The sequence below is a fragment of the Streptomyces sp. RLA012 genome (assembly GCF_056270325.1).
The window spans coordinates 3,150,077-3,207,747 of the sequence record NZ_JBWDPA010000002.1 but is presented as its reverse complement, the minus strand read 5'-3'; the positions used below and the strand labels follow the sequence as shown (position 1 = coordinate 3,207,747).

Sequence of the window (57,671 nt, the reverse complement as noted above, 5' to 3'; positions counted from 1 at the left end):
CGGACCGAGCTGTTTCCGTCCGCCGCCCCGTGTCAGGCGGACGTCGATCGCGAACGCGATCCTACTGAGAGCCACTGACAACGGCGGGCGGTAGGGTGCCCGTGAGACGTGTGAGCAGTTGCGAATCGAGCCGGGAAAAACGGGCAATCCGCGACGCTTCGAAACAAGCGCCTCCCGCAAACTCCGGGCGCGACGGCCCAGTTGACCGGCGGCGCGGGCAGTGCGGCACAACCTACACAGGATCTTTACGGGTGGATGCGTGCGCGGCGGCTCCGTGCCCATCACCGACGAGGGGGAACAGCGGGTGAGCATGATGGCCTCCGCGCCGGCCGGCGCGACCGGCGGACCGGGCACCGGATCCCCTTCGGGGGCGAACATGGGGTTCGGCTTCTGCCGGGTCACCATCGTGGCACCCGACGGCCGCATCGATGTGGCACTGCCCGACGACGTGCCGGTCGCCGACCTGTATCCCGAGATCCTGCGCCTCTCCCAGCAGAGCCCCGACGAGGGCGCCCCCGTCGGCTACCACCTCGTACGCCGTGACGGGACCGTCCTCGACAGCGCCCGGTCCTTCGCGGCGCAGCGCATCCTCGACGGGGAACTGCTCACCCTGCGCCCGTTCTCCGAGTCGCTGCCGCCCGCCGTCTTCGACGACGTGTCCGAGGCGGTGGCCTCCGCCGTCACCAGTGACCGCTCGCTGTGGAACGGCGAGTTCACCCGTGCCGCCGGTCTCGTCGCGGGCGGCATCCTGCCCACGCTGCTCGCGTTCGTGGCCTGGAGCTCGCAGATCCGGCACGACATGCACAGCCTCCAGGGCATCCTCGCCGCCGTCACCGGAATCCTGCTGGCCACCATCGCGTGCGTGCGGACCCGCGTGTACGGCGACCGTGGCTCGGCCGGCGCCCTCGGCCTCGGCGCGCTGCCGAATGTCGCCGTGGCGGGCTCGGGACTGCTGCCGTTCTCCGAAGGGCAGGGCATCGGGAAACTCCAGTTCCTGCTCGCCTGCGCGGCGGTCCTGGTCGTCTCCGTCGTCCTCACCCTGGTGTCACCCAGCGGCGACGGCCCCTTCGTGGCCTTCGTGTTCGCCTCCGCGGTCGGGCTGCTCACCACGTTCGTCGCGATCCTCGCGCACTGGAAGCCCATCGAGACGGCCGCCGTCTGTGCCCCGCTCTCCGTCTGCGCGCTCGCCTTCCTGCCGGGCCTGTCCATGCGCTTCGCGCGGCTGCCCATCGGCTTCGAACCGCCCAACCCGGCCCGCGGCGGTTACGCCACCGCGGGCGAGCCGGCCGCTCAGGAGCCCGTCGACGCCGAGCGCGTCGCGGCCCAGGCCCGGCGCGGTCACGAACTGCTCGTCGGCCTCGTCGGCGGCTGCGCCCTCGTCGCGGTCGGCGCCTCGATCGTCCTCGGCTTCTCCAGCAACGTATGGGCACAACTCCTGGCCCTCGCGACCGGCATCGCCATGCTGATGCGTGCCCACCTGTTCCGCTACACCGCGCAGGTCGGCGCCACCCTGGCCGCGGGCCTCGCCGCTCTTGTCTTCCTCGGCCTCGGGCTCGCCCTGAACCCGCCCCAGGGGTACTGGCGCGACGCCCTCCTGGGTGACACCACCGCCCTCGACATCCGCAGCGTCTGGCTCGCGGCGGCGGTCGGCGCGGCCACCGCCCTGGTCACCGCCATCGGCCTGATCACCCCGCGGCGCGGCCTCACCCCGTTCTGGGGGCGCTTCCTGGAGATCGCGGAGAGTTTCGTCCTGCTCACTCTGATTCCGCTGGCCCTGGCGGTCTTCGACGTGTACGGGCAGGCGCGGTCGATGACCAGCTGACGACCCGGTGGTGAAGGTGAAGGGGGGTGGCACGCACGGCGTGCCACCCCCCTTCACTGCTCTCCGGTCATCCGGCGGCGAGCCCGCCATTGTGCGGCGCCGGTTCCAGATCGAACTCCCCGTCCCGCGCCCCCAGCACGAAGGCCCGCCACTCCGCCTCCGTGTAGCGCAGGACCGTGTCCGGGTCGAGCGACGAACGCATGGCCACCGCGCCCTCGGGCAGGTACGCGATCTCGACCCGCTCCTCGTGCTCCTCGGTGCCCGGCGCGCTGTGCCACTCGACGTCAGAGATGTCGAGGGCGTAGAGCTCGTCCTTCTCCCGCTCCTTGCGCGCCTTGACGTCGACGTCCGTTTCCGATTTCGTCTCCGTCGCGACGCCGTTGTCCGCCTTGTCCGCCGCGTCCGCTGCCTCGGCCATGTTCAAGCGGCCCCTTCCCCACGTACGAATGACCTGTTCCGCTGATCTGTTCCGTCACCCTAGTGGCCGGGTCCGCCCCGTTCGGAAGGATCGGGGACCTGGAGAGATGCATCCGGCCAGGCTGGTACGCTGTGTTACGGCCGTTTGTGTACGCACCCCCGGAGCCCATCGCTCTGGAGGCCGCGCCCAGCGGATCCCCGCCTCCCGAGTAACGGAAGCTCCCCTGAGATGTGGACCAGGGGCACTCGGTGGCTACTCAGAGACTACGAGGAGTACGCGTGTCGCTCGACGCCGCTACGAAGAAGCAGATCATCGGCGAGTTCGGTCAGAAGGAGGGCGACACCGGCTCCCCCGAGGTCCAGGTCGCCATGCTCTCGCGCCGCATCTCGGACCTGACCGAGCACCTCAAGACCCACAAGCACGACCACCACTCCCGTCGTGGTCTGCTGATCCTGGTCGGTCAGCGCCGCCGGCTGCTGCAGTACCTGGCCAAGAAGGACATCCAGCGCTTCCGTGCACTGGTCGACCGCCTGGGCATCCGCCGCGGTGCGGCGGGCGCCAAGTAAGACGCCGTGAAGGGAGCGGTTCCCACCTCTTGGGAGCCGCTCCTTTTGCTGTACATGCTGCTGTGCCGCACGTACGTACGTATTGCTTACGTCTGTGTACGTCTCTGTACGTGCGGAGTGTCACTGACGCTTTGTAGTGTGGTAGCACAACGCAATACGCAGGACACGAGACGTACGACATAGCGTGACGGCGCCGTACCCGCCGGGTAGGGACCGTCACGACAACGAACGAGGAGAAGCGCACCTCGCCGCCGCCGGTCCTCGGTAGTGGCCCCCGGGAGAATGAGACCCCGGGTGCTTCGATCGAAGACCGGCCCGCACCAGACGGCGCGCTTCTCCGCCACCGTCCCCCTGCCACACGGGCAGGACGGGACGAAGACGAGGAGAAAACGCTAGTGGAGAACGAGACCCACTACGCCGAGGCCGTTATCGACAACGGTTCCTTCGGCACCCGCACCATCCGCTTCGAGACGGGCCGCCTCGCCAAGCAGGCCGCCGGTTCCGCCGTGGCGTACCTGGACGACGACACCATGGTGCTGTCGGCCACCAGTGCTTCCAAGAAGCCCAAGGACAACCTCGATTTCTTCCCCCTCACGGTGGACGTCGAGGAGCGGATGTACGCCGCCGGCAAGATCCCCGGCAGCTTCTTCCGCCGTGAGGGCCGTCCCTCCGAGGACGCGGTCCTCACCTGCCGTCTGATCGACCGCCCGCTGCGCCCGTCCTTCAAGAAGGGCCTGCGCAACGAGATCCAGGTCGTCGCCACGATCATGGCTCTCAACCCCGACCACCTGTACGACGTCGTGGCGATCAACGCCGCCTCCGCGTCCACGCAGCTGGCCGGTCTGCCCTTCTCCGGTCCGGTCGGCGGCGTCCGCGTCGCGCTGATCAACGGCCAGTGGGTCGCGTTCCCGACGCACACCGAGCTCGAGGACGCCGTCTTCGACATGGTCGTCGCCGGTCGCGTCCTGGAGGACGGCGACGTCGCGATCATGATGGTCGAGGCCGAGGCCACCGACAAGACCATCCAGCTGGTCAAGGGTGGTGCCGAGGCGCCGACCGAGGAGGTCGTGGCCTCCGGCCTCGACGCCGCGAAGCCCTTCATCAAGGTCCTGTGCAAGGCGCAGTCGGACCTCGCCGCGAAGGCCGCCAAGCCGACCGCCGAGTTCCCGATCTTCCTCGACTACGAGGACGACGTCCTCGAGGCCCTGACCGCCGCGGTCAAGAGCGAGCTCGCCCAGGCGCTCACCATCGCCGGCAAGCAGGACCGCGAGGCCGAGCTGGACCGCGTCAAGGAGATCGCCGCCGAGAAGCTGCTCCCGCAGTTCGAGGGCCGCGAGAAGGAGATCTCCGCCGCGTACCGCGCGCTGACCAAGAAGCTGGTCCGCGAGCGCGTCATCAAGGACAAGGTCCGCATCGACGGCCGTGGCGTCACGGACATCCGTACGCTCGCCGCCGAGGTCGAGGCCATCCCGCGCGTGCACGGCTCGGCGCTGTTCGAGCGTGGCGAGACCCAGATCCTGGGCGTCACCACCCTCAACATGCTCCGCATGGAGCAGCAGCTGGACACCCTCTCCCCGGTGACCCGCAAGCGCTACATGCACAACTACAACTTCCCGCCGTACTCCGTCGGTGAGACGGGCCGCGTCGGCTCCCCGAAGCGCCGCGAGATCGGCCACGGCGCGCTCGCCGAGCGCGCGATCGTGCCGGTCCTGCCGACCCGCGAGGAGTTCCCCTACGCGATCCGTCAGGTGTCCGAGGCCCTCGGCTCCAACGGCTCGACGTCCATGGGCTCGGTCTGCGCCTCCACCATGTCGCTGCTGAACGCCGGTGTGCCGCTCAAGGCCCCCGTCGCCGGTATCGCCATGGGTCTGATCTCCCAGGAGATCGACGGTCAGACGCACTACGTCGCCCTCACCGACATCCTCGGTGCGGAGGACGCCTTCGGCGACATGGACTTCAAGGTCGCCGGCACCAAGGAGTTCGTGACCGCCCTCCAGCTCGACACCAAGCTGGACGGCATCCCCGCCTCCGTCCTGGCCGCGGCCCTCAAGCAGGCCCGCGACGCCCGCCTCCACATCCTCGACGTGATGATGGAAGCGATCGACACGCCGGACGAGATGTCCCCGAACGCCCCGCGGATCATCACCGTCAAGATCCCCGTGGACAAGATCGGTGAGGTCATCGGCCCCAAGGGCAAGATGATCAACCAGATCCAGGAGGACACCGGCGCCGACATCACGATCGAGGACGACGGCACCATCTACATCGGTGCCGCCCAGGGCTCGCAGGCCGAGGCCGCGCGCGCCACGATCAACTCGATCGCCAACCCGACCATGCCGGAGGTCGGCGAGCGCTACCTGGGCACCGTCGTGAAGACGACGACCTTCGGTGCGTTCGTGTCGCTGCTCCCGGGCAAGGACGGTCTGCTGCACATCTCGCAGATCCGCAAGCTCGCCGGCGGCAAGCGCGTGGAGAACGTCGAGGACGTGCTCGGCGTGGGCTCCAAGGTCCAGGTCGAGATCGCCGAGATCGACTCCCGTGGCAAGCTCTCCCTGATCCCCGTGATCGAGGGCGAAGGCGACGACGACAAGAAGGACGACACCGACCAGTGACGTCTCGTAGCTCCACGGCGACGGCCCGCACCTCTTCGGAGGCGCGGGCCGTCGCCCGTACCCAAACCCTCATCAAGGGCGAGAACGGCATCGGTACGGTCCGCAAGACCACCCTCCCCGGCGGCCTGCGCATCGTCACCGAAACGCTGCCCTCCGTCCGCTCCGCCACCTTCGGGATCTGGGCGCACGTCGGCTCCCGCGACGAGACTCCGACGCTGAACGGCGCCACGCACTACCTGGAGCACCTGCTCTTCAAGGGCACGAGCCGCAGGTCGGCCCTGGACATCTCCTCCGCCATAGACGCGGTCGGCGGCGAGATGAACGCCTTCACGGCCAAGGAGTACACGTGCTACTACGCACGCGTGCTCGACACCGACCTCCCGCTCGCCATCGACGTCGTCTGCGACATGCTCACCGGCTCGCTGATCGAGCAGGCCGACGTGGACGCCGAGCGCGGCGTGATCCTCGAAGAGATCGCGATGACCGAGGACGACCCGGGCGACTGTGTGCACGACCTGTTCGCGCACACCATGCTCGGCGACACCCCCCTCGGCCGCCCGGTCCTCGGCACGGTCGACACGGTCAACGCCCTCAGCGCCGACCGCATCCGCCGCTTCTACAAGAAGCACTACGACCCGACGCACCTCGTGGTCGCCTGCGCGGGCAACGTCGACCACAACAAGGTCGTACGCCAGGTCCGCGCCGCCTTCGAGAAGGCCGGGGCCCTCAGGGAGACCGCCGTCGAGCCGATCGCCCCGCGCGACGGCCGCCGCGCCATCCGCACCGCGGGCCGCGTCGAACTCCTCGGCCGCAAGACCGAGCAGGCCCATGTCGTCCTCGGCATGCCGGGCCTGGCCCGCACCGACGAGCGCCGCTGGGCCCTGGGCGTCCTGAACACCGCCCTCGGCGGCGGCATGTCCTCCCGCCTCTTCCAGGAGGTCCGCGAGAAGCGCGGCCTGGCCTACAGCGTGTACTCGTACACCTCGGGCTTCGCCGACTGCGGCCTCTTCGGCGTGTACGCGGGCTGCAGGCCGAGCCAGGTTCACGACGTGCTCAAGATCTGCCGCGACGAGCTCGACCAGGTCGCCGAGCACGGCCTCTCGGACGACGAGATCGGCCGCGCCATCGGCCAGCTCCAGGGCTCCACCGTCCTCGGCCTGGAGGACACCGGCGCACTGATGAACCGTATCGGCAAGAGCGAGCTGTGCTGGGGCGAGCAGATGTCCGTCGACGACATGCTGGTCCGGATAGCGTCGGTCACCCCGGACGAGGTCCGCTCGATCGCCCACGACATCCTGGGACAGCGGCCCTCGCTGTCGGTCATCGGCCCGCTCAAGGACAAGCAGGCATCCCGTCTGCACGACGCGGTCGCCTAATTCCCGTCTCGGTAAGGAACGAAGCAATGAGCAAGCTGCGCGTGGCGGTCCTCGGTGCCAAGGGCCGGATCGGAGCCGAGGCGGTACGAGCCGTCGAGGCCGCCGAGGACATGGAGCTGGTAGCCGCGCTGGGCCGTGGCGACAAGCTGGAGACACTGGTCGAAGCGGGTGCCCAGGTCGTGGTCGAGCTGACCACACCGGCCTCGGTGATGGGCAACCTCGACTTCTGCGTCCGGCACGGTATCCACGCGGTGGTCGGCACGACGGGCTGGACCGACGAGCGTCTCGCGCAGCTCAACACCTCGCTCGCCGCGTCCCCGGAGACGGGCGTGCTCATCGCGCCCAACTTCTCCATCGGGGCCGTACTGACCATGAAGTTCGCCGAGATCGCCGCACCGTACTTCGAGTCCGTCGAGGTCGTCGAACTGCACCACCCGAACAAGGTGGACGCCCCCAGCGGCACCGCCACGCGCACCGCCCAGCTCATCGCCGCGGCCCGGGAGCGCGCCGGCAGCGCTCCGCAGCCCGACGCCACGGTGACGGGCCTGGACGGTGCCCGCGGGGCGGACGTCGGCGGCGTCCCGGTGCACTCGGTCCGCCTGCGCGGCCTGCTCGCCCACCAGGAGGTCCTGCTCGGCGGCGAGGGTGAGACCCTCACCATCCGCCACGACTCCCTCCACCACAGCAGCTTCATGCCGGGCATCCTGCTCGGCGTCCGCCGCGTGGTGACCACCCCGGGTCTCACCTTCGGCCTGGAGCACTTCCTGGACCTCGGCTGATCCGAGGGACGGACCGCAGACGGACGGTCGACGGACCACAGACGAACCCCCGACGTGCGCAGACCGGCACAGACGGACGCAGACAGACACGGATAACTGGCAGACATGCGCGCGAAGATCACCTATGCCGTCACGGCGGCCGTCCTGGTCGTCTATTTCGTCCTGGTCGGCAGCCGTGGTGTGCTGCTCATCCAGAACGGCACCCTGATCACCGTCACCTTCGGCGTCGCGGTGCTGATCCTGCCGGTCATCGGCATCTGGTTCCTGTGGAAGAACACCCAGTTCGTCCGTAAGGCCAACCGGCTCGCCGCCGAGCTCGACGCCGAGGGGGGTCTGCCCGTGGACGAGCTGAAGCGCACCCCGGGCGGCCGCATCGACCGCGACTCGGCCGACGAGGTCTTCGCCAAGCGCAAGGCCGAGACCGAGGACGCGCCGGACGACTGGCGCAGCTGGTTCCGCCTCGCCGTCGCCTACCACGACGCCCGTGACACCCCGCGTGCCCGCAGGGCGATGCAGCGGGCGATCGCCCTGCACGAGGGCAGGCCTCCGGCAGAGGCCTGACGGACACGGTTCGATACGGGCCCTCGACATTCGATACGGGCCCTCGGCAGGGGCCGGAGCAGTACGGCTGGATACACCGAAGGGGCCGCCCGCGGAGTGCGGACCGGCCCCTTCGGTGTGCGTGCGGAAACCGTGTGCGTCAGCCCCGCCGATACTCGTCGGCCCACACCTCGACGGCGTCCGCCGCCCGGTCGAAGGCCTCCGTGCGCGCCAGGAAGTCGGAGTTGTGCGAGGTGAGCAGCGGCGGCAAGGTGCCCGCCGCCCGATCCTTGCGGACCAGTACCAGCGCCTGTCCCTGCACGGTGCGCGGCAGACCGAGCCAGCGCACCGGCTGCTGAACGGTGCGCACGGCGACGACCCGCTGCCAGGGCACCGTATTGGTGTACAGGAAGCCCACCCGGCGCAGGCCTCGCGCGCTCACCCAGACGCCCATCCGCAGCAACCGCAGCGCGCACAGGATGATGAGCAGGGAGGCGCCCAGACAGGCCACGGCGGCGGAGCGGCTCCCGGTGACCGCGATGATCACGGCGGCGACGAGCACGTACGAGGCGAGCAGCAGGACGAGCGCGGCGAGGGCCACCCGCCACGGCCCGGGCCGGTAGGGGCGCCGCCAGCGATCGCGGTCGTCGAAGGGCAGGGCGAGATCGTCCGCCACCTCGTCAAAAGCACGGTCCGCCGTCAGGAAGGGCAGGGGCACGACTGATCCTCACTCAATCCACGCATGGGCTATGCCCGGTGAGGCTATCGAGCCGGGTCCCCGCTCACCACCCTTGGGGGTCCGGAAGGGTCAGCGGCCGTTGGACGCCTCGGAATGCTGCGTCGACGCGGACGACTGGTCCAGCGACAGGGACGGCATCCCGACGACCAGGGCGCCCACGAGCCCGGCGACGATGGTAAGCCCTATGAGCCACCGGCCGAATATCTCACTGGCCGACGCGCGCTCGCGGGGTGGGACAGTGATGTTGCTGCGGAACTTGTCGGCTTCGGCGATGAAGGCGAACGGTACGGGCTCGCGCCGACGGAACATGGGGGCTGCTTCTCCTCTGGAGACTCGAATCCGGAGACTCGAACGGATCACTGTCATCCATACAGACGAGCGAATGCCCCAGGAGGTGCCCGGAATCACCGAATTCGCTGAAGTTCGTCGACGAATGTCGGGGCACGGCACCGAAAGACCCGTTGTCAGTGGCGGGCCGTAGAGTGGGCGCCGCCCGAGAGACGTGATGGGAAGGACCCTCCATACCGTGACCGACACCCCCGCCGACGACCTCAAGCCCAGCTTCCGCAGCGATGTCACCGTCGAGCTCGTCAAGCACACCGCGTCCGACTCGGACGTGCTGTTCGCCGCCCGCGTCTCGACCGTCGGCGAGCAGTCCCTCGACGAGCTGCGCAAGGACCCGGAGCGTTCCAAGGGCCTGCTGAACTATTTGATGCGGGACCGGCACGGCAGCCCCTTCGAGCACAACTCGATGACGTTCTTCATCAGCGCCCCGATCTTCGTCTTCCGCGAGTTCATGCGGCACCGTGTGGGCTGGTCGTACAACGAGGAGTCGGGCCGGTACAGGGAGCTCCAGCCGGTCTTCTACGTCCCGGACGAGTCCCGCAAGCTGGTTCAGGAGGGCCGCCCCGGCAAGTACGTCTTCGTTGAGGGCACCCAGGCGCAGCAAGAGCTCACCGGCCGCGTGATGGAGGACTCGTACCGACAGGCGTACGAGGCGTACCAGGAGATGCTCGCCGCCGGTGTCGCCCGCGAGGTGGCCCGTGCCGTCCTCCCGGTCGGCCTCTTCTCCTCGATGTACGCCACGTGCAACGCACGCTCCCTGATGCACTTCCTCGGCCTGCGCACCCAGCACGAGCTTGCCAAGGTCCCGTCCTTCCCACAGCGCGAGATCGAGATGGTCGGCGAGAGGATGGAGACCGAGTGGGCCAGGCTCATGCCACTCACGCATGCGGCCTTCAACGCCAACGGGCGCGTGGCGCCGTAGCGCGCTCCCGCGCGCCTTCCGGCACTGATGTACGGATCAACCGGGCGAGGTGTCCGTATTGCGGCATTTCGAGAAGTTCATCTAGCCTGATCAAACGGACCCGGCACTGCTTGAACCCCCGAGCAGGCAGTGCCGGGCTCCGCATTTGTCGCACTTTGTCGTGTCCCCCGAGGGCAGACCAGGCCTTGAGCAGCGAGTAGCGTGTTACCCATGGCTCCGACCTCCACTCCGCAGACCCCCTTCGGGCGGGTCCTCACCGCCATGGTCACGCCCTTCACGGCGGACGGCGCACTCGACCTCGACGGCGCGCAGCGGCTCGCCACCCACCTGGTGGACGCAGGCAACGACGGCCTGATCGTCAACGGCACCACCGGCGAGTCCCCGACCACCAGCGACGCGGAGAAATCGGATCTCGTACGAGCCGTACTGGAGGCGGTCGGCGACCGCGCCCACATCGTTGCGGGCGTCGGCACGAACGACACCCATCACAGCATCGAGCTCGCACGCGCCGCGGAGAAGGCCGGCGCGCACGGCCTGCTGACCGTGACGCCGTACTACAACAAGCCCCCGCAGGAGGGCCTGTACCGACACTTCTCGGCCATCGCCGACGCGACCGAGCTGCCGGTGATGCTGTACGACATCCCGGGCCGCAGCGGCGTACCGATCAGCACCGAGACGATCGTGCGGCTCGCCGCGCACCCCCGCATCGTCGCCAACAAGGACGCCAAGGGAGACCTCGGCCGGGCCAGCTGGGCCATCGCCCGCTCCGGCCTGGCCTGGTACTCCGGCGACGACATGCTGAACCTGCCGCTGCTCTCCGTGGGCGCGGTGGGCTTCGTCTCCGTTGTCGGCCACGTCGTCACCCCGGAGCTGCGGGCCATGCTCGACGCGTACGTCTCGGGCGACGTCCACAAGGCGACAGAGATTCATCAGCAGCTGCTGCCGGTCTTCACCGGCATGTTCCGCACCCAGGGCGTCATGACGACCAAGGCCGCGCTCACCCTCCAAGGACTGCCCGCCGGGCCGCTGCGCGCCCCGATGGTCGAGCTGTCGCCCGAGGAGACCGCCCAGCTCAAGATCGATCTTGCCGCCGGCGGGGTACAGCTCTAACAACGGACTTCACAACTGAATACGCACGACAACGCAGGCCAGCGGCCTGCACTCCACACAGACAACTGCTACTGCACGAACGTCACGCGCGCCACGTGCCTTGCCAGGTACGTGGCGCGTGTGGTGAGGAGAGTCTTTTGAGTCATCCGCATCCTGAACTCGGCGCACCGCCGGTGCTCCCGAAGGGTGGCCTGCGGGTCACCCCGCTCGGCGGCCTCGGTGAAATCGGCCGGAACATGACGGTCTTCGAGTACGGCGGTCGCCTGTTGATCGTCGACTGCGGAGTGCTCTTCCCCGAGGAGGAGCAGCCCGGAATCGACCTGATCCTGCCGGACTTCACGTCCATCAGAGACCGCCTCGACGACATCGAGGGCATCGTCCTCACACATGGCCACGAGGACCACATCGGCGGCGTGCCCTTCCTCCTCCGGGAGAAGCCGGACATCCCACTGATCGGCTCCAAGCTGACCCTCGCCCTCATCGAGGCGAAGCTCCAGGAGCACCGCATCCGCCCGTACACACTCGAAGTCGCGGAGGGCCACCGCGAGCGCATCGGCCCCTTCGACTGCGAGTTCGTGGCGGTCAACCACTCCATCCCGGACGCCCTCGCGGTCGCCATCCGCACCCCTGCGGGCATGGCGGTCCACACCGGCGACTTCAAGATGGACCAGCTCCCGCTGGACGGCCGGCTCACAGATCTGCACGCGTTCGCACGTCTGAGCGAAGAGGGCATCGACCTCCTTCTCTCGGACTCCACGAACGCCGAGGTACCCGGCTTCGTCCCGCCCGAGCGCGACATCTCGAACGTGCTGCGCCAGGTCTTCGCCGGCGCCCGCAAGCGGATCATCGTGGCGAGCTTCGCCAGCCATGTGCACCGCATCCAGCAGATCCTGGACGCGGCCCATGAGTACGGCCGCCGGGTCGCCTTCGTCGGCCGCTCGATGGTGCGCAACATGGGCATCGCGCGCGACCTGGGTTATCTGAAGGTTCCGCCGGGCCTGGTCGTGGACGTCAAGACACTCGACGACCTCCCGGACCACGAGATCGTCCTCGTCTGTACGGGCTCCCAGGGCGAGCCGATGGCGGCCCTGTCGAGGATGGCCAACCGGGACCACCAGATCCGGATCGTCCAGGGCGACACGGTGATCCTGGCCTCGTCGCTCATCCCGGGCAACGAGAACGCGGTCTACCGCGTCATCAACGGCCTCACCCGCTGGGGCGCCCATGTCATCCACAAGGGCAACGCCAAGGTGCACGTCTCGGGCCACGCCTCGGCCGGCGAGCTCCTGTACTTCTACAACATCTGCAAGCCGCGGAACCTGATGCCGGTCCACGGCGAATGGCGTCATCTGCGCGCCAACGCCGAGCTGGGCGCCCTCACGGGCGTCCCGCACGACCGGATCGTCATCGCTGAGGACGGCATCGTCGTCGACCTCGTCGGAGGCAAGGCCAAGATCTCCGGCAAGGTCCAGGCGGGTTATGTGTACGTCGACGGTCTCTCGGTCGGAGACGTCGGTGAGCCCGCGCTCAAGGACCGCAAGATCCTTGGTGACGAGGGCATCATCTCGGTCTTCGTGGTGATGGACGCCAGCACGGGCAAGCTCACCGCCGGTCCGCACATCCACGCACGGGGCTCGGGCATTGAGGACTCTGCCTTCGCGGATGTCATCCCGAAGGTCACGGAGGTCCTTGAGCGCTCGGCCCAGGACGGCGTGGTCGAACCTCACCAGATGCAGCAGCTCATCCGCCGCACGCTGGGCAAATGGGTCTCGGACAACTACCGCCGACGCCCGATGATCCTCCCGGTCGTCGTCGAGGTCTGACCCCCTCGCACGCGCCAACTCCGGAGCGGGGCCCCTCGATTTGCATCGGGGCGCCCCGCTCCAGTACGTTTACGGCTCCGCCTGAACGGGAACCCGGCACCAGCGTGTGCCAGGAACCACCCCGAGCGGGACGGAAATTCCGACTCAGAATCTCTGATAAAGTCGGAACCGCCGGAAAGGGAAACGCGAAAGCGGGAACCTGGAAAGCACCGAGGAAATCGGGTCGGGAAACGGTCTGATAGAGTCGGAAACGCAAGAACAAAGCAAGACAGCAAGACCGAAGGGAAGCGCCCGGAGGAAAGCCTGAGAGAGTCTCTCGGGTGAGTACAAAGGAAGCGTCCGTTCCTTGAGAACTCAACAGCGTGCCAAAAATCAACGCCAGATATGTTGATACCCCGTCTCCGGCCGATCGGCTGGGGCGTGGTTCCTTTGAAAAAGTCCTGCCGGGCATTGTCCGGTAGGCGCACAGCGAGGACGCTGTGAACCTTCCGATTATTCCTCGGGGGGTTCCGCTCTCGTGGTGTCGTCCCGATTACGGGAAAACATTCACGGAGAGTTTGATCCTGGCTCAGGACGAACGCTGGCGGCGTGCTTAACACATGCAAGTCGAACGATGAAGCCTTTCGGGGTGGATTAGTGGCGAACGGGTGAGTAACACGTGGGCAATCTGCCCTTCACTCTGGGACAAGCCCTGGAAACGGGGTCTAATACCGGATAATACCTGCCTGGGCATCTGGGTGGGTTGAAAGCTCCGGCGGTGAAGGATGAGCCCGCGGCCTATCAGCTTGTTGGTGAGGTAGTGGCTCACCAAGGCGACGACGGGTAGCCGGCCTGAGAGGGCGACCGGCCACACTGGGACTGAGACACGGCCCAGACTCCTACGGGAGGCAGCAGTGGGGAATATTGCACAATGGGCGAAAGCCTGATGCAGCGACGCCGCGTGAGGGATGACGGCCTTCGGGTTGTAAACCTCTTTCAGCAGGGAAGAAGCGCAAGTGACGGTACCTGCAGAAGAAGCGCCGGCTAACTACGTGCCAGCAGCCGCGGTAATACGTAGGGCGCAAGCGTTGTCCGGAATTATTGGGCGTAAAGAGCTCGTAGGCGGCTTGTCGCGTCGGTTGTGAAAGCCCGGGGCTTAACCCCGGGTCTGCAGTCGATACGGGCAGGCTAGAGTGTGGTAGGGGAGATCGGAATTCCTGGTGTAGCGGTGAAATGCGCAGATATCAGGAGGAACACCGGTGGCGAAGGCGGATCTCTGGGCCATTACTGACGCTGAGGAGCGAAAGCGTGGGGAGCGAACAGGATTAGATACCCTGGTAGTCCACGCCGTAAACGGTGGGAACTAGGTGTTGGCGACATTCCACGTCGTCGGTGCCGCAGCTAACGCATTAAGTTCCCCGCCTGGGGAGTACGGCCGCAAGGCTAAAACTCAAAGGAATTGACGGGGGCCCGCACAAGCAGCGGAGCATGTGGCTTAATTCGACGCAACGCGAAGGACCTTACCAAGGCTTGACATACACCGGAAACGGCCAGAGATGGTCGCCCCCCTTGTGGTCGGTGTACAGGTGGTGCATGGCTGTCGTCAGCTCGTGTCGTGAGATGTTGGGTTAAGTCCCGCAACGAGCGCAACCCTTGTTCTGTGTTGCCAGCATGCCCTTCGGGGTGATGGGGACTCACAGGAGACTGCCGGGGTCAACTCGGAGGAAGGTGGGGACGACGTCAAGTCATCATGCCCCTTATGTCTTGGGCTGCACACGTGCTACAATGGCAGGTACAATGAGCTGCGAAGCCGTGAGGCGGAGCGAATCTCAAAAAGCCTGTCTCAGTTCGGATTGGGGTCTGCAACTCGACCCCATGAAGTCGGAGTTGCTAGTAATCGCAGATCAGCATTGCTGCGGTGAATACGTTCCCGGGCCTTGTACACACCGCCCGTCACGTCACGAAAGTCGGTAACACCCGAAGCCGGTGGCCCAACCCCTTGTGGGAGGGAGCTGTCGAAGGTGGGACTGGCGATTGGGACGAAGTCGTAACAAGGTAGCCGTACCGGAAGGTGCGGCTGGATCACCTCCTTTCTAAGGAGCATCTAGGCTGCCGGGCTTGCCCGGTGGTCCAGGGCCATTACGTCGGCAGATGTTCGACGGTGGTTGCTCATGGGTGGAACGTTGATTATTCGGTGCACTTGACTGTCTTCTCCTTCCAGTACTGCTCTTCGGGGCGTGGAACGAATGAGGGAAGCGGCAGGGGTGCCGGGCACGCTGTTGGGTGTCTGAGGGTTCGGCCGATCATGGCTGCCTTCAGTGCCGGCCCCAGTGAACTTGCCGTGTGCGGCAGGGTGGTGGGTGGTTGGTCGTTGTTTGAGAACTGCACAGTGGACGCGAGCATCTGTGGCCAAGTTTTTAAGGGCGCACGGTGGATGCCTTGGTACCAGGAACCGATGAAGGACGTGGGAGGCCACGATAGTCCCCGGGGAGTCGTCAACCAGGCTTTGATCCGGGGGTTTCCGAATGGGGAAACCCGGCAGTCGTCATGGGCTGTCACCCATACCTGAACACATAGGGTATGTGGAGGGAACGCGGGGAAGTGAAACATCTCAGTACCCGCAGGAAGAGAAAACAACCGTGATTCCGGGAGTAGTGGCGAGCGAAACTGGATGAGGCTAAACCATATGCGTGTGAGACCCGGCAGGGGTTGCGTATGTGGGGTTGTGGGATTTCTCTTTTACGGTCTGCCGGCCGTGAGACGAGTCAGAAACCGTTGATGTAGGCGAAGGACATGCGAAAGGTCCGGCGTAGAGGGTAAGACCCCCGTAGTCGAAATGTCAACGGCTCGTTTGAGAAACACCCAAGTAGCACGGGGCCCGAAATCCCGTGTGAATCTGGCGGGACCACCCGCTAAGCCTAAATATTCCCTGGTGACCGATAGCGGATAGTACCGTGAGGGAATGGTGAAAAGTACCGCGGGAGCGGAGTGAAATAGTACCTGAAACCGTGTGCCTACAAGCCGTGGGAGCGTCGCGCATCGAGTTTACTCGGTGCGTCGTGACTGCGTGCCTTTTGAAGAATGAGCCTGCGAGTTTGCGGTGTGTTGCGAGGTTAACCCGTGTGGGGAAGCCGTAGCGAAAGCGAGTCCGAATAGGGCGTTTTAGTAGCGCGCTCAAGACCCGAAGCGGAGTGATCTAGCCATGGGCAGGTTGAAGCGGCTGTAAGAGGTCGTGGAGGACCGAACCCACCAGGGTTGAAAACCTGGGGGATGACCTGTGGTTAGGGGTGAAAGGCCAATCAAACTCCGTGATAGCTGGTTCTCCCCGAAATGCATTTAGGTGCAGCGTCGTGTGTTTCTTGCCGGAGGTAGAGCACTGGATAGGCGATGGGCCCTACCGGGTTACTGACCTTAGCCAAACTCCGAATGCCGGTAAGTGAGAGCGCGGCAGTGAGACTGTGGGGGATAAGCTCCATGGTCGAGAGGGAAACAGCCCAGAGCATCGACTAAGGCCCCCTAAGCGTACGCTAAGTGGGAAAGGATGTGGAGTCGCAGAGACAACCAGGAGGTTGGCTTAGAAGCAGCCACCCTTGAAAGAGTGCGTAATAGCTCACTGGTCTAGTGATTCCGCGCCGACAATGTAGCGGGGCTCAAGCGTACCGCCGAAGTCGTGTCATTCATACAATAGGGCCAACGCCTGTATGGATGGGTAGGGGAGCGTCGTGTGCCGGGTGAAGCCGCGCCGGAAGGCAGTGGTGGACGGTTCACGAGTGAGAATGCAGGCATGAGTAGCGATACACACGTGAGAAACGTGTGCGCCGATTGACTAAGGGTTCCTGGGTCAAGCTGATCTGCCCAGGGTAAGTCGGGACCTAAGGCGAGGCCGACAGGCGTAGTCGATGGATAACCGGTTGATATTCCGGTACCCGCTGTGAAGCGTCAAACATTGAACCAGGCGATGCTAAGTCCGTGAAGCCGTTCCGGACCCTTCGGGGAATGGAAAGTGGTGGAGCCGACGGTCCAGACCTGTAGTAGGTGAGTGATGGGGTGACGCAGGAAGGTAGTCCATCCCGGGCGGTGGTTGTCCCGGGGTAAGGGTGTAGGCCGTGTGATAGGTAAATCCGTTGCACATTGAGGCTGAGACCTGATGCCGAGCCGATTGTGGTGAAGTGGATGATCCTATGCTGTCGAGAAAAGCCTCTAGCGAGTTTCATGGCGGCCCGTACCCTAAACCGACTCAGGTGGTCAGGTAGAGAATACCGAGGCGTTCGGGTGAACTATGGTTAAGGAACTCGGCAAAATGCCCCCGTAACTTCGGGAGAAGGGGGGCCATCACTGGTGAGAGGATTTACTCCTTGAGCTGGGGGTGGCCGCAGAGACCAGCGAGAAGCGACTGTTTACTAAAAACACAGGTCCGTGCGAAGCCGTAAGGCGATGTATACGGACTGACGCCTGCCCGGTGCTGGAACGTTAAGGGGACCGGTTAGTCAAGATTCGTCTTGGCGAAGCTGAGAACTTAAGCGCCAGTAAACGGCGGTGGTAACTATAACCATCCTAAGGTAGCGAAATTCCTTGTCGGGTAAGTTCCGACCTGCACGAATGGCGTAACGACTTCTCGACTGTCTCAACCATAGGCCCGGTGAAATTGCACTACGAGTAAAGATGCTCGTTTCGCGCAGCAGGACGGAAAGACCCCGGGACCTTTACTACAGTTTGATATTGGTGTTCGGTTCGGCTTGTGTAGGATAGGTGGGAGACTTTGAAAGCGCGGCGCCAGCCGTGTGGGAGTCGTCGTTGAAATACCACTCTGGTCGTGCTGGATGTCTAACCTGGGTCCGTGATCCGGATCAGGGACAGTGTCTGATGGGTAGTTTAACTGGGGCGGTTGCCTCCTAAAGAGTAACGGAGGCGCCCAAAGGTTCCCTCAGCCTGGTTGGTAATCAGGTGTTGAGTGTAAGTGCACAAGGGAGCTTGACTGTGAGACCGACGGGTCGAGCAGGGACGAAAGTCGGGACTAGTGATCCGGCGGTGGCTTGTGGAAGCGCCGTCGCTCAACGGATAAAAGGTACCCCGGGGATAACAGGCTGATCTTCCCCAAGAGTCCATATCGACGGGATGGTTTGGCACCTCGATGTCGGCTCGTCGCATCCTGGGGCTGGAGTCGGTCCCAAGGGTTGGGCTGTTCGCCCATTAAAGCGGTACGCGAGCTGGGTTTAGAACGTCGTGAGACAGTTCGGTCCCTATCCGCTGTGCGCGTAGGAATATTGAGAAGGGCTGTCCCTAGTACGAGAGGACCGGGACGGACGAACCTCTGGTGTGCCAGTTGTCCTGCCAAGGGCATGGCTGGTTGGCTACGTTCGGGAGGGATAACCGCTGAAAGCATCTAAGCGGGAAGCCTGCTTCGAGATGAGTATTCCCACCCCCTTTGAGGGGTTAAGGCTCCCAGTAGACGACTGGGTTGATAGGCCAGATCTGGAAGCACCGTAAGGTGTGGAGGTGACTGGTACTAATAGGCCGAGGGCTTGTCCTCAGTTGCTCGCGTCCACTGTGTTGGTTCTGAAACCACGAACAACCCCATGCCCGGGGCCACTGGGTATGGTGCGGTAGTTACAGTTTCATAGTGTTTCGGTGGTCATAGCGTGAGGGAAACGCCCGGTTACATTCCGAACCCGGAAGCTAAGCCTTACAGCGCCGATGGTACTGCAGGGGGGACCCTGTGGGAGAGTAGGACGCCGCCGAACTCATATTAGAAGAGCTGGTCCCCGAACTTTGGTTCGGGGACCAGCTCTTTTTTGTTGTCTGTCACTTTGCGTTCACTTTGCGCGACAAGCATCCGCACCATGGGTACCGCTGCAATGCTCAGAGCCGCAGGCGTCGGAGCCGGTGACGAGGTCATCGTGCCCGCGTTCGGAAACGTCGAAGTCGCGCAGGCCGTGACCCAGGCCGGCGCGGCGCCCGTCTTCGCGGACATAGACCCGGCGACGTACTGCCTCGACGCCGATGCGGTCGAGGCGGCCGTGACTCCGCTGTCGGTGGCCGTCGTTGTCGTCCACCGCTTCGGACGGTCGGCCGACCTGGCGCGGTTGCAGGAGGTCGGGCAGCGACACGGGCTTCTGGTACTGGAGTTGTGCGAGTCCGAGGCGCCGTACGACGAGATCGCGCAGCGCAGGGAGCGGGCCGCTTATCTCGACGGGCGGTTGAGCGGGGTGCGTACGCCGGACGGCGGTGACGGGCACACGTACCAGCAGTACGTCGTGCGGGTGCCGGGCAATGGGCGGCCGGACCGGGATGCCTTCGCACGGGCCGTACGGGCGAGGGGAGTTGAGTGCCAGGTGCCGGTGAAGACGCCGGTGCACCGACTGCCCGGGTTCCGCCGGGACGTGCGCCTCCCAGAGACGGAACGAGCCGCCGACGAGACCCTCGCACTGCCCGTGGACGCCTCGTTGACGAAGCGGGAGATGCAGCGGATCGTCTCCGCGTGCAATGCGCTCGGGGGATTGCTGCAGCCCGCCTTCTGAGCCGACCGGCCCCAACGGGGCCGTGACAGGACGGATTAGGAACAGGCTTCTGTTCGGGGTATGATCTATTTCGTTGCCGCGAGGGAAACCTCGAAAAGGCGACCGGCCCCCCTAGCTCAGTCGGCAGAGCGTCTCCATGGTAAGGAGAAGGTCAACGGTTCGATTCCGTTGGGGGGCTCCAGCAGAAAAGGCCTCCGCCCTTACGGGCGGGGGCCTTTCTCATGTCCCCGAGGTCTCACGGCTCCGAGGACGAACCGAGCCTCAGCCCCTCTGCAGGCCCGGCACCCGCATGGCCAGAATCGCCATGTCGTCGGAGGGGGCGTCGGAGGCGAAGCGTTCGACGGCGCGCATGATGCGGGCGGCCACCGCACCCGCGGTCAGGCCCGTGCACGTGGTGAGGACGTCCGTGAGGCCGTCGTCGCCCAACATGCGGGTGCCCTCCCGTCGTTCGGTGACGCCGTCCGTCACGCACAGCAGGACGTCACCCGGATCGAGCGTCAGCGTCTGCTCGTACAGCTCCAGATCCTCCAGGACACCGAGGAGCGGCTGCGGTTCGGCGGCCGGTTCCACCGTGCCGTCCTGGCGCAGGCGGAGGGGGAGCGGGTGACCGGCGCAGACCACCGTCAGGTGCGCGCTGCCGTCCTCCTGCGGCCGCATCTCGCCGTACAGGAGGGTGAGGAAGCGGCCGCGGGTGCCCTCGTCGAGGATCGCGGAGTTCAGCCGGTCCAGGACCTCGGGACCACTGAGGCCCTCCCTGGCCAGCAGGCGGAGGGCATGGCGCGCCAGGCCCGTGACCGCCGCCGCGTTCGGGCCCGTGCCGCAGACGTCGCCGATGGCGAAGCCGTACACACCGTCGCGGATCTGGAACAGGTCGTAGAAGTCGCCGCCGACTTCGTTGCCCTCGCCGGCCGCGCGGTAGATGACCTCGACCTCGACGCCCTCGATCACGGGGAGCTCCGGCGGCAGCAGGCTGCGCTGGAGGGACTGGCTGATGGCCGTGCGCTCCGAGTACAGGCGGGCGTTGTCGAGGGCCAGAGCGGCCCTGCGGGACAGGTCCTCGGCCAGCTCCAGGATCTCCTGGCGGAAGTGTTCGTCCGTGGGCTTGCCCAGCGTCAGCATGCCGATGACGCGGTTGCGGGCCACCAGGGGGAGGACGACCGTCTCGCCGCCGACCGCAGCGGCCGTCGCCAGGGTCGTACCGATGCCCGAGGTCACCGAGGCGGGCTCACCGAGGCCCAGGCTGCGCATGGAGGTGCGCAGGGCCGCCTGGTGGGCCGCTTCGCCGGGGGCCGCCCAGACACGGGCACCCAGCGTGGGGACCGGGTCCGGTGGGGCGATCTTCGAGAGGAGCGCCTTGACGCCGTCGATGCGCTCCTCGTCCTCGTGCAGGACGTATGAGAGATACGGGTCCGAGGCCTGGTCGGCGATGGTGTAGACGGCGCACCAGGTGGCCAGGGTCGGGACCGTCATCTGGGCCATCAGGGCCAGGGTCTGGTCGCGGTCCAGGGTGCCGGCGAGGAGGTCGGAGGCCTCGACGAGGAAGCTCAGCGAGCCGCGGCGCAGGCGTTCCAGTTCGCCCAGGCGGGCCGATTCCACCGCGAGCGCGATGCGGTCGGCGGCGAACTGGAGGCGCAGGGCCTCCTCGTTGGAGTAGCGACCGGGTCCCTCGGCCGCGACGCCGAGCGAGCCCGTGAGGCGGCCCTCGACCTTCAGCGGGACCGTGACGACCGAGCGCATACCGGTGCCCGCGAGCAGCGGTACGGCGCCGGGGACGACCGTGAGGTCCTCGTGCACGGCGGGCATACGGGCCGAGCCGTAGCGGCCGGGGCCCGCCTCGACGGGGACGCGGGCGAAGCGCTGGCGGGCGGAGGGGAGGCCCGTCGAGGCTCGTACCTCCAACTCCGTTTCGTCGTCGGTCGCCAGGAGCAGGAAGGCGGAGTCGCCGTCGAGCATGTCGCGGGCGCGCTCCACGGTGCGCTGCAGGAGGCCGTCCAGGTCGTCCGGGGCGGGGGAGCCGATGAAGACCTCGAAGGGGTCCGTGGCCTGGCCCTCGGAGCTGGTGGTCGTGTCGGTGGCCGACGCGCGCAAGGGGGTCTGCAGGACGGCGCGTTCGTGGTCGCGCACGAGCAGGCAGACGGTGGAGGGTTCGCCACCCGTGTCACGTACGCGCAGGTGGGAGGCGTAGACAGGGGTCACTCGGCCGCTCGCGCCGCGGATGCCGTAACTGCCCTCCCAGCGGGAGAGTTGGAGGGCCTCGACGATGCCGGTGCTGGTGCCGGGGGTGTGCGGCCAGGCCGCCAGGTCGGTGAGGGGTTTGCCGATGACCAGGTCGGGGGCGTATCCGAAGAGGTCCTCGGCGTCCTCGTTCCAGGAGGAGATGGAGCCGACGCGGTCGATCTGGACCACCGCGACGCGGACGCGGCCGTCGGCGAGGGGGAGGAGGTCGGCGGGGAGGGAGGGGCCCGCGGCGCGGGTGCCGACCGGGCGCTCGGGGAGATCGAGCTGGAACCAGACCTGCTTGTGGGTGGGGGAGTACTCGACGCCCCAGCGGCCGGCCAGGGCAGCGCACAACTGCAGGCCGCGGCCGCCCTCGCGGTCGGGGCTGCCCATGCTCACGGCCGCGGCCTGGAGTGGAATTTCACGTTCCGGGTAGCGGTCCCCGACCTCGATGCGTACGCCCTCGTCGCTGCGCAGACACAGGACGTCCGCGGAGGTCCCCGCATGAACGACGGCGTTGGTGACGAGTTCGCTGGTCAGGACCACCGCGTCGTCGACGATGTCGGCGAAGCCCCAGCCCTGGAGGGTGTCGCGGACGAAGGATCTGGCGGTCGCGACCGATCGCCCGACGGGATCGAAACTGGCGGCCGCGCGCGCGGTGATCACAGCACTCCTTGTCCGGTTGTCGGCGTGCGGGGCTCCGTGGCCGTCCCGCTCCTGCCGGGGCAGTGCCTGGTTCCCTGTCGGCCGAGGATTCTGGGGCTGTCCCCCAGGATGCAGTCCGGTGGTCATGGTGCGGTGCCCCTCCGATGCCTGCCCGCTCGTACTCGTGCCACCGCCCAGGCCGGACGGACCGGCGCGGCTGGACAGCCGCATGCAAGGTTACTTACCTTCGCGGTCCGTGCGGATGCCGGTCACCAGTGTTTCCGTCTTGAGGGGGTCAGAGTTTCCGTTCGGACAGGTACCTGTGATTGCGTCCGGGCGGGATCCTCGCTTCCGTCCGGGCAGGCCTGTGCTTCTGGCCGGACGGTGTGCGGACGATGTGCGAAGCTGCCGAACTGTTATGGCCTGGTTCAGCCGGGGTGAAACACTGGGCAAGCTCCAGTGAGAAGGTCGGGCAGGCCGAGTGCCTTCCGGTTCGCCGAGCAGCAGTACCTGAGCAGCAGTACCGAGTACGCCGAGCAGTAATGGTCGACCCTTGCGGGAGGGACACAGTGGAGTCTGGCGCAGCGACGCGGGGCGGTAAGACGCGCGCAGAAGACGGACAGTCCCTGAACAACCGGCGCACACCACGCAATAGCACCACCGAGGTCGATACCGCCGCCATGAACAGGCTGCTGGCGGCCCTGGTGTCGATGCGGGACGGCAATTTCCGCAAACGCCTCACGGTGTCCGGCGATGGCGTGATGTCGGAGATCGCGGCCGTTTTCAACGAGGTGGCCGATCGCAATCTGCATCTGACGGGTGAGCTGTCGCGGGTGCGGCGGGTGGTCGGGCGTGAGGGAAAGCTCACGGAGCGGCTGGAGACGGGCGCCTGCGAGGGCTCGTGGGGCGCCGCGATCGACGCGTCGAACGCGCTCGTCGACGATCTCGTACGACCGGTCTCCGAGGTCGGACGGGTGCTGTCCGCGGTGGCGGAGGGCGACCTGTCGCCGCGCATGGAGCTGCGGGCGCAGGCGGCGGACGGCAACGGGCATCCGCTGCGCGGGGAGTTCCTGAAGGTCGGGCGGACGGTCAACAACCTGGTCGACCAGTTGTCGACCTTCACCGACGAGGTCACCCGGGTGGCCAGCGAGGTCGGTACCGAGGGCAAGCTGGGCGGGCAGGCCCGGGTGCGCGGGATGTCCGGTTCGTGGAAGGACCTCACGGACTCGGTCAACACCATGGCGTACCGGCTGACGGCTCAGGTGCGTGACATCGCTCTCGTGACGACGGCGGTCGCGAAGGGTGACTTGTCCCGGAAGGTCACGGTTCATGTGGCCGGCGAGATGCTGGAGCTCAAGAACACCGTCAACACGATGGTGGATCAGCTGTCCTCGTTCTCCTCCGAGGTGACGCGAGTCGCGCGTGAGGTGGGTACCGAGGGCGAGCTCGGCGGGCAGGCGCAGGTGCCCGGTGTGGCCGGTGTGTGGAAGGACCTCACCGATTCGGTGAACCTGATGGCCGGCAACCTCACGGCCCAGGTGCGCGGGATCGCGCAGGTGACGACGGCGGTCGCGAGCGGTGACCTGTCGCAGAAGGTGACCGTTTCGGCGCGGGGCGAGGTCGCTCAGCTCGCCGAGACCATCAACCAGATGACCGAGACCCTGCGGACGTTCGCCGACGAGGTCACACGCGTGGCCAACGAGGTCGGCGGCGAGGGACGGCTCGGCGGGCAGGCGAACGTGCCCGGGGCCGCGGGGACCTGGAAGGACCTGACGGACTCCGTCAACACCGTCTTCCGGAACCTGACGACTCAGGTGCGGGACATCGCCGCGGTGACGACGGCCGTGGCCAACGGTGACCTCTCCCAGAAGGTCAGCGTCGAGGTCGCCGGCGAGATGCTGGAGCTGAAGAACACCGTCAACACGATGGTCGACCAGCTGTCCTCGTTCGGTGTCGAGGTCACGCGCGTGGCGCGCGAGGTCGGTGTCGAGGGTGAACTGGGCGGCCAGGCGCAGGTACCCGGTGTGGCCGGTACGTGGAAGGACCTCACCGACTCCGTCAACACGGCCTTCCGGAACCTGACGGGCCAGGTCCGCAACATCGCGCAGGTGACGACGGCGGTCGCCAACGGCGATCTGTCGCAGAAGGTCACGGTCGACGTCTCCGGCGAGATGCTCCAGCTGAAGAACACCGTGAACACGATGGTGGACCAGCTGTCGTCCTTCGCCGACCAGGTGACCCGGATGGCCCGGGACGTGGGCACGGAGGGCCGTCTCGGCGGCCAGGCCCGCGTCGACGGAGTGTCCGGTACGTGGAAGGAACTGACCGACTCCGTCAACTTCATGGCGGGGAACCTGACCTCGCAGGTACGGCAGATCGCCCAGGTCACGACGGCGGTCGCCCGGGGTGACCTCTCCCAGAAGATCGACGTGGACGCCCGTGGCGAGATCCTGGAGCTGAAGAACACCATCAACACGATGGTCGACCAGCTCTCCGCCTTCGCGGACCAGGTGACGCGGGTGGCCCGTGAGGTGGGGACGGAGGGCCGCCTCGGCGGGCAGGCGCAGGTGCCCGGCGTCGCCGGTGTGTGGCGCGACCTGACGGACTCCGTGAACGGCATGGCGGGCAACCTCACCGCCCAGGTGCGCAACATCGCGCAGGTCGCGACCGCGGTGGCGCGGGGTGACCTCTCCCAGAAGATCGACGTGGACGCGCGCGGCGAGATCCTGGAGCTGAAGAACACCCTCAACACGATGGTGGACCAGCTCTCGAACTTCGCCGAGCAGGTGACGCGGGTGGCCCGTGAGGTGGGCACGGAGGGCATGCTCGGCGGTCAGGCCGAGGTGCAGGGTGTCTCCGGCACCTGGAAGGACCTCACGCAGTCCGTGAACTTCATGGCGAACAACCTGACCATCCAGGTCCGTAACATCGCCGAGGTCACGACGGCGGTCGCCATGGGCGACCTGTCGAAGAAGATCACCGTCGACGCCAAGGGCGAGATCCTCGAACTCGTCACCACCGTGAACACGATGGTGGACCAGCTGTCGTCCTTCGCCGAGCAGGTGACCCGGGTGGCCCGCGAGGTGGGCACCGAGGGCATCCTCGGCGGGCAGGCCCATGTGCCCGGTGTCACGGGCATCTGGAAGGACCTCAGCAACAACGTGAACCTGATGGCCAACAACCTGACCATGCAGGTGCGCAACATCTCCCAGGTCGCCGCGGCCGTCGCCAACGGCGATCTGACCCGGATGGTGACGATCGAGGCGCGCGGCGAGGTCGCACAGCTCGCCGACACCTTCAACACCATGGTGAAGACGCTGAGTTCGTTCGCCGACCAGGTCACCAAGGTGGCCCGCGAGGTGGGCACGGACGGCATCCTCGGCGGGCAGGCGCACGTCCCGGGGGTCGCCGGTACGTGGAAGGACCTCACCGAGTCCGTGAACGGGATGGCGTCCAACCTGACCGGCCAGGTGCGCAACATCGCGATGGTCACCACGGCCATCGCGAAGGGCGATCTGACCAAGAAGATCGACATCGACGCGCGCGGCGAGATCCTGGAGCTCAAGACCACCATCAACACGATGGTCGACCAGCTGTCGTCCTTCGCCGAGGAGGTCACCCGAGTCGCCCGCGAGGTGGGCACCGAGGGGCAGCTGGGCGGCCAGGCACGCGTGCGTGACGTCGACGGCACCTGGCGCGACCTCACCGAGTCGGTGAACGAGATGGCCGGGAACCTGACCCGGCAGGTGCGTGCCATCGCGCGCGTGGCGACCGCGGTGACCCGTGGCGACCTGAACCTGAAGATCGACGTGGACGCCTCCGGCGAGATCCAGGAGCTTCAGGACTACATCAACAAGATGATCGCCAACCTGCGTGACACCACGATCGCCAACAAGGAGCAGGACTGGCTCAAGGGCAACCTCGCCCGCATCTCCGCGCTGATGCAGGGGCGCCGCGACCTCGACGACGTGGCTTCGCTGATCATGAGCGAGCTGACGCCGGTGGTCTCCGCCCAGCACGGCGCGTTCTTCCTCTCCATGCCGCTCGTCGACGGCAAGGAGGCGGGCAACGACGAGGACGCGTACGAGCTGCGCATGCTCGGTTCGTACGGCTACTCGATGGGCTCCATGCCTACGTCGTTCAGGCCCGGGGAGGCGTTGATCGGGACGGCCGCCCAGGAGAAGCGCACGATCCTGGTGGAGAACGCGCCGAGCGGCTACCTGAAGATCTCGTCCGGGCTCGGTGAGGCACCCCCGGCGCAGGTGATCGTGCTTCCGGTGCTCTTCGAGGGAACCGTGCTCGGCGTCATCGAGCTGGCGTCCTTCACACCGTTCACGCAGATCCAGAAGGACTTCCTGAACCAGATCGCCGAGATGATCGCGACGAGCGTCAATACCATCTCCGTCAACACCAAGACGGAGGTGCTGCTCAAGCAGTCGCAGGAGCTCACCGAGCAGCTCCGTGAGCGTTCGGCCGAGTTGGAGAACCGGCAGAAGGCCCTCCAGGACTCCAACGCGGAGCTGGAGGAGAAGGCCGAGCTGCTGGCCCAGCAGAACCGCGACATCGAGGTGAAGAACACCGAGATCGAAGAGGCCCGGCAGGTCCTGGAGGAGCGCGCAGAGCAGCTCGCGGTCTCCATGCGCTACAAGAGCGAGTTCTTGGCCAACATGTCGCACGAGCTGCGGACGCCGCTCAACTCCCTGCTCATCCTCGCCAAGTTGCTCGCCGACAACGCCGAGTTGAACCTCACGCCGAAGCAGGTCGAGTTCGCCGAGACGATCCACGGCGCGGGCTCGGACCTGCTCCAGCTGATCAACGACATCCTCGATCTGTCGAAGGTCGAGGCGGGCAAGATGGATGTGTCGCCGACCCGGATCGCGCTGGTCCAACTCGTCGACTACGTAGAGGCCACTTTCCGTCCGCTGACGGCGGAGAAGGGCCTCGATTTCTCCGTACGGGTCTCGCCCGAACTGCCCGCCACGCTGCACACGGACGAGCAGCGGCTGCTCCAGGTGCTGCGCAACCTGCTCTCCAACGCGGTGAAGTTCACCGACTCCGGAGCGGTCGAATTGGTGATCCGGCCCGCCGGCGCCGATGTTCCGGTGGCGATCCGGGAGCAGCTCCTGGAGGCGGGTTCGCTGCGGGACGCGGACGCCGATCTGATCGCGTTCTCCGTGACCGACACCGGTATCGGGATCGCCGCCAGCAAGATGCGGGTGATTTTCGAGGCCTTCAAGCAGGCGGACGGCACGACGAGCAGGAAGTACGGCGGTACGGGTCTGGGGCTGTCCATCTCGCGGGAGATCGCGCGGCTGCTGGGCGGTGAGATCCACGCGCAGAGCGAGCCGGGTCGTGGTTCGACGTTCACGCTGTATTTGCCGCTGTACCCGAGCGAACTGCCTCCGCAGGGCTACGGGCAGCTCGCGCCCGCGCTGGAGGCCGGGGAACTGCTCGCCTCCGAGGCGGAGCTGTCCGGGGTGGACATCGAGACGCCGGCCGAGGTGAAGTCGTACCAGGAGACGCAGAACGGGCCCGCCGCGCTCTTCAGGCGGCGTCGCAGGGCGTTGCCCGTGGCCGACCAGCGGTCGGGGCTCCAGGGGCAGCCGAACGGGGCCGCCAACGGGGCTGCGAGCGCGGTTCAGGAGCCGTGGGCGGCCGGGGGCCGGCAGGACGCGGCCGCGCAGCCGCGCGGGGGCATCCGGTTCGAGGGCGAGAAGGTGCTGATCGTCGACGACGACATCCGCAATGTGTTCGCGCTCACCAGTGTCCTGGAACAGCACGGGCTTTCGGTGCTGTACGCCGAGAACGGCCGTGAGGGCATCGAGGTCCTGGAGCAGCACGACGATGTGACGGTCGTTCTGATGGACATCATGATGCCCGAGATGGACGGCTACGCCACGACGACGGCGATTCGCAGGATGCCGCAGTTCGCCGGACTGCCGATCATCGCGCTCACGGCGAAGGCGATGAAGGGCGACCGGGAGAAGGCCATCGAGTCCGGTGCGTCCGATTACGTCACCAAGCCGGTCGATCCCGATCATCTGCTCTCCGTGATGGAGCAGTGGATGCGTGAGGAGTGAGCGGGATGGGTATCGCCGGGTGGTATCGGCGACCGGGACACCCGGATGTGTGTACCGAGTCGGGCGCACGGCACGCCCGACGTCGTATAACTGACTGTGGCCGAAGCCGTGTAGAAGTGCGGGATTCGGGGAACCTTCTGGTCCCCCACTACGTTTCTGCTACGTGCACAGTGACATCGCGGTGACAGGGTGTGGCGACAAGCGGGGTGCGGCTACCATGACCGGCACAAGGACGGGCGGCGCAAGGGAGTCGTCCTCTGGGGCGGCGCCCGGTGCACTGCCGGGGCGAGGAGGGCGGGCCATGGTGCAGAAGGCCAAGATCCTTCTGGTCGATGACCGGCCGGAGAATCTGCTGGCGTTGGAGGCGATCCTCTCCGCGCTCGATCAGACACTGGTACGGGCATCGTCCGGGGAGGAAGCACTCAAAGCACTACTCACGGACGACTTCGCGGTCATTCTGCTGGATGTCCAGATGCCGGGAATGGACGGTTTCGAAACCGCCGCGCACATCAAGCGGCGAGAACGGACCCGGGACATCCCGATCATCTTTCTCACCGCCATCAACCACGGCCCGCATCACACCTTCCGGGGGTACGCGGCGGGTGCGGTGGACTACATCTCCAAGCCGTTCGACCCATGGGTGCTGCGTGCGAAGGTCTCCGTCTTCGTCGAGCTCTACATGAAGAACTGCCAACTGCGGGAGCAGGCAGCGCTGCTGCGGCTCCAGCTGGAGGGCGGCGGCAAGACGGCGCTCGGCTCGGCCAAGGAGCCGGCCGGTCTTCTCGCCGAACTGTCGGCTCGGCTCGCGGCCGTTGAGGAGCAGGCCGAGGCGCTGTCCAAGCAGCTCGACGACGACTCCGCGGACGCGGCGGCGGTGGCGACGGCGGCCCATCTCGAACGCAAACTCACGGGATTGCGCCGGGCGCTGGACGCGTTGGAGCCGGGCACGGGGAGCGGGACTCCGTCGGTGCCGTCGCAGAACTGACCGTCACGCGGTCGCGTGTTCGCGGTGAACCCGTGTCACTTCCGGTCCCCGGTAGGGGCGACACGAACGGGTGAAGCAGTAGGCACACGTGTCTGCTGTCGTCTCCACCGGTAACCTCACACACATGGCCTCACGTCAGTCCGCAGCCAAGAAGCCGCCAGCGAAGAAGGCGGCCGCTCCGACGAAGGCTCCGGCGAAGACGGCCGCCGCGAAAAAGGCAGTCGCCAAGAAGGCGCCCGCCAAGAGGGCCGCGGCGAAGAAGGCCGCACCCGCGCCGGCGCCGAACCCGACCGCGGGCGTGTACAAGCTCGTACGCGCCGTGTGGTTGGGCCTCGCGCACGCCGTGGGCGCGATGTTCCGCGGCATAGGGCGGGGCGCGAAGGGGCTCGACCCGGCGCACCGCAAGGACGGTCTCGCGCTGCTGCTGATCGGCCTCGCGCTGATCGTCGCGGCGGGCACGTGGTCCAATCTGCGCGGCCCCGTCGGCGACCTCGTCGAGATGCTGGTGACCGGTGCCTTCGGCCGCCTCGATCTGCTTGTGCCGATACTGCTCGCGGTCATCGCAGCCCGCTTCATCCTGCACCCCGAGCAGCCCGAGGCCAACGGCCGCATCGTGATCGGCCTGTCCGCGCTCGTCATCGGCGTGCTCGGCCAGGTCCACATCGCGTGCGGGGCGCCCGCGCGCAGCGACGGCATGCAGGCGATAAGGGACGCGGGCGGCCTCATCGGCTGGGGCGCGTCCACTCCGCTGACGTACATGATGGGCGACGTCCTCGCCGTACCGCTGCTCGTGCTGCTCACGATCTTCGGTCTGCTGGTCGTCACGGCGACCCCCGTCAACGCGATTCCGCAGCGGCTGCGGTTGCTCGGGCAGAAGCTGGGCATCGTCCAGGCCGACCCCGAGGAGGCGGCCTTCGGGGAGGACGACGAGCGCTACGACGAGCAGTGGCGCGAGGAGCTGCCCGCGCGCTCCCGGAGGCGCTCGCGCGCCCCTGAGGGGCCTGAGGGGTACGCCCCCGAGACGGCCGAGGAGGAGGCGCTCACCAAGCGCCGGGGCCGTTCCCGGCGGTCCGCCGTGCAGCAGCCCGACATGAACCGGCCGATGGACGCGGTGGACGTCGCCGCGGCGGCCGCGGCCGCACTCGACGGGGCCGTGCTGCACGGGATGCCGCCCTCCCCGCTGGTCGCCGATCTGACGCAGGGCGTCACCGCGGAGCGCGACGGGTACGAGGAGACGACCCCGGTGCCGGCCGCGCGCGCCAAGGCCGTCCCGGGCGCCAAGCGGCCCAAGCAGGAGGCCCTGGCGGTCGAGTCCCTCGTGCCGGACCTCACCAAGTCCGCGCCGGACGCGCCCCGCGACCTGCCCCCGCGCGCCGAGCAGCTCCAGCTGTCCGGCGACATCACCTACTCCCTGCCCTCGCTCGACCTCCTGGAGCGCGGCGGCCCCGGCAAGACCCGCAGCGCGGCCAACGACGCCATCGTCGCCTCACTGCAGAACGTCTTCATGGAGTTCAAGGTCGACGCCGCCGTCACCGGTTTCACCCGCGGCCCGACGGTCACGCGCTACGAGGTCGAGCTCGGCCCCGCCGTAAAGGTCGAGCGGATCACCGCGCTCACCAAGAACATCGCGTACGCCGTCGCCAGCCCCGATGTGCGCATCATCAGCCCGATCCCCGGCAAGTCGGCGGTCGGCATCGAGATCCCGAACACCGACCGCGAGATGGTCAACCTCGGTGATGTGCTGCGCCTGGCGGACGCGGCCGAGGACGACCACCCGATGCTGGTCGCACTCGGCAAGGACGTCGAGGGCGGCTATGTGATGGCCAACCTCGCGAAGATGCCGCACGTACTCGTCGCCGGAGCCACCGGTTCCGGCAAGTCCTCGTGCATCAACTGCCTGATTACGTCCGTCATGGTCCGCGCGACCCCCGAGGACGTGCGGATGGTCCTCGTCGACCCCAAGCGCGTCGAGCTGACCGCGTACGAGGGCATTCCGCACCTGATCACGCCGATCATCACCAACCCGAAGCGGGCCGCCGAGGCGCTGCAGTGGGTCGTACGGGAGATGGATCTGCGCTACGACGACCTCGCGGCGTTCGGCTACCGGCACATCGACGACTTCAACCAGGCCATCCGCGACGGCAAGCTCAAGACGCCGGAGGGCAGCGAGCGGGAGCTCAAGACCTATCCGTATCTGCTGGTGATCGTCGATGAGCTCGCCGACCTGATGATGGTCGCGCCCCGGGACGTCGAGGACTCGATCGTCCGCATCACGCAGCTCGCGCGTGCGGCAGGCATCCACCTGGTGCTCGCCACACAGCGGCCGTCCGTCGATGTCGTGACCGGGTTGATCAAGGCGAACGTGCCGTCGAGGCTTGCCTTCGCCACCTCGTCCCTGGCCGACTCGCGCGTCATCCTCGACCAGCCCGGCGCCGAGAAGCTGATCGGCAAGGGCGACGGGCTCTTCCTGCCGATGGGGGCCAACAAACCGACCCGTATGCAGGGCGCCTTCGTCACCGAGGGCGAGGTCGCGGCCATCGTGCAGCACTGCAAGGACCAGATGGCGCCGGTCTTCCGGGACGACGTCACCGTGGGCACCAAGCAGAAGAAGGAGATCGACGAGGACATCGGCGACGACCTCGACCTGCTGTGCGCCGCCGCCGAACTGGTCGTCACCTCGCAGTTCGGGTCCACCTCGATGCTGCAGCGCAAACTGCGCGTCGGTTTCGCCAAGGCCGGGCGGCTGATGGACCTCATGGAGTCCCGCGGCATCGTCGGGCCCAGTGAAGGGTCCAAGGCACGTGACGTTCTGGTGAAGGCCGACGAGTTGGACGGAGTGCTCGCGGTGATTCGTGGGGAAGCTGAAGCGTAGACCTTCTGGCCGAGGAAAACGGGGCGGGTCGGTCACCGTACGGGTGAGTTCGTGGTGCCGCGGCCGCCGAGCGCGTCGGTCGCACTGCACCCTGTTGATATTCGAACGTGACTCACCCGTAAGGGACCGGCGGGCAACCGTTTCCCTTCGGCGTACGTCAAGTTGAGCGAAGGGACACGTCCAGGTCCCAACATCAGGATGACCGGCCATTCTGATGGCGTACAAAGTCCCACCGCCCGGTTGCCCCACCCTTTCGTACCCCCCCTAGACTGAACCTCCAGCACAGGTGGCTACACGCTCGAAAGGCGCCCCCGTGTCCATCGGCAACTCCCCTGACGGCAACTCCCCTGAAGACGAGCGTCCGTTCGAAGAAAATCTTGAAGAAGGCCTCTCGGTCGGTCGTGCTCTGCGGCAGGCACGCATCGAGGCCGGACTGACCGTCGACGACGTCAGCAACGCCACCCGGGTCCGCATCGCCATCGTGCACGCGATCGAGCAGGACGACTTCGCCCCCTGCGGCGGACACGTCTACGCGCGCGGTCACATCCGGACCCTGGCCCGTGCCGTGCACCTCGATCCGGACCCGCTGCTCGCCCGCTACGACGCCGAGCACGGCGGGCGCCCCGCCCCGACCCCGGCCGCCCCGCTGTTCGAGGCGGAACGTATCCGCCCCGAGCGCCGCGGGCCGAACTGGACCGCCGCCATGGTCGCGGCGATCGTCGCCGTGATCGGCTTCGTCGGGTTCACCGTGGTCAAGGGCAGCGATGGGAGTACCGCGAAGTCGCAGGTCGCCGAGGGCTCCACACCGACCGCCAGTACGTCCGCCCCCTCGGCCAGCCCCAAGAACAGCAAGACCGCCGAGCCGAAGTCGGACCCTTCGGACAGCGCCATCGCGGCCGCCCCGCAGGACAAGGTGACCGTCCAGGTGAGCGCCCCCGACGGGCGCAGCTGGATCTCCGCGAAGGACCACAACGGCCGGCTCCTCTTCGACGGTCTGCTCAAGCAGGGCGAGTCCAAGACCTTCCAGGACAAGACGAAGATCGACCTGGTGCTCGGTGACGCGGGCGCCATCCAGCTGTACGTGAACGGCAAGAAGATCGACGACCAGTTCCAGCCCGGCCAGGTCGAGCGACTCACCTACACGAAGGGCGACCCCGTCGTCGGATGACCCAGGGGTGACCGTGGCGCCCGGACAACGGGCTCACGAGTGGGCGCACAAAGGGCCCACGGCATAAGCGGGTACGGGGTTGGCCAAGATCGGCCAACCCCGTCGACGTGGGCTGTCAGTGAGACAAAGTAGTCTTGAGCCCATGCCTGAACGCCGTACCGTCGCACTCGTCACCCTTGGCTGCGCCCGTAACGAGGTGGACTCGGAGGAGCTCGCAGGCCGCTTGGAGGCGGACGGCTGGCAACTCGTGGAGGACGCCGAGGAAGCGGACGTCGCCGTCGTCAACACCTGTGGCTTCGTCGAGGCCGCCAAGAAGGACTCCGTCGACGCCCTCCTGGAAGCCAATGATCTCAAGGGTCATGGCAGAACCCAGGCCGTCGTGGCGGTGGGCTGCATGGCCGAGCGGTATGGCAAGGAACTCGCCGAAGCCCTCCCCGAGGCGGACGGCGTGCTCGGCTTCGACGACTACGCGGACATCTCCGACCGCCTCCAGACCATCCTGAACGGCGGCATCCACGCCTCGCACACCCCGCGCGACCGGCGCAAGCTGCTGCCGATCAGCCCGGCAGAGCGGCAGAGCGCGGGCGAGGAGGTGGCCCTTCCCGGCCACGGCGCCCCCTCGGACCTCCCGGAGGGCGTGGCTCCGGTCTCCGGCCCCCGTGCACCCCTGCGCCGCCGTCTGGACGGCTCCCCGGTCGCCTCGGTGAAGCTCGCCTCCGGCTGCGACCGGCGCTGCTCGTTCTGCGCCATCCCGTCCTTCCGCGGCTCCTTCATCTCGCGCCGCCCCAGCGACGTCCTGAACGAGACCCGCTGGCTGGCCGAGCAGGGCGTCAAGGAGATCATGCTGGTCTCCGAGAACAACACCTCGTACGGCAAGGACCTGGGCGACATCCGCCTCCTGGAGACCCTGCTGCCCGAGCTCGCCGAGATCGAGGGCATCGAGCGCGTGCGGGTCAGCTATCTGCAGCCCGCCGAGATGCGCCCCGGGCTCATCGACGTGCTCACCTCCACGCCGAACATCGCGCCCTACTTCGACCTCTCCTTCCAGCACTCCGCGCCCGACGTGCTGCGCGCGATGCGGCGCTTCGGCGACACCGACCGCTTCCTGGAGCTGCTCGACACCATCCGCTCCAAGGCCCCGCAGGCCGGTGTCCGGTCCAACTTCATCGTGGGCTTCCCCGGCGAGAGCGAGGCCGACCTCGCGGAGCTGGAGCGCTTCCTCACGGGCGCCCGCCTCGACGCGATCGGTGTCTTCGGGTACTCCGACGAGGACGGCACCGAGGCGGCGACGTACGAGAACAAGCTGGACGAGGACGTCGTCGCCGAGCGTCTCGCGCGGGTGTCCCGGCTTGCCGAGGAACTGGTCGCGCAGCGCGCCGAGGAGCGTGTCGGGGAGACCCTGTACGTGCTGGTGGAGTCCCTAGACGGGGACGAGGGCGCGTACGGCCGCGCCGCGCACCAGGCGCCGGAGACGGACGGCCAGGTGCTGTTCACGAGCGGCGAAGGTCTGACCGTCGGCCGTATCGTCGAGGCCAAGGTGGTCGGTACGGAAGGTGTCGACCTGGTGGCCGAGCCGCTCCTGGGCTCGCTCGCGTGTATTGAGGAGGCGGGCAGATGACCGGTGCCCCGGCATCCGCGGCGGGCGGCTCCCCCAGCGCGAAAGGTGCGGCGGGCGCTCCCGGCGTTCCCGGGGACTCCAAGCCGGCGCGGGGCGGGAAGCTGGGCGCTGCGGCCGTCAACCAGGCCAGCCTCTGGAACATCGCGAACATCCTGACCATGATCCGGCTCGTCCTCGTGCCGGGCTTCGTGGCGCTGATGCTGGCCGACGGCGGGTACGACCCCGTGTGGCGGGCCTGGGCCTGGGCGGCCTTCGCCGTCGCCATGATCACCGACATCTTCGACGGCCACCTGGCGCGCACGTACAACCTGGTCACCGACTTCGGGAAGATCGCCGACCCCATCGCCGACAAGGCGATCATGGGTGCGGCGCTGATCTGTCTCTCCTCGCTGGGCGATCTGCCCTGGTGGGTGACGGGTGTGATCCTCGGACGCGAGCTCGGAATCACCCTGCTGCGCTTCCTGGTGATCCGCTACGGGGTCATTCCGGCCAGCCGCGGCGGCAAGCTGAAGACCCTCGCGCAGGGCACGGCGGTCGGGATGTACGTCCTGGCGCTGACGGGGCCGCTGGCCACCCTGAGGTTCTGGGTGATGGCCGTGGCGGTCGTCCTGACCGTCGTCAGCGGGCTCGACTACATAAGACAGGCCATTGTGCTGCGCAGAAGCGGAATCGCCGAGCGGCAGGCGGCGGCCGAGGAGGCGGAGCGGTGAGTTCCACCGCCGCCGAGGTGCTGCGACTACTCACGGTGAGGGGCGAGACGCTCGCCGTGGCCGAGTCGCTGACCGGCGGCCTGGTGGCGGCCGAGATCACCGCGACGCCCGGGGCCTCCCAGGCCTTCCGGGGCTCGGTGACCGCGTATGCCACCGAACTGAAGCACGAACTGCTGGGCGTCGACGCCACTCTGCTGGCCGAGCGCGGCGCGGTGGATCCGCTGGTCGCGGCCCAGATGGCGAGTGGCGTACGGCAGGCGCTCGGCGCCGACTGGGGGATCGCGACCACCGGTGTCGCGGGGCCCGAACCTCAGGACGGACAGCCGGTCGGGACGGTTTTCGTGGCCGTCGACGGGCCGTCGTCGGCATCTTTTTCGGCCGTCGGCGGCGGGAAAGTGCTGCCGCTGCGGTTGAACGGCGACCGGGCGGAAATCCGTATGGAGAGTGTACGGAGCGTACTCGCACTGCTTCTGACGGAGCTGGCGGGCGAACAGACCGGGAATGAGCGGGCACAGCATACGGAACAGAACGGGGGGTTTTGATGTTTGCAGCCCTGAGTGAACACGACATCGCTCCCCGCACGGCCGCGGCGCAAGGCGGTACGGTGGGGCGTGAAGGATGCGGCTACGCGGTCCGAGGAGGGAGCCACCGATGATTCTGCTCCGTCGCCTGCTTGGTGACGTGCTGCGTCGGCAGCGCCAGCGCCAGGGCCGTACTCTGCGCGAAGTCTCCTCGTCCGCCCGAGTTTCACTCGGCTATCTCTCCGAGGTGGAGCGGGGGCAGAAGGAGGCATCCTCCGAGCTGCTCTCCGCCATCTGCGACGCGCTGGACGTACGGATGTCCGAGCTCATGCGGGAAGTGAGCGACGAGCTCGCCCTCGCCGAGCTGGCCCGGTCTGCTGCGGCCACCGAGCCGGTGCCCGCACCGGTGCGCCGTCCGATGCTGAATTCCGTATCGGTCACGGGTGTGCCACCGGAACGGGTCACGATCAAGGCGCCAGCCGAGGCGGTCGACGTCGTCGCCGCCTGACGCTCACGAGTTCGCGCTCATGAGCTGAGCATGCTTGCGAGAAGCCCCGGCCGGGGGTGCTTCAGGGAGACCTGGAGCGGCTTCGGCCGGGGCTTTCGTTGTCTGTCGGGTCCCACTTGCCCGTAGTCGCTTCCGGTCGCTTCCGATTGTCTTCGATCGCCTCCGATCATCTTCGAGTGACCCTAATTGTCCATATATGCCATGGTTGATGGGGTCGAGAGAAAACGGAGGATCCCGATGTACGTAGTGAAGAGCCCGTTGTCCGACGCGGACCTGAAGACGGTGGCCGGAGCGCTGCAGGGAGCGCTGGTCGACCTGCTGGACCTCTCCCTCGTGGCGAAGCAGGTCCACTGGAACATCGTCGGACCGCGCTTCCGCTCCATCCATCTCCAGCTCGACGAGGTCGTGGACACCGCGCGGCGGCACTCCGACACCGTGGCGGAACGCTCCTCGACGCTGGGTGTCCCGCCCGACGGACGGGCCGCGACCGTGGCCACCAGCAGCGGTATCGGTGTGACACCCGAAGGCTGGATCAGGGACACCGACGCCGTGGGGACGATGGTGGACGCGCTGAGCGCGGTGATCAGCCGGATGCGGGTGCGGGTGGACGCGACCGGCGAGGCCGATCCGGTGAGCCAGGACATCTTCATCCAGGTCACCGGCGCCCTTGAGAAGCATCACTGGATGTTCCAGGCGGAGAACGGGTGAGCGGAGAACGGGTGAGTGCAGGACGAGTGACGCCCGCGGACCGTGCGCGGCTCGCTTCGGTGATCGCCGGGTGCTCCTTCGTGCCCGGCGGACGCCCCGGCCGGCTTCTCATGTGCCTGGGGTGCGCCTCTGTGCCGTTGGTGCGCCCTGCCGGTGGATGAGGGCGCGAGTCTAGCTTCGGGCTGGAGGTGGGCACCATGGCAGGGCGATTGGCGCGCTGGGGGGTTGCGCTGGGGCTCGGTGCGCTGTGGTGGTGGGGGGTGCTCCGGCTCGTGCTGGCGCCCGACGCCGGGGTGCTGGAGGGGGTGGTGACGGCCGGGGGCTGGGGGGTGAGCCTCCTGCCGGTGCACTGTGTGCCGAAGGTGCAGGTCGCGGGGGCGGCCGGGGCGGAGCGACTGAGGAAGCGGCTGAGGGAGCGGCTGCGGCGCGGGGTGCGGGGCGCGTAGGGGGCGTGCCGAGAGCTTCGTAGGGGGCGGAGTGCTCGGTGGGGGGTGGGAGGGCATGGGGCGGCGCGTTTGGGGGCGCGTGGTGCTCGGGGGTGGTGGGGGCGCGGGGCGCGTCAGGGGGCGGACTGAGGCGTCGGTGGGGGCGTGGGGGGTGGGAGCTGCGGGGCCGTGACGCGGCGGTGCAGGGGGTGGCGCAGGGCTTGGCGGCGCAGGGGTGGGGTGGCGCAGGGCTTGGCGGGGCCGTGACGCGGCGGTGCAGGGGCTACCAAGGCATGGCGACGCCGCCGTTCGGGCGGAGGATCTGGCCCGTCGTGAACGCCGAGGCGTCGGAGGCCAGGTGCAGCACGGCGTGGGCGATGTCCTCGGGTTCGCCGACCCGGCCCAGCGGCGACAGCCGTGCCATGACCGCTTCGGTGCGCGCCTGTGCCTCCCCGTGGTGGTCGGTCATCGGTGTACGGGTCCAGCCGGGCGCGACCGCGTTGACGCGGATGCCGTGCGGGCCGATCTCGGTGGCCAGGGTCTTCGTCAGCTGTACGACGGCCGCCTTGGCCGCGCCGTAGCAGAGCAGGCCCGGGCCGCCGGTGTCGATGGCGCTCGACGCCATCGTGATGATGCTTCCCCGGACGCCTTTCGCGATCATGAGGCGGGCGGCTTCCTGGCAGGCGTACAGCACGCCCTTGAAGTTGACGTTCAGTACCCGGTCGAGGTCTTCGTCCCGGGTCTCCAGGACGGGGCTGCGGTGCATGATCCCGGCGATCGCCGCCATGATGTCGAGGCGTTCGCAGGACGCGACGGCCTGCTGGAGCCGACCGCGGTCGCCGACGTCGAGCGGGTGTGTGCGGGCCGAGCCGCCTCGCTCCTTGATGAGGGTCGCCGTCTCGTGCAGGCCCCCTGCATCCCGGTCCGCGCAGTGGACGATGGCCCCCGCTTCCGCCAAAAGGACGGCGGAGGCGCGCCCGATGCCGCTGGCGGCGCCGGTGACGAATGCGGTGCGTCCGGTGAGGTCGTACGCCTTGACGGGCATGAAGGGACCGTACGAGGGTTTCTGACGGGTCGTCAATTGGTTGTGCGGTGGGGAGTTGTACGGGGTGCGCCGACGGTCGGCGGCGGGGTGGGGCCCGGTGGTGGCGTGGGGCCGGACTGGCATGTCGGGCACCAGTACGTGGGGCGCTCGCGGGAGCCGTCGCCCTGGTCGGCCCGGCGGATCGAGGTGCGGCAGCGCAGACAGGGGCGGGGTGCGCGGCCGTACACGAACAGGTTCTCGTCGCGGCGGCCAGTGGTGCTGCGGACCGGACGGTCGCGGTTGGCCTCCAGGAGGTTCTTGGCGAGGGTGGGCAGCTGCGCCGCGCGGTCGGCGGGCAGCTCGCCGACGGGGAGCCAGGGGGTGACCCGGAGGAGGAAACAGAGCTCGCTCTTGTAGACATTGCCGATGCCGGCGAGGTTGCGCTGGTCGAGCAGAGCCTCCCCGAGGGGGCGGGCGGGGTCCTGGAGGAGGTTGTCCAGGGCCTTGCCGGGGTCCCAGTCCGGGCCGAGGAGGTCGGGGCCGAGGTGGCCGACGGCGCGGTCCTCTTCCGCGGTGCGCAGCAGCTCCAGCACGGGCAGCCGGTACCCGACGGCCGTGCGGTCCGCGGTGCCGAGGATCGCCCGGATCTGGTGGGCGGGGCCGCCGCTCCAGCGCCGGCCGTTCTCGTACACCTTCCAGGAGCCGTCCATCCGCAGATGCGAGTGCAGTGTCAGGCCGCCCTCGATCCGGGTGAGGAGGTGCTTGCCGCGCGGGGTGACGTCCAGGACCGTGCGGCCGGTGAGATCGGCGGTGGCGTATCTGGGCACTCGCAGGTCGGAGCGGGTCAGCACCTTGCCCGCGAGGGCGATGTGCAGTCGCCTCGCGGCCTGCCGGACGGTGTCTCCTTCGGGCATGGGTTCCAGGGTGGCACGGGTCGGGGTGGGTTTGCGTGGGGGCTGGTGCTGGGGTGCACGGTGGTCGTACGCGCAGCCGCAGCCCGCGGGGTGGTCATGCGCGCAGCCGCAGCCCGCGGGGGGTCGCGATGAAGCCGGCTCCTTCCAGGAGGGTGCCGAAGGGTGAGGTCAGGGCCGAGACGCCGTTGACGCGCTCCACCGTGACCGTGCCGAGCGAGCCCGCGCGGGCGGCTGCGGCGAGGGCCTCCGCGGCGGCGTGCAGACGTGTGTCCTCCATGACCGCCCCGTCCGGTTCGGAGGGCCAGGCCAGCAGGGTCTTGCCGCCGCGCTCCATGTACAGCGTCAGCTCGCCCTCGACGAGCACCACCAGGGAGCCCGCCTTGCGGCCCGGCTTGTGTCCGGCGTCGGTGGGGGGCTCGGGCCAGGGGAGGGCCGCGCCGTACGCGTTCGCGGGGTCGGCGGCCGCCAGGACCACGGCCTGGGGGGCTGTCCGGGAGGTCGAGTGGGAGCGGGGGTGGAAGCGGCTGGGGGAGAGGGCGGGGTCGGCCGCGAAGCGGTGGTCGTCGGCGTACGCGGAGTCCTCCGGGAAGCCGAGCGAGCCGGCCGGGTCGAGGTCGTCCGGGAGGGCGGGGAGATGCGCGGGGCCGTGGTCGCCGGGGCGGTCGAAGGTGTTCGCGCGGTGGTGGTCGCTCGGGAAACCCGACCCGTCGGCTCGGCCGAGGTCGCGGTCGTCGAAGAAGCCGGGGGCGTTCGTGTGGCCGCTGTCGGGCGGGAAGCCGTCGGTGTTCGTGCGGTCTCCGTCGCCGGGGAAGCCGGGAGGGGGTGTGCGGTCGGCGGCGCCCGGGAAGCCGTTCGGCCCGGGGAAACCGGTCAGGGAGTCCGGGGCGGTCGGGGATTCGCCCCGGTCCCGTGCGTTCGCCGCCGCGCGCAGCCGGTCCACCGCGCCGTCCATCGCGAACTGGGCGGCGCCGAGCCCTTCCACCACATAGCCGCGGCGTGCCTGGCCGCTGTCCTCGAAGGCGGACAGGATGCGGTACACGGCGGAGAAGCCGCCCTCGACGCCTTCCGCGGCGACGGCGCCCCGGGTCACCACGCCGTGCCGGTCGAGCAGCGTGCGGGCCAGGGCGTGGGCGCGCACGGTGGCGTCGGGTTCACGGGTGGGGAGCAGCGACCAGCGGCCGGCCACGGTCGGCGGGCCGGTACGGGACTGGGGGCGTGCGGCGCCGGTCAGGGAGCCGTAGCGCCCGCGCGGGATCGCGCGCTTGGCGCGGTGGGCCGTGGAACCGGCGGTGCGGCCCGAGCCCAGGAGGGAGCGCATCGGGGCGAGCGTGTCGTTCGTGAGACGCCCGGACCAGGCCAGGTCCCAGATCGCGTCGGCGAGTTGGGGATCGGTGGCGTCGGGGTGCGTGGTGGCGCGGACCTGGTCGGCGATCTGGCGGAAGAACAGGCCGTAGCCCCCCGAGAGGGCGTCCAGGACCGACTGGTGCAGTGCGGTCGGCTCAAGGGGATGCGGGGGCGACAGGAGCAGCGGGGCCGCGTCCGCGAGATACAGCGAGACCCAGCCGTCCTTGCCCGGCAGCGCCCCGGCTCCGGCCCAGACCACCTCTCCGGCGGCGGTGAGCTCGTCGAGCAGCGCGGGGGCGTAACCGGTGACCCGGGAGGGCAGGACCAGCTTCTCCAGGGCGGAGGCGGGCACCGAGGCGCCCTGCAACTGCTCGACGGCGCGCACCAGTCCGTCGACGCCGCGCAGCCCGTGCCCGCTGCCGACGTGCTGCCACTGCGGCAGGAACTGCGCGAGTGCGGCGGGTGGCACGGGCTCCAGCTCGTGCCGCAGGGCCGCGAGCGAGCGGCGCCGCAGTCTGCGCAGCACCGCCGCGTCGCACCACTCCTGGCCGATGCCCGCCGGGTGGAACTCCCCTTGGACGACACGGCCGTTCGCGGCGAGGCGCTGCAGCGCCCCGTCCGTGACCGCCGTGCCGAGGCCGAAGCGGGCGGCGGCTGCGGTGGAGGTGAACGGACCGTGGGTGCGCGCGTACCGTGCGAGGAGGTCGCCGAGCGGGTCCTTGACCGGCTCGGTGAAGGCCTCCGGCACGCCGACCGGCAGCGCGGTGCCGAGTGCGTCGCGCAGGCGGCCGGCGTCCTCGATGGCCGCCCAGTGGTCGGCCCCGGCGATACGGACCCGGATGGCGCGGCGGGCTCCCGCCAGCTCCTTGGCCCACTGCCGTTCGGCGCCGCGCTCGGCCAGCTCGGCGTCGCTGAGCGGTCCCAGCAGGCGCAGCAGGTCGGCCACGCCTTCGGCGTCCTTGACGCGGCGGTCCTCGGTGAGCCACTGCAGCTCCCGCTCCAGCTCGGTCAGTACATCGGCGTCGAGCAGCTCGCGCAGCTCGGCCTGGCCGAGCAGCTCGGCCAGCAGCCGGGAGTCCAGCGACAGGGCGGCGGCGCGGCGCTCGGCGAGCGGGGAGTCGCCTTCGTAGAGGAACTGGGCGACGTATCCGAAGAGGAGCGAGCGGGCGAAGGGGGAGGGCTCGGGAGTGGTGACCTCGACGAGCCGGACCTTGCGCGACTCGATGTCGCCCATCAGCTCGGTGAGCCCGGGGACGTCGAAGACGTCCTGGAGGCATTCGCGGACCGCCTCCAGGACGATCGGGAACGAACCGAACTCGCTCGCCACCTGGAGCAGTTGGGCGGCGCGCTGCCGCTGCTGCCACAGCGGGGTGCGCTTTCCGGGGCTGCGGCGCGGCAGCAGCAGCGCGCGGGCGGCGCACTCGCGGAACCGGGACGCGAACAGCGCCGAGCCGCCCACCTGGTCGGTGACGATCTGGTTGACCTCGCCCTTGTCGAAGGCGACGTCCGCCGCGCCGACGGGTGCCTGCTCCGCGTCGATCGCCGTATTCAAGGAGGCGCCCGCTTTCATGGGCTCCTGGTCGAGCAGGTCCAGGCCCATCAGGTCGGCGTCGGGCAGGCGCAGCACGATGCCGTCGTCGGCGTGCATGACCTGGGCGTCCATGCCGTAGCGCTCGGAGAGCCGGGCGCCCAGTGCGAGGGCCCAGGGGGCGTGCACCTGGGCGCCGAACGGGGAGTGCACGACCACGCGCCAGTCCCCGAGCTCGTCGCGGAACCGCTCGACGACGATCGTCCGGTCGTCCGGGATGTGCCCGCACGCCTCGCGCTGTTCGGCGAGGTACGAGAGCACGTTGTCGGCGGCCCAGGCGTCCAGTCCGGCGGCGAGCAGCCGAAGGCGGGCGTCGTCCTTGGGGAGTGAACCGACCTCGCGCAGGAACGCGCCGACCGCGCGGCCCAGTTCGAGCGGGCGGCCGAGCTGGTCGCCCTTCCAGAAGGGAAGCCGGCCCGGGACGCCGGGCGCGGGCGAGACCAGGACGCGGTCGCGGGTGATGTCCTCGATGCGCCAGGAACTCGTGCCGAGCGTGAAGACGTCGCCGACGCGGGACTCGTAGACCATCTCCTCGTCGAGCTCACCGACCCGGCCGCCGCCCTTCTTGGGGTCGGACCCCGCGAGGAAGACCCCGAAGAGGCCGCGGTCGGGGATCGTGCCCCCGGAGGTGACGGCGAGGCGCTGGGCGCCGGGGCGGCCGGTGACCGTACCGGCGACGCGGTCCCACACCACGCGGGGCCTGAGCTCCGCGAAGGCGTCGGACGGATAGCGGCCCGCGAGCATGTCGAGCACGGCCGTGAACGCCGACTCGGGGAGTGAGGCGAAGGGGGCCGCCCGGCGGACCGTGGCGAGCAGGTCGTCGACCTGCCAGGTGTCGAGCGCGGTCATCGCGACGAGCTGCTGGGCCAGCACGTCCAAGGGGTTGGAGGGGACCCGCAGGGACTCGATCGACCCGGTGCGCATCCGCTCGGTGACGACCGCCGCCTGGACGAGGTCGCCGCGGTACTTGGGGAAGACGACGCCGGTGGAGACCGCGCCGACCTGGTGGCCCGCGCGGCCCACGCGCTGGAGACCGGAGGCCACGGACGGCGGGGACTCGACCTGGACGACGAGGTCGACCGCGCCCATGTCGATGCCGAGTTCGAGGCTGGAGGTGGCGACCACCGCGGGCAGGCGACCCGCCTTCAGATCCTCCTCGACCAGAGCCCGCTGCTCCTTGGAGACCGAGCCGTGGTGCGCCCGCGCGATGACGGGAGGTGCCCCCTGGGCCACGCCCGAGCCCCCCATGAGCTGTGCCGGGGCGTGGGCATCCGCCAAGGGCTCGCCGGTCGCCCGCTCGTACGCGATCTCGTTCAGCCGGTTGCAGAGGCGCTCCGCCAGGCGTCGGGAGTTCGCGAACACGATCGTCGAGCGGTGGGACTGGACGAGGTCGGCGATCCGCTCCTCGACATGCGGCCAGATCGAGGGCTTCTCCGCGCCCTCGTTGCCCTCGGCGACCGGGGAGCCGCCCAGCTCGCCCAAGTCCTCGACCGGCACGACCACGGAGAGGTCGAATTCCTTGCCGGACGGCGGTTGGACGATCTCCACCTTGCGGCGGGGCGAGAGATAGCGCGCCACCTCGTCCACCGGACGTACCGTGGCGGAGAGGCCGATGCGGCGCGCGGGCTTGGGCAGCAGCTCGTCGAGGCGCTCCAGGGTGAGCGCGAGATGGGCGCCGCGCTTGGTGCCCGCGACCGCGTGCACCTCGTCCAGGATGACCGTCTCGATGCCCGTCAGCGCGTCGCGTGTCGCGGACGTCAGCATCAGGAACAGCGACTCGGGTGTCGTGATCAGGATGTCCGGCGGGCGGGTGGCCAGTGCGCGGCGCTCCGCGGCCGGGGTGTCGCCGGAGCGGATGCCCACCTTCACCTCGGGCTCGGGCAGCCCGAGGCGCACCGACTCCTGCCGGATGCCGGTCAGCGGGCTGCGCAGATTGCGCTCCACGTCGACCGCGAGGGCCTTGAGCGGGGACACGTACAGCACCCGGCAGCGCTTCCTGGGGTCGGCCGGTGCCGGGGCCGAGGCCAGCTGGTCGAGCGCGGCGAGGAACGCGGCCAGGGTCTTGCCGGAGCCGGTCGGGGCGACCACCAGCACGTCCGAGCCCTCGCCGATGGCTTTCCACGCCCCGGCCTGGGCCGCGGTGGGCGCGGAGAAAGCCCCCGTGAACCAGCCGCGGGTCGCGGGGGAGAAGCCGTCGAGGGCTCGGTGTGCGGAGCTGACCATGCGTCCATCCTGCACCCGGCCACTGACAATCGTCCTGACCTGCGGGAACGCTCCGCTGGAGGAGCCAATGCGCCTTCGGTGGATGGTGGGTGGTGGGTCGGGGGTGGGCGGCTGCGGGCCGGGGTGCCTGCTGCGGCTGCCTTCGACGAGGGTGGCGGAGAATGGGGGCGTGGCAGGTTCGGGGCGGGAGCGGGCTCGGCACTGGCAGTACGCGGAGCTGCCGGGCGTCGATCTGTTGCGAGCCCGGTTCGTCGAGAAGATCTTCGTGCGGCACACCCACGAGAACTTCGTGATCGCCGCCATCTCCGACGGCGTCGAGGTCTTCCACCACGGCGGCGCCGACCAGTACGCGGGGCCCGGCGCGCTCGCGCTGGTCAACCCCGACACCTCGCACACGGGCCGCGCGGGCGTCCCCGAGGGCTGGCGCTACGGGGCGGTGTACCCGTCGCCGGCACTGGTCGCCGAGATCGCCGCCGAGACCACCACGATCCGCGGCACCCCCGGATTCACCAGCCCCGTGCTCGACGACCCGTACGCCGCGGGCCTGGTCCACGAAGTGCTCCGGGCCGCGGAGGAGGGCAACGCGCTGGCCGCCGACACCCTGCTGCGGGTCGCGGTGACCCGCCTGCTGCGCCTGAACGGCGGCCCGCTCCCGCAACGGGCCGTGCGGACGGCGGGTGCCCGCGTCGCCGCACGCGCGCGTGCCGTGCTGGAGGAACGGATGGCCCAGCCCCCGAGCCTGGAGCGGCTCGCCGCCGACCTCGGCACCAGTCCGTTCGCGTTGCTGCGCGCGTTCCGCGACACCTACGGCATGCCGCCCCACACCTGGCTGACCGATGCCCGGGTCCGCCGGGCACGCCACCTCCTGGACGCCGGCTCCGTGCCCGCCGAGGCGGCCGTGATCGTCGGCTTCACCGATCAGCCGCACCTCAACCGTCACTTCACCCGGATCGTGGGCGTGCCCCCGGGCGCCTACCAGCGTGAGCGCAAGAACGTACAACGCAAGAACGTACAAGACGCCGACGCGCCGCCGTCCCTACTGTCCAGGGCGTGGCAGAACAGACAGCTCTCGCAGACATACACAGGGAAGAAGGCGGCGGAAAACCCGACGCGGCCGTCGTCCGGGACGCCCTGGGAGTCGGGGTCGCCGTCGGACTGTCCGGGTTCGCCTTCGGGGTGACCTCGGCCGGCAGCGGGCTCACGGTGCTGCAGACCTGCGCGCTCAGTCTCCTGGTGTTCACCGGTGCCTCGCAGTTCGCGCTCGTGGGCGCGCTCGCGGGCGGCGGCAATCCGCTCACGGCTGCCGCGGGGGCGTTCTTCCTCGGGGTGCGCAACGCCTTCTACGGACTGCGCCTGTCGCAGCTGCTGGCCCTCCCGCGCGCGGTGCGCCCGTTCGCCGCGCAGTGGGTCATCGACGAGACCACGGCCGTCGCGCTCGCCCAGCCCACCCGCCGCGGCGTCCGGATCGGCTTCACCGTCACCGGGCTCTCCCTGTACGTGCTGTGGAACCTGACCACCCTGCTGGGCGCCGTCGGGGCCGAGGCCATCGGCGACACCGACGCGTGGGGGCTGGACGCCGCCGGGCCCGCGGTCTTCCTCGCGCTGCTCGCGCCGATGCTGAAGACCACCACGGAGCGCGCGGTGGCCGGTGCCGCGGTCCTGCTGGGGCTCGGTCTGCTGCCCGTGCTGCCCGCCGGAGTGCCCGTCCTGGTGGCCGCCCTGGCCGCTCCCGCCGCTCTCTACGTAGAGGGCCGCCGCAGCATGAAGTCCGCCGGCAGCCCCGGGAGCGCTCCTGAGGCACCAAGGGAAGACCGTTGAACATCTGGATCGCGATCGGCGCGACCGCCGTGGGCTGCTACGCCGTCAAACTCATCGGGCTGCTGGTCCCCGCGGGCGTCCTGGAGCGGCCGCTCGTCAAACGCCTCGCCGCCCTGCTGCCCGTTGCCCTCCTGGCCGCGCTCACGGCCCAGCAGACCTTCGCCGACGGGCGCGTCCTGGTCGTGGACGCGAAGGTCGCAGGACTCGCCGCGGCCGCCGTCGCCCTCCTCCTGCGCGCCCCCTTTCTGCTCGTGATCGGCGCGGCCGTGATCGTGACGGCGGCAGTGCGGGCGCTCGCGGGCTGACGACGGGGCTCGCGCCGCATCGCGAGCCCCGAGCGGGCGAAGTCAGCCGATGGGCCGCCCGTACGCCCGTAGGGTGCGCAAGGCCTCGATCGTCACCATGGGACGGCACTCCAGGGCGGTGCCCGGCGCCCACTGACGCCAGCGGACCGGCCAGCCGCCGTCCTCCTGCTGCTCGTCCGCCAGGAAGTCGAGCGAGCGCGCCATCTCCTCGTCGGTGAACCACGCGCGCGCGAGTGAGCCCGGGGTCTTCGCGTAGTCGTGCGGAAAATGGTGCTCGCCCGGCGCGTAGCCGGACGCCACCGGATACGCGTCGAGGCGCTCCGGATCCAGTGCCGCGAGCCGGTGCTCGCGCGTCAGGCGGCCCAGCCGGTCGGCGGCGGCCTCCGCGCGCGGGCGGTCGGGAGCGGAGTCCAGGAAGGCCACGGCCGCCTCGATCTCGTACGGATGGGACTTCTCCAGGGACTCGACCGCCTGCCAGCAGAAGTCGGTGGCCCGGAACAGCCAGGCGTGCCACACCTCGTTGCGGTGCAGCAGGCCCACCACGGGCCCGGTCGCGAGGAGTTCACTCGGCGGATCGTCGACGATCGGTACGAACGGAGCATGCGGATAGCCGCGCTGACTGGGACGGATCGCCGGCAGCGCGCCGTCCGCCGTCGACACGGAGGTCAGATAGCGGCAGACGCGCTCCACGCGCTGTCCGCCGCACCGCCCGATCGAGTCGAGGACACGCAGCGCGTGCCCGGTGTGCAGCGGCTGGCTGACCGGGCCACGCAGATCGGGTTCGAGCGCGTGACCGTATCCCTCGTCGTCGTTGTGGTAGGCGGCCAGCGCGGTCTCCACCGCGTCGGCGCCGCCGACGTCGCAGTTCAGGAAGTGATACGCGAAGCGGCGCTGCTCCAGCACGCGTGCGGTGAGCCAGATGAAGTGCTCGGCGCGCGCGAGCGGGGTCTGCGCCGGGGGCGTCGGGGGGAGTGGAGATGCTCCGGTTTCGGCCATGCCTCAGACCGTAGGACGGAAAGCGGTCTCGGCAAGCGGTCCCGGCCGGGGCCCACTCTCAGGGGCGGGATACTGGAGTCATGCGGTTGACGGTCTTCTGGCAGCGGATGGCGGATCACTTCGGCTCGGGGTACGCCGACACCTTCGCGCGCGATCATGTGATGACGGAGCTCGGCGGACGGACCGTGCACGAGGCGCTGAACGCCGGCTGGGAGGCCAAGGACGTGTGGCGCGTGGTGTGCACGGTCATGAACGTTCCGTACGAAAACCGCTGACGGGCCCAGAAGATCCGGGGGCGGCCCCCCGAGTGTCGGTGGCGTGGGCGAGACTTGCACCGTGGCCCCGACAGACGAGACCGCGCAGGTCGCCCAGCAGGCATCACCCTTCGGCACGACGCCGCCCACTCCGCCCCCGGGCGGGGACGCCGCCGCGCAGGGCGCACGCATGCCGCGCTGGCTGCCGCGCGCGATGGTGCTCGCGCTGACGCTCATAGCCGTCTTCCAACTGGGCAGTTGGGCGTTCCACCAACTGCTCGGGCTGTTGATCAACATTCTCATCGCGTTCTTCCTGGCACTCGCGATCGAGCCCGCGGTGAGCTGGATGGCCTCGTACGGCATGCGCCGTGGGATGGCCACCTTCCTCGTCTTCTTCGGTCTGCTGATCGTGACCGCGGGGTTCATCACGCTGCTCGGCTCGATGCTCGCGGGCCAGATCATCAAGATGGTCGAGGGCTTCCCCGCGTACCTGGACTCGGTGATCAACTGGATCAACTCGACCTTCCACTCCGATCTGAGGCGGGTGGACGTCCAGGACAGCCTGGTCCACTCCGACTGGCTGCGGAAGTACGTGCAGAACAGCGCGACCGGTGTCCTGGACGTGTCCGCGCAGGTACTGGGCGGTCTCTTCAGGCTGCTGACGGTCACGCTGTTCTCGTTCTACTTCGCCGCCGACGGGCCCCGGCTGCGGCGTGCCCTGTGCTCCGTGCTGCCGCCCGCCCGGCAGGCCGAGGTGCTGCGCGCGTGGGAGATCGCCGTCGACAAGACCGGTGGCTACATATACTCGCGCGGCCTGATGGCGCTGGTCTCCGGCGTCGCGCACTACATCCTGCTGCAGTCACTGGGCGTGCCCTACGCGCCCGTGCTCGCCGTCTGGGTGGGCCTGGTCTCGCAGTTCATCCCCACCATCGGCACCTATCTCGCCGGCGCCCTGCCGATGCTGATCGCCTTCACCGTCGATCCCTGGTACGCGCTGTGGGTGCTGATCTTCGTCGTGGTCTACCAGCAGTTCGAGAACTATGTGCTGCAGCCCAAGCTGACCGCCAAGAGCGTGGACATCCATCCCGCGGTCGCCTTCGGCTCGGTCATCGCGGGCACCGCGCTCCTCGGTGCCGTCGGCGCCCTGATCGCCATCCCCGCCGTCGCCACCCTGCAGGCCTTCCTGGGGGCGTATGTGAAGCGCTACGACGTCACCGACGACCCGCGGGTCCAGGGACGCCGGATCAGGAGCTCGCCTCCCTTCCGTACGCGGCTGCGGGGACTGTTCGGCAGATGAGGCTCACCAGGTGAGGGCCGCCCATGCTCCGGCGCCCAGGACCGCCGCCGCGTAGCAGCCGACCGCGGCGTACATGAGCTGTTGTCGTGTCCGGTCGCTCCACGGCGTGCGCGGCAGCAGCCAGGCCAGCGCGGGCAGGACCAGTACGGCGTGCAGGCTCACTCCGTGCAGGGGCTTGAGCGGAGCCGTGGAGCGGTACGCCGCCTCCTGATGACCGGTACGGGTGAGGACGACCCCCCGCGCGATCATCGCGGCGCCCGACACCAGGGCGACGAGCAGGATCGCGAACCCGGAGCGCAGCGCGAGCGGCATCCCCGGGGGACCCGTGGGCCGGTTCCGGAAGGAGGCGACCGCGAACACGGTGAGCAGCACCACGAGGATCCCGCCGCCCACCGCGAGTGTCATCGACACCGCCGTGTCGAAGCCGGTCTCCATGTCGAGATGCGACGGCACCCGGCGCCATGCCTGAAGAGTGATCCCGCCGACCTCCGTGACACAGTCGGCGGCGAACACGAGGAGCAGCATGGTGCGCAGGCGTGTTCCGATCCGCAGATACGACGTGACCCAGGTGATCGCGATCAGCGTCAGTCCGAAGGAGAGCCCGAACGTGACGGGCTTGCGCCAGGAGACGGGCCCGTCCCAGGGGCCGCCGTCCACGGCGAAGACGACCAGATGCGCCAGCCCGGAGAGCGCCAGCACGGCACCGGTCGCATGGCAGAGACGCTCGGCGGGACGCGCCTCGCGCCACGCGGTGGGCGTCCCGCGCCACGCGGTACGCGCCGGGTCCGGTCGTGCCGGGGCGGCGAGGGCGGCGGTCACGACAGGAGTGGGTGTTCCAGGGCGGCTTTCCATGAGGCCCAAGCCTCGGCGGGCCGGGCCCCGAGGTCGTCGTACGACCGAAGGCTCCTCCCGTACACCCCGGGGAGCAGGCGCGGGCGGAACGCGACGTCGGCCCGGATCCGGCCGTTGTCGGACCGCGAACGTAGGCTCGGAGGAGCCGCGTGGTGCGCTTGACACGAAAATCGAACATCCATTCTTATGGAATCTCCGGCGGAGCTCTCGACGGCGATTTCGACAGGGTTTTCATGGATATGTCCCGGAGTTATCCACAGGCCGGACGGGCGTCGGGGCGCATTGTCAGTGGCAGGCGTTAGCGTCTTTGACGTGAAGCGATCGACTCAAGCAAACCGGGTGGAACCCATGGCAGGTACTGACCGCGAGAAGGCGCTCGACGCCGCGCTCGCACAGATTGAACGGCAATTCGGCAAGGGCGCGGTGATGCGCCTGGGCGAGCGGCCGAACGAGCCCATCGAGGTCATCCCCACCGGGTCGACCGCGCTCGACGTGGCCCTCGGTGTCGGCGGCCTGCCGCGCGGCCGAGTGGTGGAGGTGTACGGCCCGGAGTCCTCCGGCAAGACGACCCTGACCCTGCACGCGGTGGCGAACGCCCAGCGGGCCGGCGGACAGGTGGCGTTCATTGACGCCGAGCACGCCCTCGACCCCGAGTACGCGAAGAAGCTCGGCGTCGACATCGACAACCTGATCCTGTCCCAGCCGGACAACGGCGAGCAGGCTCTGGAAATCGTGGACATGCTCGTCCGCTCCGGCGCGCTCGACCTGATCGTCATCGACTCCGTCGCCGCCCTGGTGCCGCGCGCGGAGATCGAGGGCGAGATGGGCGACTCGCACGTGGGTCTGCAGGCCCGTCTGATGAGTCAGGCCCTGCGGAAGATCACCAGCGCGCTCAACCAGTCGAAGACCACCGCGATCTTCATCAACCAGCTCCGCGAGAAGATCGGCGTGATGTTCGGCTCCCCGGAGACCACCACGGGTGGCCGGGCGCTGAAGTTCTACGCCTCGGTGCGACTCGACATCCGCCGCATCGAGACGCTGAAGGACGGCACGGACGCGGTCGGCAACCGCACCCGCGTCAAGGTCGTCAAGAACAAGGTCGCGCCCCCCTTCAAGCAGGCCGAGTTCGACATCCTCTACGGGCACGGCATCAGCCGCGAGGGCGGCCTGATCGACATGGGCGTGGAGCACGGCTTCGTCCGCAAGGCCGGCGCCTGGTACACGTACGAGGGCGACCAGCTCGGCCAGGGCAAGGAGAACGCGCGCAACTTCCTGAAGGACAACCCCGACCTCGCCAACGAGATCGAGAAGAAGATCCTGGAGAAGCTGGGCGTCGGTGTGAGGCCGGTGGAGCCCACCGCCGAGCCGGGCGCGGACGCGGCGGTCTCGACCGCCTCGGACGAGGCCGCGAAGACGGTGCCCGCACCGGCGGCGGCCAAGGCGACCAAGGCCAAGGCCGCGGCGGCCAAGAGCTAGCCCATGACGCGACGAACCGACTGGGCCGAGTACGCCCACCCTGCTGCCCCGCGGGGGCAGGGGTACGGGGGGCAGGACGACTCGGCCGGAGACGGTGGAAGAGCGCACGGCGAGCACGGGGCGTACGGCGGTGAGGCCTACGGGGGTCGGGCCGGGGATGCGTACGGCGATGGGTCGTACGCGGAGGGGTTCGGGCGGGCCGACGGAATGTACGGCGCCGAGGGGTTCGGGGGCGGAGGTCCGGACGGCGAGGGCTTGTCGAACCGCGGCTCGCGCGGTCGTGTCGGCAGGCCGGGCGGCGGCGACGGTCCGGCGGACGACGGTGACGGTGACGGTGACGGCCCGTCGGGTGGTCACGGTTCGCCGGGCGGTGGTTCACGCCGTGGCGGTGAGAGGCGGCGCGGCGACGGAGGGCCGCGTGGTGGACGAGGGCGTCGCAGACGTGGCGGTTTCGGTGAGCCGTCCGGCGACCCACAGGACGGAGGCACTCCTTCCTCGTCGAGGGCCGAGAAGGGGGAGCCCCCAGGGGACCCGGCTGAGCGGGCGCGGGCGATCTGTCTGCGCCTGCTCACCGGGACCCCGCGCACGCGCAAACAACTCGCGGACGCGCTGCGCAAGCGCGAGATCCCCGACGACGTGGCGGACGAGGTGCTGTCACGGTTCGAGGAGGTCGGCCTGATCAACGACAGCGCCTTCGCGGACGCCTGGGTGGAGTCCCGGCATCACGGCCGGGGCCTGGCCCGGCGGGCGCTCGCACAGGAGCTGCGGACCAAGGGAGTGGACTCGACGCTGATCGACGAGGCCGTCGGACAGCTCGACTCCGAGCAGGAGGAGACGACCGCGCGTGAACTCGTCGCGCGCAAGCTGCGCTCCACGCGCGGCCTCGACCGCGACAAGCGGCTGCGGCGTCTCGCGGGCATGCTCGCCCGCAAGGGCTACTCCGAGGGCATGGCCCTGCGCGTGGTCCGCCAGGCACTGGAGGAAGAGGGCGAGGACACGGACGGGCTCGGGGACGAGGGGTTCTGACCCCGCGTGATCCCACGGGGTTCGGAGCACCGCGTGCCGCATCCGCTGGAGGCCATGGGGCCGAGATGCGGTCTCGGGGATGTGCGCGGGGGACGCAGGGGACGCGGGGCGATCGCGGGCCCTGAACACGGTGGACGCGCGGGGGCGCCGATCGCGTTCAGGGCCCGGCGGACGTTCGGACCTGTGGACGTCCGGACCGGCGGACGTCCGGACCTGCGGATCCTCTGTTCTGCTCTGCACCCGCGGGTGGCGGTTTGGACCCGGGGCGGCGGTCCGGAGCCTCGGGGGCGGCTGCCCGTGGGGGCTTTTCGGACTCGTGAGGACGCCTGGCCGGCCTGGCCCGCCTGGCCGAGGCCGTCGCCGTCGCCAGGACGGGGCCATCGCCCACGCCTGTCCGGCTCTCTCGACGATGGGTGTCCGGGCGCCCTGTCGGCGGCGGGTGCGCGGGTCCCTCACCCCTGTGTGCTCGGGCCCTGTCGGCGGCGGGCGCCGGGCCCGTGGCCTTTGTCCGGCCGTGGCCATGGCCGACACACGTGCGGATCCAAGGGTTCGAAGGGCGTCCGGCCCAGGGGCGAGGTGGCATTCCTGCCCTGGGTGGGGCCTCCTGACTCCCTCGCGCAGAGCTTCCTCGCGCGGAGGTGGGGTTAACCCCCGGCTGGAGACGCCGGGCCGCCGCAATGCACAGATGCCTGTGCACAGACGACTGTGTACGTATGGCACAGGAACCCGGCGCGGACCCCTCGGCGAGGCGAGACGAGGAGATTCCGGACGCCCCCACCGAGCTCTCCGACCTCGCCACGCTCAAGGCCCTCGCACAGCCCCGTCGGCAGCGCATGCTTCAGCACCTCACCGTGCAGGGCCCCGCGACCTCGGCGACGCTGGCCCGGGCGCTCGGGCTCAACACCGGAGCCACCAGCTACCACCTGCGTGAACTCGCGCGGTACGGCTTCGTGGAGGAAGTGGACCAGCCGACAGAGACGGGCGGCGGCCATGGCAGGGAGCGCTGGTGGCGGGCCGTTCCCGGTGACCGGCGCTTCCCGCCGCGCAGTCGGCAGAGCCCCGAGATGCGGCTCGTCATGGACGAGCTGAACCACCACGCGTACGCGGCCGACCTCGAACTCTTCGAGCAGATACAGATGCAGATGCGGCCGAGGACGACGCAGTCGAAGACGCAGCCTCAGCAGGGGCCGCAGCCTCAGCAGGTGCAGGGGGAAACGGGCGAAGCCGACCCCTGGGCCGACGCCTTCCCGTACTCGCGGGGAAGCGTCCGCCTGACGCTCCCCGAACTCCGCACGTTCTTCGAGGAGTACATCGCGCTCCTCAATCGATACAAGCGCCCCGAGGCCGACACCCCGCCCGACGCCCGCACCGTGCTCACCCGGTTCCTCGCCTTCCCGGCCCCCGACCCCGCGCCCGAGAGCGAGCCGGCGCCCCACAACGGAACAGAGAGTGCCCCCTCATGATGCTGCGTTACGCCCTGAAGACCGTGCGAGCCCGCAAAGGCAGCTTCCTCGGCGCCTTCCTCGCCCTGATGTGCGCGGCCGCCCTCATCGCCGCCTGCGGCACCCTTCTGGAAACGGGCCTGCGCGGCACGATCGCCACCGAACGGTACGCCGCGACCCCGGTCCTGGTCTCCGCCGACCAGAACGTCCACCAGACCACCGTCAAACACAAGAAGGGCAAGACCAAGGTCAAGCACAAGGCCAAGCCGATCGCCGAACGGGCCTGGCTCCCGGACGACCTCGCGGCTCGACTCCGGCAGGCGCCCGGCGTACGCGAGGTCATCCCCGAACTGACCTTCCTGGCCGAGCCGTTGACACCCGACGGGACCGTCGGCAAGGACCGGCCCGCCTACGGGCATGCGTGGGACTCCGCCGCGCTGACCCCGTACACCCTCAGCGCGGGCACCGCGCCCGAGGCCGACGGCGACCTCGTCGTGGACCGCTACCTCGCCGAGCACGCCCACCTCCGGCCCGGCGACCGCCTCACCGTCCAGTCGACGCAGAGCCCGCGCACCTACCGGGTGACCGGAATCGCCGCGCCCGCCCACGACATGCGCCACCAGACCGCCCTCTTCTTCTCCACAGCCGAGGCCCGTCGTCTCGCCGCCCACCCCGGACAGGTCACGGCCTTCGGGGTGCTGCCCACGAAGGGCACGGACACGACCGCGCTCAAGCAGTCCGTCGCCGAGGCACTGCACGGTACGACCGCGCAGGTCAGTGCCGGTGACGGCCGAGGCCCCGTGGAGTTCCTGGACGCGGCGGCGGCGCGTACGAAACTGGTCAGCATGGGCGGTGCGATGGGCGGTACCTCGCTGCTCGTGGCCGTACTCGTGGTCGTCGGCACCTTCGCGCTCTCCGTGCAGCAGCGTCATCGCGAACTGGCCCTGCTGCGCGCCATCGCCGCCTCTCCGGGCCAGATCCGCCGACTGCTCGGCCGTGAGGCGCTGATCGTCGGGGCGGCCGCCGGCACGACAGGCGCGCTTGTCGGGCTGCCGCTGGGCAGTTGGCTGCAGAGCCGGTTCGTGGTCATGGGCGCCGTCCCGGCCACGCTCCAGCACACCGTCAGCGTCTTCCCGCTGTTCGCCGCGATCGCCGCGACGCTGCTCGGCGCCTGGGCCGCCGCCCGTATCTCCTCCCGCCGGATCGTCCGGATCCGCCCGGCCGAGGCACTCGCCGAAGCCGGCGTCGAACGCACCCGCCCGGCGTGGGGGCGCATCCTCGCGGGTCTCGCCCTGCTCGCCGGCGGTGTCGTCCTCGTCGCCGTGCTCAGCGTGCTGCGTACCGAGCCCGCCTCGACCCCCGTGACCTTCCTGGCCGTCGTGGTCCTCGCCTCCTCCGTCGCGCTGCTCGGCCCGCTGCTGGTCAGGGCGGCCGTGGCCGTACTGGGAGGTCCGCTCGCGCTGACCGGCGCCAGCAGCCGGCTGGCGCGTGCCAATCTCCGCGGGCATGCCACCCGGATGGCCTCCGCCGTCACCCCTCTCACCCTCCTTATCGGCATGACCTGCACGGTTCTCTTCGTCCAGCCGACCCTGGGCAACGCGGCCCGCGCCCAGGCCCGCGAGGGCATCCGCGCCGACTGGGTGGTGGCCGCGCAGGGCCCCGGCGTTCCGGCCGAGGCCGTGCGACAGCTGCGTACGCACCACGACACCGCCACCGAAGTGGTCCGTACGACCGTCCGCGTGGGTCTCGACAAGTACGCCGCCCAGGGAGTCACGCCCGCGGGCCTCACCCGCACCTGGGACCCGGACGTCACCGCCGGCTCCCTGAACAAGCTCGCCGAGGACACCATCGCCGTCAGTGAACTCGCCGCCGGCCAACACCACTTGAAGCCCGGCAGCACCTTGAAACTGACCCTGGGCGACGGCACGCCCGTCACGGTCACCGTTGTCGCCGTCTACGCCAAGGGCCTCGGCTTCGGAGACCTCACCTTCGCCCATGACCTGGTCGCCCGCCATGTGGACAACCCGCTCGCGACCTCCGTCCTGGTCAGCACCGCCCGTACACAGACACAACTCGCGACTACCCTCCGTGAGTTCCCGGGCGTGCGCGTTCTCGCGCCGGCCGCCGCGGACTCGGTCCAGGCCAAACGCCAGCAGGCGAACGCCGAGGTCAACTACCTCGCCATGGGGCTGGTCCTGGCCTTCACCGCCATCGCCGTCGTCAACACGCTGGCCATGTCGGTCGCCGAGCGTGTCCGGGAGTTCGCGCTGCTCCGCCTCGCCGGGGCGACGCGCCGTCAGGTACTGCGGATGCTGCGTACGGAGGCGCTCTCGGTCCTGCTGCTCGCCACCGCGCTCGGCAGCGGTATCGCGCTCGCCGTCCTGACCGCGTTCAGCGTCGGCATGACGGGCCGAGCGGCTCCCGCGGTCACACCCCTGGTGTACGTCGCCGTGGTCGCGACCGCCGGGCTGCTCGCCCTGGCCGCCACCGCCCTGCCGGGCCGGGTGGCGTTGCGGGTGCGCCCCGTGGTGGAGGCCACGGCCCAGGAGTAAGGACCGGTACGCAAGGGTGGGCGCCCCTTACATCAGGGGGCCCACCCTTCTTGCATACGTGGGGCCCACCCTTGCGTACCGCGGGACAGTCACCAGGAGCCGGCTAGACCGTCACAGGAAGCCCGGCCGTCTTCCACGCCTGGAATCCGCCGACCAGGTCGGTCGCCCGATGCAGTCCCAACTGCCGCAGGGAAACGGCCGCGAGGCTGGAGGCATACCCCTCGTTGCAGATCACCACGACCCGCAGATCGTGGCTCGTGGCCTCGGGGGCGCGATGGCTGCCCTGGGGGTCCAGCCGCCACTCCAGTTCGTTGCGCTCGACGACGAGGGCGCCGGGGATCAGCCCGTCGCGCTCGCGCAGGGCGGCATACCGGATGTCGACCAGGAGGGCTTCACCCGCCTGTGCGGCGGCGTACGCCTCCTCGGCCGCGACCCGGTCGAGTCCTTCGCGGACCTGTTCGAGCAACGTGTCGATGCCCACCGGGCGCGGGGCGCTCACTGCCAGTCCTCCGGGCGCTCGACCTGCTCCAGGCGCAGTACCTGACCCGTGCGGC

General features: G+C 69.0%; 40 protein-coding genes, 1 tRNA gene and 3 rRNA genes (1 of these 44 cut by a window edge). 33 read left to right on the top strand and 11 right to left on the bottom strand.

Annotated elements, in window-relative coordinates; all coding sequences use genetic code 11:
- Nucleotides 1–310: 310 nt before the first annotated feature.
- Nucleotides 311–1,822: a type VII secretion integral membrane protein EccD gene (gene eccD, locus RV986_RS14585; RefSeq protein ID WP_475924283.1), complete on the top strand. Its 1,512-nt coding sequence runs from the start codon at nucleotides 311–313 to the stop codon at nucleotides 1,820–1,822.
- Between the two features lie 67 nt (nucleotides 1,823–1,889).
- Here the strand turns inward: eccD and RV986_RS14580 are convergent, their stop codons facing one another.
- Nucleotides 1,890–2,240 (bottom strand): DUF397 domain-containing protein, encoded by a 351-nt coding sequence (locus tag RV986_RS14580; RefSeq protein ID WP_475917812.1) that lies wholly within the window; start codon nucleotides 2,238–2,240, stop codon nucleotides 1,890–1,892.
- Between the two features lie 278 nt (nucleotides 2,241–2,518).
- On the opposite strand from RV986_RS14580, the gene rpsO reads away from it, so the two are divergent.
- The 5 genes from rpsO to RV986_RS14555 all read left to right on the top strand — a co-directional run bounded on the left by rpsO (nucleotide 2,519) and on the right by RV986_RS14555 (nucleotide 8,134).
- Nucleotides 2,519–2,806, top strand: a complete 288-nt coding sequence (gene rpsO, locus RV986_RS14575) for a 30S ribosomal protein S15 (protein WP_073494901.1) — start codon at nucleotides 2,519–2,521, stop codon at nucleotides 2,804–2,806.
- 395 nt (nucleotides 2,807–3,201) lie between these two features.
- On the top strand, nucleotides 3,202–5,418 hold the full coding sequence (locus tag RV986_RS14570) for a polyribonucleotide nucleotidyltransferase (protein ID WP_475917811.1): 2,217 nt from the start codon (nucleotides 3,202–3,204) through the stop codon (nucleotides 5,416–5,418).
- Nucleotides 5,415–6,794, top strand: a complete 1,380-nt coding sequence (locus RV986_RS14565; RefSeq protein ID WP_475917810.1) for a M16 family metallopeptidase — start codon at nucleotides 5,415–5,417, stop codon at nucleotides 6,792–6,794. The genes RV986_RS14570 and RV986_RS14565 overlap by 4 nt, the downstream gene beginning before the upstream one ends.
- Nucleotides 6,795–6,820: 26 nt before the next feature.
- On the top strand, nucleotides 6,821–7,573 hold the full coding sequence (gene dapB / locus RV986_RS14560; RefSeq protein ID WP_475917809.1) for a 4-hydroxy-tetrahydrodipicolinate reductase: 753 nt from the start codon (nucleotides 6,821–6,823) through the stop codon (nucleotides 7,571–7,573).
- 105 nt (nucleotides 7,574–7,678) lie between these two features.
- On the top strand, nucleotides 7,679–8,134 hold the full coding sequence (locus RV986_RS14555) for a tetratricopeptide repeat protein (protein WP_475917808.1): 456 nt from the start codon (nucleotides 7,679–7,681) through the stop codon (nucleotides 8,132–8,134).
- 139 nt (nucleotides 8,135–8,273) lie between these two features.
- On the opposite strand, the gene RV986_RS14550 is transcribed toward RV986_RS14555, so the two are convergent.
- Together RV986_RS14550 and RV986_RS14545 are read right to left on the bottom strand one after the other, a co-directional pair.
- Nucleotides 8,274–8,831 carry a hypothetical protein gene (locus RV986_RS14550; RefSeq protein WP_475917807.1) on the bottom strand — a complete coding sequence of 186 codons (558 nt, stop codon included), beginning with the start codon at nucleotides 8,829–8,831 and terminating at the stop codon, nucleotides 8,274–8,276.
- Between the two features lie 90 nt (nucleotides 8,832–8,921).
- A complete protein-coding gene (locus RV986_RS14545; RefSeq protein ID WP_475917806.1) occupies nucleotides 8,922–9,161 on the bottom strand; it encodes a hypothetical protein in 240 nt (79 codons plus the stop codon).
- A gap of 217 nt (nucleotides 9,162–9,378) precedes the next feature.
- Here RV986_RS14545 and thyX point away from each other — a divergent pair, with 217 nt between their 5' ends.
- From thyX to RV986_RS14505, 8 genes are all read left to right on the top strand, one after another.
- Nucleotides 9,379–10,119: an FAD-dependent thymidylate synthase gene (gene thyX / locus RV986_RS14540; protein ID WP_475917805.1), complete on the top strand. Its 741-nt coding sequence runs from the start codon at nucleotides 9,379–9,381 to the stop codon at nucleotides 10,117–10,119.
- 210 nt (nucleotides 10,120–10,329) lie between these two features.
- Nucleotides 10,330–11,229 carry a 4-hydroxy-tetrahydrodipicolinate synthase gene (gene dapA, locus RV986_RS14535; protein ID WP_475917804.1) on the top strand — a complete coding sequence of 300 codons (900 nt, stop codon included), beginning with the start codon at nucleotides 10,330–10,332 and terminating at the stop codon, nucleotides 11,227–11,229.
- Between the two features lie 137 nt (nucleotides 11,230–11,366).
- A complete protein-coding gene (locus tag RV986_RS14530) occupies nucleotides 11,367–13,052 on the top strand; it encodes a ribonuclease J (protein WP_475917803.1) in 1,686 nt (561 codons plus the stop codon).
- Nucleotides 13,053–13,597: 545 nt separating this feature from the next.
- Nucleotides 13,598–15,124 (top strand): 16S ribosomal RNA (locus RV986_RS14525).
- A 314-nt stretch (nucleotides 15,125–15,438) separates the two neighbouring features.
- Nucleotides 15,439–18,561: ribosomal RNA gene (locus RV986_RS14520) — 23S ribosomal RNA — on the top strand.
- A gap of 94 nt (nucleotides 18,562–18,655) precedes the next feature.
- Nucleotides 18,656–18,772 (top strand): 5S ribosomal RNA (gene rrf, locus RV986_RS14515).
- Together the 16S, 23S and 5S rRNA genes form the textbook arrangement of a ribosomal RNA operon.
- Before the next feature lie 99 nt (nucleotides 18,773–18,871).
- Nucleotides 18,872–19,549, top strand: coding sequence for a DegT/DnrJ/EryC1/StrS family aminotransferase (locus RV986_RS14510; protein ID WP_475917802.1), 678 nt, complete (start codon nucleotides 18,872–18,874; stop codon nucleotides 19,547–19,549).
- Between the two features lie 105 nt (nucleotides 19,550–19,654).
- Nucleotides 19,655–19,730 (top strand) — tRNA-Thr (locus RV986_RS14505).
- 80 nt (nucleotides 19,731–19,810) lie between these two features.
- Here RV986_RS14505 and RV986_RS14500 read toward each other — a convergent pair.
- Nucleotides 19,811–22,558, bottom strand: a complete 2,748-nt coding sequence (locus RV986_RS14500; protein ID WP_475924282.1) for a SpoIIE family protein phosphatase — start codon at nucleotides 22,556–22,558, stop codon at nucleotides 19,811–19,813.
- 422 nt (nucleotides 22,559–22,980) lie between these two features.
- On the opposite strand from RV986_RS14500, the gene RV986_RS14495 reads away from it, so the two are divergent.
- From RV986_RS14495 to RV986_RS14450, 10 genes are all read left to right on the top strand, one after another.
- Nucleotides 22,981–28,491, top strand: coding sequence for a HAMP domain-containing protein (locus RV986_RS14495; RefSeq protein ID WP_475917801.1), 5,511 nt, complete (start codon nucleotides 22,981–22,983; stop codon nucleotides 28,489–28,491).
- Nucleotides 28,492–28,792: 301 nt separating this feature from the next.
- Nucleotides 28,793–29,476, top strand: a complete 684-nt coding sequence (locus RV986_RS14490) for a response regulator (protein ID WP_475917800.1) — start codon at nucleotides 28,793–28,795, stop codon at nucleotides 29,474–29,476.
- A 124-nt stretch (nucleotides 29,477–29,600) separates the two neighbouring features.
- Complete coding sequence (locus RV986_RS14485) at nucleotides 29,601–32,348, top strand: DNA translocase FtsK (RefSeq protein WP_475917799.1); 2,748 nt, start codon at nucleotides 29,601–29,603, stop codon at nucleotides 32,346–32,348.
- A 313-nt stretch (nucleotides 32,349–32,661) separates the two neighbouring features.
- Complete coding sequence (locus RV986_RS14480) at nucleotides 32,662–33,516, top strand: helix-turn-helix domain-containing protein (protein WP_475917798.1); 855 nt, start codon at nucleotides 32,662–32,664, stop codon at nucleotides 33,514–33,516.
- 142 nt (nucleotides 33,517–33,658) lie between these two features.
- The gene (rimO, locus tag RV986_RS14475) at nucleotides 33,659–35,134 is read left to right on the top strand and encodes a 30S ribosomal protein S12 methylthiotransferase RimO (RefSeq protein ID WP_475917797.1); all 1,476 of its coding nucleotides are present in this window, start codon (nucleotides 33,659–33,661) and stop codon (nucleotides 35,132–35,134) included.
- Nucleotides 35,131–35,844: a CDP-diacylglycerol--glycerol-3-phosphate 3-phosphatidyltransferase gene (gene pgsA, locus RV986_RS14470; protein ID WP_475917796.1), complete on the top strand. Its 714-nt coding sequence runs from the start codon at nucleotides 35,131–35,133 to the stop codon at nucleotides 35,842–35,844. Before rimO ends, pgsA begins: the two co-directional genes overlap by 4 nt.
- Nucleotides 35,841–36,386, top strand: coding sequence for a CinA family protein (locus RV986_RS14465; protein WP_475917795.1), 546 nt, complete (start codon nucleotides 35,841–35,843; stop codon nucleotides 36,384–36,386). The genes pgsA and RV986_RS14465 overlap by 4 nt, the downstream gene beginning before the upstream one ends.
- Before the next feature lie 109 nt (nucleotides 36,387–36,495).
- Nucleotides 36,496–36,873 (top strand): helix-turn-helix domain-containing protein, encoded by a 378-nt coding sequence (locus RV986_RS14460; RefSeq protein WP_266474405.1) that lies wholly within the window; start codon nucleotides 36,496–36,498, stop codon nucleotides 36,871–36,873.
- 237 nt (nucleotides 36,874–37,110) lie between these two features.
- Nucleotides 37,111–37,581 (top strand): Dps family protein, encoded by a 471-nt coding sequence (locus tag RV986_RS14455; protein ID WP_475917794.1) that lies wholly within the window; start codon nucleotides 37,111–37,113, stop codon nucleotides 37,579–37,581.
- A 197-nt stretch (nucleotides 37,582–37,778) separates the two neighbouring features.
- Complete coding sequence (locus tag RV986_RS14450) at nucleotides 37,779–38,027, top strand: hypothetical protein (RefSeq protein ID WP_475917793.1); 249 nt, start codon at nucleotides 37,779–37,781, stop codon at nucleotides 38,025–38,027.
- A gap of 262 nt (nucleotides 38,028–38,289) precedes the next feature.
- On the opposite strand, the gene RV986_RS14445 is transcribed toward RV986_RS14450, so the two are convergent.
- The 3 genes from RV986_RS14445 to RV986_RS14435 form a co-directional block, all read right to left on the bottom strand.
- Complete coding sequence (locus RV986_RS14445) at nucleotides 38,290–39,051, bottom strand: SDR family NAD(P)-dependent oxidoreductase (RefSeq protein WP_475917792.1); 762 nt, start codon at nucleotides 39,049–39,051, stop codon at nucleotides 38,290–38,292.
- A gap of 32 nt (nucleotides 39,052–39,083) precedes the next feature.
- Entirely contained in the window at nucleotides 39,084–39,944 is an 861-nt protein-coding gene (locus RV986_RS14440; protein WP_475917791.1) for an Fpg/Nei family DNA glycosylase, read from the bottom strand.
- Between the two features lie 94 nt (nucleotides 39,945–40,038).
- A complete protein-coding gene (locus RV986_RS14435; RefSeq protein WP_475917790.1) occupies nucleotides 40,039–45,099 on the bottom strand; it encodes an ATP-dependent helicase in 5,061 nt (1,686 codons plus the stop codon).
- A 169-nt stretch (nucleotides 45,100–45,268) separates the two neighbouring features.
- On the opposite strand from RV986_RS14435, the gene RV986_RS14430 reads away from it, so the two are divergent.
- The 3 genes from RV986_RS14430 to RV986_RS14420 are packed head-to-tail and all read left to right on the top strand — an operon-like array spanning nucleotide 45,269 to nucleotide 47,222.
- The gene (locus RV986_RS14430) at nucleotides 45,269–46,279 is read left to right on the top strand and encodes an AraC family transcriptional regulator (protein ID WP_475917789.1); all 1,011 of its coding nucleotides are present in this window, start codon (nucleotides 45,269–45,271) and stop codon (nucleotides 46,277–46,279) included.
- On the top strand, nucleotides 46,177–46,917 hold the full coding sequence (locus RV986_RS14425) for an AzlC family ABC transporter permease (protein ID WP_475924281.1): 741 nt from the start codon (nucleotides 46,177–46,179) through the stop codon (nucleotides 46,915–46,917). Before RV986_RS14430 ends, RV986_RS14425 begins: the two co-directional genes overlap by 103 nt.
- Nucleotides 46,914–47,222, top strand: a complete 309-nt coding sequence (locus tag RV986_RS14420) for an AzlD domain-containing protein (protein ID WP_475917788.1) — start codon at nucleotides 46,914–46,916, stop codon at nucleotides 47,220–47,222. The genes RV986_RS14425 and RV986_RS14420 overlap by 4 nt, the downstream gene beginning before the upstream one ends.
- A gap of 42 nt (nucleotides 47,223–47,264) precedes the next feature.
- On the opposite strand, the gene RV986_RS14415 is transcribed toward RV986_RS14420, so the two are convergent.
- Nucleotides 47,265–48,218 (bottom strand): hypothetical protein, encoded by a 954-nt coding sequence (locus RV986_RS14415; protein WP_475917787.1) that lies wholly within the window; start codon nucleotides 48,216–48,218, stop codon nucleotides 47,265–47,267.
- A gap of 80 nt (nucleotides 48,219–48,298) precedes the next feature.
- Here RV986_RS14415 and RV986_RS14410 point away from each other — a divergent pair, with 80 nt between their 5' ends.
- Both RV986_RS14410 and RV986_RS14405 read left to right on the top strand, forming a co-directional pair.
- Nucleotides 48,299–48,493: a DUF3046 domain-containing protein gene (locus RV986_RS14410; RefSeq protein ID WP_475917786.1), complete on the top strand. Its 195-nt coding sequence runs from the start codon at nucleotides 48,299–48,301 to the stop codon at nucleotides 48,491–48,493.
- A gap of 61 nt (nucleotides 48,494–48,554) precedes the next feature.
- Nucleotides 48,555–49,769: an AI-2E family transporter gene (locus RV986_RS14405; protein ID WP_475917785.1), complete on the top strand. Its 1,215-nt coding sequence runs from the start codon at nucleotides 48,555–48,557 to the stop codon at nucleotides 49,767–49,769.
- Between the two features lie 3 nt (nucleotides 49,770–49,772).
- Here RV986_RS14405 and RV986_RS14400 read toward each other — a convergent pair whose 3' ends face one another.
- A complete protein-coding gene (locus tag RV986_RS14400) occupies nucleotides 49,773–50,621 on the bottom strand; it encodes a hypothetical protein (RefSeq protein WP_475917784.1) in 849 nt (282 codons plus the stop codon).
- A gap of 348 nt (nucleotides 50,622–50,969) precedes the next feature.
- Here RV986_RS14400 and recA point away from each other — a divergent pair, with 348 nt between their 5' ends.
- From recA to RV986_RS14380, 4 genes are all read left to right on the top strand, one after another.
- On the top strand, nucleotides 50,970–52,097 hold the full coding sequence (recA, locus tag RV986_RS14395) for a recombinase RecA (RefSeq protein ID WP_475917783.1): 1,128 nt from the start codon (nucleotides 50,970–50,972) through the stop codon (nucleotides 52,095–52,097).
- A gap of 3 nt (nucleotides 52,098–52,100) precedes the next feature.
- Nucleotides 52,101–53,123, top strand: coding sequence for a recombination regulator RecX (gene recX, locus RV986_RS14390; protein WP_475917782.1), 1,023 nt, complete (start codon nucleotides 52,101–52,103; stop codon nucleotides 53,121–53,123).
- A 713-nt stretch (nucleotides 53,124–53,836) separates the two neighbouring features.
- Nucleotides 53,837–54,586, top strand: a complete 750-nt coding sequence (locus tag RV986_RS14385) for an ArsR/SmtB family transcription factor (protein ID WP_475917781.1) — start codon at nucleotides 53,837–53,839, stop codon at nucleotides 54,584–54,586.
- Nucleotides 54,583–57,117 carry an ABC transporter permease gene (locus RV986_RS14380; RefSeq protein WP_475917780.1) on the top strand — a complete coding sequence of 845 codons (2,535 nt, stop codon included), beginning with the start codon at nucleotides 54,583–54,585 and terminating at the stop codon, nucleotides 57,115–57,117. The genes RV986_RS14385 and RV986_RS14380 overlap by 4 nt, the downstream gene beginning before the upstream one ends.
- A 103-nt stretch (nucleotides 57,118–57,220) precedes the next feature.
- On the opposite strand, the gene RV986_RS14375 is transcribed toward RV986_RS14380, so the two are convergent.
- Both RV986_RS14375 and RV986_RS14370 read right to left on the bottom strand, forming a co-directional pair.
- Nucleotides 57,221–57,616 (bottom strand): rhodanese-like domain-containing protein, encoded by a 396-nt coding sequence (locus tag RV986_RS14375; protein WP_475917779.1) that lies wholly within the window; start codon nucleotides 57,614–57,616, stop codon nucleotides 57,221–57,223.
- Nucleotides 57,613–57,671 carry the end of a cupin domain-containing protein gene (locus RV986_RS14370; RefSeq protein ID WP_475917778.1) on the bottom strand. It continues 496 nt past the right edge of the window, so only the last 59 of its 555 coding nucleotides appear in the window; the start codon falls outside the window, past its right edge; the stop codon is at nucleotides 57,613–57,615. The genes RV986_RS14375 and RV986_RS14370 overlap by 4 nt, the downstream gene beginning before the upstream one ends.

Bases quoted from the DNA above. Each gene is read 5' to 3' on its own strand.
- RV986_RS14555 (WP_475917808.1), top strand. From the start codon at position 7,679: ATGCGCGCGAAGATCACCTATGCCGTCACGGCGGCCGTCCTGGTCGTC.
- RV986_RS14415 (WP_475917787.1), bottom strand. From the start codon at position 48,218: ATGGCCGAAACCGGAGCATCTCCACTCCCCCCGACGCCCCCGGCGCAG.
- dapA (WP_475917804.1), top strand. From the start codon at position 10,330: ATGGCTCCGACCTCCACTCCGCAGACCCCCTTCGGGCGGGTCCTCACC.
- RV986_RS14435 (WP_475917790.1), bottom strand. From the start codon at position 45,099: ATGGTCAGCTCCGCACACCGAGCCCTCGACGGCTTCTCCCCCGCGACC.
- RV986_RS14455 (WP_475917794.1), top strand. From the start codon at position 37,111: ATGTACGTAGTGAAGAGCCCGTTGTCCGACGCGGACCTGAAGACGGTG.
- eccD (WP_475924283.1), top strand. From the start codon at position 311: ATGATGGCCTCCGCGCCGGCCGGCGCGACCGGCGGACCGGGCACCGGA.
- RV986_RS14485 (WP_475917799.1), top strand. From the start codon at position 29,601: ATGGCCTCACGTCAGTCCGCAGCCAAGAAGCCGCCAGCGAAGAAGGCG.
- RV986_RS14490 (WP_475917800.1), top strand. From the start codon at position 28,793: ATGGTGCAGAAGGCCAAGATCCTTCTGGTCGATGACCGGCCGGAGAAT.
- RV986_RS14400 (WP_475917784.1), bottom strand. From the start codon at position 50,621: ATGGAAAGCCGCCCTGGAACACCCACTCCTGTCGTGACCGCCGCCCTC.
- RV986_RS14580 (WP_475917812.1), bottom strand. From the start codon at position 2,240: ATGGCCGAGGCAGCGGACGCGGCGGACAAGGCGGACAACGGCGTCGCG.
- RV986_RS14510 (WP_475917802.1), top strand. From the start codon at position 18,872: ATGGGTACCGCTGCAATGCTCAGAGCCGCAGGCGTCGGAGCCGGTGAC.
- RV986_RS14450 (WP_475917793.1), top strand. From the start codon at position 37,779: ATGGCAGGGCGATTGGCGCGCTGGGGGGTTGCGCTGGGGCTCGGTGCG.
- RV986_RS14440 (WP_475917791.1), bottom strand. From the start codon at position 39,944: ATGCCCGAAGGAGACACCGTCCGGCAGGCCGCGAGGCGACTGCACATC.
- RV986_RS14460 (WP_266474405.1), top strand. From the start codon at position 36,496: ATGATTCTGCTCCGTCGCCTGCTTGGTGACGTGCTGCGTCGGCAGCGC.
- RV986_RS14445 (WP_475917792.1), bottom strand. From the start codon at position 39,051: ATGCCCGTCAAGGCGTACGACCTCACCGGACGCACCGCATTCGTCACC.
- recX (WP_475917782.1), top strand. From the start codon at position 52,101: ATGACGCGACGAACCGACTGGGCCGAGTACGCCCACCCTGCTGCCCCG.
- RV986_RS14545 (WP_475917806.1), bottom strand. From the start codon at position 9,161: ATGTTCCGTCGGCGCGAGCCCGTACCGTTCGCCTTCATCGCCGAAGCC.
- pgsA (WP_475917796.1), top strand. From the start codon at position 35,131: ATGACCGGTGCCCCGGCATCCGCGGCGGGCGGCTCCCCCAGCGCGAAA.
- dapB (WP_475917809.1), top strand. From the start codon at position 6,821: ATGAGCAAGCTGCGCGTGGCGGTCCTCGGTGCCAAGGGCCGGATCGGA.
- RV986_RS14380 (WP_475917780.1), top strand. From the start codon at position 54,583: ATGATGCTGCGTTACGCCCTGAAGACCGTGCGAGCCCGCAAAGGCAGC.
- RV986_RS14500 (WP_475924282.1), bottom strand. From the start codon at position 22,558: ATGACCACCGGACTGCATCCTGGGGGACAGCCCCAGAATCCTCGGCCG.
- recA (WP_475917783.1), top strand. From the start codon at position 50,970: ATGGCAGGTACTGACCGCGAGAAGGCGCTCGACGCCGCGCTCGCACAG.
- RV986_RS14385 (WP_475917781.1), top strand. From the start codon at position 53,837: ATGGCACAGGAACCCGGCGCGGACCCCTCGGCGAGGCGAGACGAGGAG.
- RV986_RS14410 (WP_475917786.1), top strand. From the start codon at position 48,299: ATGCGGTTGACGGTCTTCTGGCAGCGGATGGCGGATCACTTCGGCTCG.
- rimO (WP_475917797.1), top strand. From the start codon at position 33,659: ATGCCTGAACGCCGTACCGTCGCACTCGTCACCCTTGGCTGCGCCCGT.